At 62.9% G+C, this 57,244-nt stretch carries 51 protein-coding genes (2 of these 51 only partly in view); 23 read left to right on the top strand and 28 right to left on the bottom strand.

Annotated elements, in window-relative coordinates; translation table 11 throughout:
• Both HWX91_RS05650 and mnmC read right to left on the bottom strand, forming a co-directional pair.
• A protein-coding gene (locus HWX91_RS05650) for a cation:proton antiporter (RefSeq protein WP_028197613.1) crosses the window boundary here: on the bottom strand, positions 1–782 show its 5' portion. The gene continues 424 nt to the left of window position 1, outside the view; only the first 782 of its 1,206 coding nucleotides appear in the window; it begins with the start codon at positions 780–782; its stop codon lies beyond the left edge, outside the window.
• Positions 783–1,626: 844 nt separating this feature from the next.
• Positions 1,627–3,594, bottom strand: coding sequence for a bifunctional tRNA (5-methylaminomethyl-2-thiouridine)(34)-methyltransferase MnmC2/FAD-dependent 5-carboxymethylaminomethyl-2-thiouridine(34) oxidoreductase MnmC1 (mnmC, locus tag HWX91_RS05645; protein WP_028197615.1), 1,968 nt, complete (start codon positions 3,592–3,594; stop codon positions 1,627–1,629).
• 415 nt (positions 3,595–4,009) lie between these two features.
• On the opposite strand from mnmC, the gene HWX91_RS05640 reads away from it, so the two are divergent.
• Positions 4,010–4,288, top strand: coding sequence for an HU family DNA-binding protein (locus HWX91_RS05640; protein ID WP_006050811.1), 279 nt, complete (start codon positions 4,010–4,012; stop codon positions 4,286–4,288).
• A gap of 122 nt (positions 4,289–4,410) precedes the next feature.
• Here HWX91_RS05640 and HWX91_RS05635 read toward each other — a convergent pair whose 3' ends face one another.
• Together HWX91_RS05635 and HWX91_RS05630 are read right to left on the bottom strand one after the other, a co-directional pair.
• Complete coding sequence (locus HWX91_RS05635; protein ID WP_028197616.1) at positions 4,411–5,715, bottom strand: GTP-binding protein; 1,305 nt, start codon at positions 5,713–5,715, stop codon at positions 4,411–4,413.
• A gap of 142 nt (positions 5,716–5,857) precedes the next feature.
• Positions 5,858–6,304, bottom strand: coding sequence for a lytic transglycosylase domain-containing protein (locus HWX91_RS05630; RefSeq protein WP_028197617.1), 447 nt, complete (start codon positions 6,302–6,304; stop codon positions 5,858–5,860).
• Positions 6,305–6,824: 520 nt separating this feature from the next.
• Between HWX91_RS05630 and gspD the strand changes: the two genes are divergently transcribed.
• Genes gspD through gspF form a run of 3 tightly spaced genes read left to right on the top strand, consistent with a single transcriptional unit; the run spans position 6,825 to position 11,966 of the window.
• Positions 6,825–9,197 (top strand): type II secretion system secretin GspD, encoded by a 2,373-nt coding sequence (gene gspD, locus HWX91_RS05625; protein ID WP_028197618.1) that lies wholly within the window; start codon positions 6,825–6,827, stop codon positions 9,195–9,197.
• The gene (gspE, locus tag HWX91_RS05620) at positions 9,194–10,744 is read left to right on the top strand and encodes a type II secretion system ATPase GspE (RefSeq protein ID WP_028197619.1); all 1,551 of its coding nucleotides are present in this window, start codon (positions 9,194–9,196) and stop codon (positions 10,742–10,744) included. Before gspD ends, gspE begins: the two co-directional genes overlap by 4 nt.
• Positions 10,745–10,748: 4 nt before the next feature.
• A complete protein-coding gene (gene gspF, locus HWX91_RS05615; RefSeq protein ID WP_028197620.1) occupies positions 10,749–11,966 on the top strand; it encodes a type II secretion system inner membrane protein GspF in 1,218 nt (405 codons plus the stop codon).
• 144 nt (positions 11,967–12,110) lie between these two features.
• Here the strand turns inward: gspF and HWX91_RS05610 are convergent, their stop codons facing one another.
• Positions 12,111–12,524 (bottom strand): type II secretion system protein N, encoded by a 414-nt coding sequence (locus tag HWX91_RS05610; RefSeq protein WP_028197621.1) that lies wholly within the window; start codon positions 12,522–12,524, stop codon positions 12,111–12,113.
• 237 nt (positions 12,525–12,761) lie between these two features.
• Here HWX91_RS05610 and gspG point away from each other — a divergent pair, with 237 nt between their 5' ends.
• The 8 genes from gspG to HWX91_RS05570 all read left to right on the top strand — a co-directional run bounded on the left by gspG (position 12,762) and on the right by HWX91_RS05570 (position 19,649).
• Positions 12,762–13,226 (top strand): type II secretion system major pseudopilin GspG, encoded by a 465-nt coding sequence (gspG, locus tag HWX91_RS05605; RefSeq protein WP_028197622.1) that lies wholly within the window; start codon positions 12,762–12,764, stop codon positions 13,224–13,226.
• 164 nt (positions 13,227–13,390) lie between these two features.
• Positions 13,391–13,969, top strand: coding sequence for a GspH/FimT family pseudopilin (locus HWX91_RS05600; RefSeq protein WP_102857466.1), 579 nt, complete (start codon positions 13,391–13,393; stop codon positions 13,967–13,969).
• Position 13,970: 1 nt separating this feature from the next.
• Positions 13,971–14,387: a type II secretion system minor pseudopilin GspI gene (gspI, locus tag HWX91_RS05595; RefSeq protein WP_028197624.1), complete on the top strand. Its 417-nt coding sequence runs from the start codon at positions 13,971–13,973 to the stop codon at positions 14,385–14,387.
• Complete coding sequence (locus HWX91_RS05590; protein WP_028197625.1) at positions 14,365–15,042, top strand: PulJ/GspJ family protein; 678 nt, start codon at positions 14,365–14,367, stop codon at positions 15,040–15,042. Before gspI ends, HWX91_RS05590 begins: the two co-directional genes overlap by 23 nt.
• A gap of 811 nt (positions 15,043–15,853) precedes the next feature.
• Positions 15,854–16,897, top strand: coding sequence for a type II secretion system minor pseudopilin GspK (gene gspK, locus HWX91_RS05585; RefSeq protein WP_046570065.1), 1,044 nt, complete (start codon positions 15,854–15,856; stop codon positions 16,895–16,897).
• A gap of 28 nt (positions 16,898–16,925) precedes the next feature.
• Positions 16,926–18,347, top strand: coding sequence for a type II secretion system protein GspL (gene gspL, locus HWX91_RS05580; protein ID WP_028197626.1), 1,422 nt, complete (start codon positions 16,926–16,928; stop codon positions 18,345–18,347).
• Positions 18,344–18,847, top strand: a complete 504-nt coding sequence (locus HWX91_RS05575) for a type II secretion system protein M (RefSeq protein ID WP_028197627.1) — start codon at positions 18,344–18,346, stop codon at positions 18,845–18,847. The genes gspL and HWX91_RS05575 overlap by 4 nt, the downstream gene beginning before the upstream one ends.
• A gap of 22 nt (positions 18,848–18,869) precedes the next feature.
• On the top strand, positions 18,870–19,649 hold the full coding sequence (locus HWX91_RS05570; RefSeq protein WP_028197628.1) for a type II secretion system protein N: 780 nt from the start codon (positions 18,870–18,872) through the stop codon (positions 19,647–19,649).
• A 76-nt stretch (positions 19,650–19,725) separates the two neighbouring features.
• Here HWX91_RS05570 and HWX91_RS05565 read toward each other — a convergent pair whose 3' ends face one another.
• Together HWX91_RS05565 and HWX91_RS05560 are read right to left on the bottom strand one after the other, a co-directional pair.
• On the bottom strand, positions 19,726–21,291 hold the full coding sequence (locus HWX91_RS05565) for an efflux transporter outer membrane subunit (RefSeq protein ID WP_028197629.1): 1,566 nt from the start codon (positions 21,289–21,291) through the stop codon (positions 19,726–19,728).
• A 281-nt stretch (positions 21,292–21,572) separates the two neighbouring features.
• Complete coding sequence (locus HWX91_RS05560; protein WP_028197630.1) at positions 21,573–21,950, bottom strand: hypothetical protein; 378 nt, start codon at positions 21,948–21,950, stop codon at positions 21,573–21,575.
• A 252-nt stretch (positions 21,951–22,202) separates the two neighbouring features.
• Between HWX91_RS05560 and HWX91_RS05555 the strand changes: the two genes are divergently transcribed.
• Positions 22,203–22,745 (top strand): MarR family winged helix-turn-helix transcriptional regulator, encoded by a 543-nt coding sequence (locus tag HWX91_RS05555; RefSeq protein ID WP_028197631.1) that lies wholly within the window; start codon positions 22,203–22,205, stop codon positions 22,743–22,745.
• Between the two features lie 135 nt (positions 22,746–22,880).
• Positions 22,881–24,443, top strand: a complete 1,563-nt coding sequence (locus tag HWX91_RS05550; protein ID WP_028197632.1) for a DHA2 family efflux MFS transporter permease subunit — start codon at positions 22,881–22,883, stop codon at positions 24,441–24,443.
• Between the two features lie 366 nt (positions 24,444–24,809).
• Here HWX91_RS05550 and HWX91_RS05545 read toward each other — a convergent pair whose 3' ends face one another.
• The 4 genes from HWX91_RS05545 to ada all read right to left on the bottom strand — a co-directional run bounded on the left by HWX91_RS05545 (position 24,810) and on the right by ada (position 29,520).
• Complete coding sequence (locus HWX91_RS05545; RefSeq protein ID WP_028197633.1) at positions 24,810–25,301, bottom strand: hypothetical protein; 492 nt, start codon at positions 25,299–25,301, stop codon at positions 24,810–24,812.
• A gap of 270 nt (positions 25,302–25,571) precedes the next feature.
• Positions 25,572–27,188 (bottom strand): glutamate--cysteine ligase, encoded by a 1,617-nt coding sequence (gene gshA, locus HWX91_RS05540; protein ID WP_028197634.1) that lies wholly within the window; start codon positions 27,186–27,188, stop codon positions 25,572–25,574.
• 233 nt (positions 27,189–27,421) lie between these two features.
• Complete coding sequence (locus HWX91_RS05535; RefSeq protein WP_028197635.1) at positions 27,422–28,339, bottom strand: DNA-3-methyladenine glycosylase family protein; 918 nt, start codon at positions 28,337–28,339, stop codon at positions 27,422–27,424.
• Positions 28,336–29,520 carry a bifunctional DNA-binding transcriptional regulator/O6-methylguanine-DNA methyltransferase Ada gene (gene ada, locus HWX91_RS05530; protein WP_028197636.1) on the bottom strand — a complete coding sequence of 395 codons (1,185 nt, stop codon included), beginning with the start codon at positions 29,518–29,520 and terminating at the stop codon, positions 28,336–28,338. Before ada ends, HWX91_RS05535 begins: the two co-directional genes overlap by 4 nt.
• Positions 29,521–29,917: 397 nt before the next feature.
• Between ada and HWX91_RS05525 the strand changes: the two genes are divergently transcribed.
• A complete protein-coding gene (locus HWX91_RS05525) occupies positions 29,918–30,343 on the top strand; it encodes a VOC family protein (RefSeq protein ID WP_028197637.1) in 426 nt (141 codons plus the stop codon).
• 123 nt (positions 30,344–30,466) lie between these two features.
• Here the strand turns inward: HWX91_RS05525 and HWX91_RS05520 are convergent, their stop codons facing one another.
• Together HWX91_RS05520 and HWX91_RS05515 are read right to left on the bottom strand one after the other, a co-directional pair.
• Positions 30,467–31,021, bottom strand: coding sequence for a YaeQ family protein (locus HWX91_RS05520; RefSeq protein WP_028197638.1), 555 nt, complete (start codon positions 31,019–31,021; stop codon positions 30,467–30,469).
• Positions 31,022–31,178: 157 nt separating this feature from the next.
• The gene (locus HWX91_RS05515; protein ID WP_028197639.1) at positions 31,179–32,159 is read right to left on the bottom strand and encodes a LysR family transcriptional regulator; all 981 of its coding nucleotides are present in this window, start codon (positions 32,157–32,159) and stop codon (positions 31,179–31,181) included.
• A gap of 190 nt (positions 32,160–32,349) precedes the next feature.
• Here HWX91_RS05515 and HWX91_RS05510 point away from each other — a divergent pair, with 190 nt between their 5' ends.
• The 5 genes from HWX91_RS05510 (at position 32,350) to HWX91_RS05490 (ending at position 39,518) form a co-directional block, all read left to right on the top strand.
• A complete protein-coding gene (locus tag HWX91_RS05510) occupies positions 32,350–33,807 on the top strand; it encodes an aldehyde dehydrogenase family protein (protein WP_028197640.1) in 1,458 nt (485 codons plus the stop codon).
• A 185-nt stretch (positions 33,808–33,992) separates the two neighbouring features.
• The gene (locus HWX91_RS05505; protein WP_028197641.1) at positions 33,993–34,997 is read left to right on the top strand and encodes an arabinose ABC transporter substrate-binding protein; all 1,005 of its coding nucleotides are present in this window, start codon (positions 33,993–33,995) and stop codon (positions 34,995–34,997) included.
• Between the two features lie 103 nt (positions 34,998–35,100).
• Entirely contained in the window at positions 35,101–36,651 is a 1,551-nt protein-coding gene (gene araG, locus HWX91_RS05500) for an L-arabinose ABC transporter ATP-binding protein AraG (RefSeq protein WP_028197642.1), read from the top strand.
• Between the two features lie 90 nt (positions 36,652–36,741).
• A complete protein-coding gene (gene araH / locus HWX91_RS05495; RefSeq protein ID WP_028197643.1) occupies positions 36,742–37,746 on the top strand; it encodes an L-arabinose ABC transporter permease AraH in 1,005 nt (334 codons plus the stop codon).
• Positions 37,747–37,784: 38 nt separating this feature from the next.
• Positions 37,785–39,518 carry an IlvD/Edd family dehydratase gene (locus HWX91_RS05490; protein ID WP_028197644.1) on the top strand — a complete coding sequence of 578 codons (1,734 nt, stop codon included), beginning with the start codon at positions 37,785–37,787 and terminating at the stop codon, positions 39,516–39,518.
• Between the two features lie 51 nt (positions 39,519–39,569).
• Here HWX91_RS05490 and HWX91_RS41045 read toward each other — a convergent pair whose 3' ends face one another.
• From HWX91_RS41045 to speG, 3 genes are all read right to left on the bottom strand, one after another.
• Positions 39,570–39,704 (bottom strand): hypothetical protein, encoded by a 135-nt coding sequence (locus tag HWX91_RS41045; protein ID WP_255246800.1) that lies wholly within the window; start codon positions 39,702–39,704, stop codon positions 39,570–39,572.
• Positions 39,705–39,789: 85 nt separating this feature from the next.
• Positions 39,790–40,128 (bottom strand): surface attachment protein Sap1, encoded by a 339-nt coding sequence (gene sap1, locus HWX91_RS05485; protein WP_028197645.1) that lies wholly within the window; start codon positions 40,126–40,128, stop codon positions 39,790–39,792.
• A gap of 441 nt (positions 40,129–40,569) precedes the next feature.
• Positions 40,570–41,112: a spermidine N1-acetyltransferase gene (gene speG, locus HWX91_RS05480; protein ID WP_028197646.1), complete on the bottom strand. Its 543-nt coding sequence runs from the start codon at positions 41,110–41,112 to the stop codon at positions 40,570–40,572.
• A gap of 298 nt (positions 41,113–41,410) precedes the next feature.
• On the opposite strand from speG, the gene HWX91_RS05475 reads away from it, so the two are divergent.
• Complete coding sequence (locus tag HWX91_RS05475) at positions 41,411–41,590, top strand: hypothetical protein (RefSeq protein ID WP_028197647.1); 180 nt, start codon at positions 41,411–41,413, stop codon at positions 41,588–41,590.
• 141 nt (positions 41,591–41,731) lie between these two features.
• Here HWX91_RS05475 and HWX91_RS05470 read toward each other — a convergent pair whose 3' ends face one another.
• The 8 genes from HWX91_RS05470 to HWX91_RS05435 form a co-directional block, all read right to left on the bottom strand.
• Complete coding sequence (locus HWX91_RS05470) at positions 41,732–42,202, bottom strand: HIT family protein (RefSeq protein ID WP_042275605.1); 471 nt, start codon at positions 42,200–42,202, stop codon at positions 41,732–41,734.
• Positions 42,203–42,330: 128 nt separating this feature from the next.
• Positions 42,331–43,440: a diguanylate cyclase gene (locus HWX91_RS05465; protein WP_028197648.1), complete on the bottom strand. Its 1,110-nt coding sequence runs from the start codon at positions 43,438–43,440 to the stop codon at positions 42,331–42,333.
• 71 nt (positions 43,441–43,511) lie between these two features.
• Positions 43,512–44,528 carry a chemotaxis response regulator protein-glutamate methylesterase gene (cheB, locus tag HWX91_RS05460; protein WP_028197649.1) on the bottom strand — a complete coding sequence of 339 codons (1,017 nt, stop codon included), beginning with the start codon at positions 44,526–44,528 and terminating at the stop codon, positions 43,512–43,514.
• Positions 44,529–44,545: 17 nt separating this feature from the next.
• Positions 44,546–46,987: a hybrid sensor histidine kinase/response regulator gene (locus tag HWX91_RS05455; RefSeq protein WP_028197650.1), complete on the bottom strand. Its 2,442-nt coding sequence runs from the start codon at positions 46,985–46,987 to the stop codon at positions 44,546–44,548.
• Complete coding sequence (locus HWX91_RS05450; RefSeq protein ID WP_244143998.1) at positions 46,984–47,655, bottom strand: chemotaxis protein CheW; 672 nt, start codon at positions 47,653–47,655, stop codon at positions 46,984–46,986. The genes HWX91_RS05455 and HWX91_RS05450 overlap by 4 nt, the downstream gene beginning before the upstream one ends.
• Before the next feature lie 10 nt (positions 47,656–47,665).
• On the bottom strand, positions 47,666–49,150 hold the full coding sequence (locus HWX91_RS05445; RefSeq protein ID WP_028197652.1) for a CheR family methyltransferase: 1,485 nt from the start codon (positions 49,148–49,150) through the stop codon (positions 47,666–47,668).
• Positions 49,147–49,611: a chemotaxis protein CheW gene (locus HWX91_RS05440; RefSeq protein WP_028197653.1), complete on the bottom strand. Its 465-nt coding sequence runs from the start codon at positions 49,609–49,611 to the stop codon at positions 49,147–49,149. Before HWX91_RS05440 ends, HWX91_RS05445 begins: the two co-directional genes overlap by 4 nt.
• A gap of 75 nt (positions 49,612–49,686) precedes the next feature.
• The gene (locus HWX91_RS05435; RefSeq protein WP_035520474.1) at positions 49,687–51,312 is read right to left on the bottom strand and encodes a methyl-accepting chemotaxis protein; all 1,626 of its coding nucleotides are present in this window, start codon (positions 51,310–51,312) and stop codon (positions 49,687–49,689) included.
• A gap of 266 nt (positions 51,313–51,578) precedes the next feature.
• On the opposite strand from HWX91_RS05435, the gene HWX91_RS05430 reads away from it, so the two are divergent.
• Positions 51,579–51,905 carry a hypothetical protein gene (locus HWX91_RS05430; protein WP_028197655.1) on the top strand — a complete coding sequence of 109 codons (327 nt, stop codon included), beginning with the start codon at positions 51,579–51,581 and terminating at the stop codon, positions 51,903–51,905.
• 100 nt (positions 51,906–52,005) lie between these two features.
• Here the strand turns inward: HWX91_RS05430 and HWX91_RS05425 are convergent, their stop codons facing one another.
• The 3 genes from HWX91_RS05425 to mnmE all read right to left on the bottom strand — a co-directional run bounded on the left by HWX91_RS05425 (position 52,006) and on the right by mnmE (position 55,254).
• Positions 52,006–52,167 (bottom strand): hypothetical protein, encoded by a 162-nt coding sequence (locus HWX91_RS05425; protein ID WP_167346783.1) that lies wholly within the window; start codon positions 52,165–52,167, stop codon positions 52,006–52,008.
• 304 nt (positions 52,168–52,471) lie between these two features.
• A complete protein-coding gene (locus HWX91_RS05420; protein WP_028197656.1) occupies positions 52,472–53,683 on the bottom strand; it encodes a tyrosine-type recombinase/integrase in 1,212 nt (403 codons plus the stop codon).
• Positions 53,684–53,859: 176 nt separating this feature from the next.
• Positions 53,860–55,254: a tRNA uridine-5-carboxymethylaminomethyl(34) synthesis GTPase MnmE gene (mnmE, locus tag HWX91_RS05415; RefSeq protein ID WP_028197657.1), complete on the bottom strand. Its 1,395-nt coding sequence runs from the start codon at positions 55,252–55,254 to the stop codon at positions 53,860–53,862.
• A 356-nt stretch (positions 55,255–55,610) separates the two neighbouring features.
• Between mnmE and HWX91_RS05410 the strand changes: the two genes are divergently transcribed.
• Complete coding sequence (locus HWX91_RS05410) at positions 55,611–56,087, top strand: transcriptional regulator (protein WP_042275609.1); 477 nt, start codon at positions 55,611–55,613, stop codon at positions 56,085–56,087.
• A gap of 118 nt (positions 56,088–56,205) precedes the next feature.
• Here HWX91_RS05410 and yidC read toward each other — a convergent pair whose 3' ends face one another.
• A protein-coding gene (gene yidC, locus HWX91_RS05405; RefSeq protein ID WP_028197658.1) for a membrane protein insertase YidC crosses the window boundary here: on the bottom strand, positions 56,206–57,244 show its 3' portion. 620 nt of this gene lie beyond the right edge of the window; the window shows 1,039 of its 1,659 coding nt (coding positions 621–1,659); its start codon lies off the right edge, out of view — the gene reads right to left on this strand; its stop codon occupies positions 56,206–56,208.

Raw genomic sequence — 57,244 nt, 5'->3', positions numbered from 1 at the left:
ATGCCCGCGGCCAGCAACGCAAGAATGGTGGAAAGCTTGAACACGTGCGCAATCGCAATCGCCAGCAGTACGAGGCCGAATAGCGCGACAAACGAATGCTCGTCCTGCATGTTCAGACGTCGATAAAAAAACGTGCAGGTGCGTGCAAGCAGATAGGCCAGTACGAGCGAGCCGACCAGCAGATAAAGCGGTTGCAGAATCGTGGCATAGACGTTGCCGTAAACCTCCTGATGCAACCAGCTGGAGACCAGCTTTTCGATCACCACCGCGTACATGCTGTTCAACGCGGTCAGGGTCAACAACCGCTGAGTCACCTGGCCTTCCGCGCGCAACTCGGTTTTGAGCTGGATCACCATGGCCGGCGAAGTCGCCATCGCGATCGCGGCGAGCACCGTTGCCACCATCAGCGGCACCTTCAGAAACAGCAGCACCGGCAACACTAGCGCGAACGTCAGCGTGGCCTCGGCGACGCTCGACAGAATCAACCAGGGATTGCGGCGGATCCAGCGCAGATCGAGCCGGCTGCCCAGTTCGAACAACAGCAAACCGAGTGCGACGTCGAGCAGCGGCCGGGCCGCGGTCGCGGACTGCGCGTCGATCACGCCGAAACCGGCAGCGCCCGCTATCAGGCCGATGACCGCATACCCGGAAATGCGCGGTAAGCGCCATGCGCGAAAGCAGAGTTCACCGCACAGACCCGCGGCGAGCAACGCAAGACCGGCCCAAAAAATGGCATCGGGAGTGAGTGGCCAGGCAGGAAAAAATGAAAACGCCGACTTCATTGTGATGGGTTCTCCTTGGCAGCAACGGCAGACGACACGAACCGGCCTCAACACCGGTGAGCGGCTGAGCACATGAGGCGCTCACTGTTGCGATCGCTTCGCGTGACCCGCGTTGCGAGTTTTCAATGATCGGATGATCTGAATGCGCCGCGGTCGCGTGGAGCGCGACGCATTTCGGGGTGCGGCCGTAGCAACCGGCACGGAACGGTTGAAAGAACGCCGTCGACTTTGAATCAGATTCTGATTGAGCGGCACCGTTCCGTTGCAGCGAGTGCCGCCCAGGGCGAGGCACGACGCGGAAAAGAACGGCGATTGTGCCATAGCTTTTTCATACTTGATTGAAAAGACCGGAACATGCCGTCAAAACGGTAAAAACGTACGTTAACTTCGCATGACGCGGAAAATGCGACCGTTTTGCCAGTGAATCAGGCTCGCGCAGGTTACCGATTCAACGTTGCAGAACTGTTTTTTCCGAAACACTGCGGACGCCGTTTTCTACCCATTGCAGGAAGTTCGAGCTCGGCGATTGCGCTCGAGGTCGAGCGGGTTCTTCTGTTTACAGGTTTACCGTATGTATACGTAGTAACAGTTAACAAGGTGCCTCGTTTTCTGTGGATAACCCCGGTTTACCGAATCGATTCAGTGGGTTGTCGCTCGCATAACAGGATGCACAGCATGTGCGGCAGCAGCGGGTATACAAGGGTAACTTTTGGCGATTTTCGGCGGCGGCAAAGTTACCCCGTTTACGTCCACAACGGTTCCACATGAGTTGCGCGGGTTAACAAGGCGGTTATCCACAAGTTTCAGTGGATAACTTTTTCGTCACGGCTGTTTGCGTGTGCGCTTAGTCGGCTGTGCCGTGGCGCAACGCACGCAAGAGGAAGCGAGCCGGATCGATATCTTCTGCCAGCTCGCGTTCGAGCGGCCAGGGCTCACCTTCGATCTGGGAGGCAATCAACTCGGCGCCCAGGCTTGCCCACACCAAACCGCGCGAACCGTAAGCGAATGCGCCGTACAAGCCGTCGACACGTGGCAAATCGAGCGGCCAGGCGCCACGCAGACGCAGGGCGTCGCGTGCCGCCGCTGGTTCGTCGGCTAAATTGCCGATCATGGGCATCCGGTCGCTCGTCACGCAGCGAAACGCGACGCGCCCGGCGAGCGCTGCCGCGCGTGCCGGATCGATAACGCCGTCAAAAGCCGGCAGCATCTGCGCGACCCGTTCGAGGTTTTCCAGATGGCCATCCGGGCGCAGCGAGGTGTCAGGGTCGTCGAGTTCGTAGGTGGCGCCGGTTAGCGTGACGCCGTCGGCGAGTGGCACCGCGTAGCCTTCGCCTATCACCGGCATGCCGAGCGGAGGTACGGTGCCGGCCGGCAGCAAGGTCAGCTGGCCGCGGATGCTGCGGGTTGGCGCGTGACGCAAACCGGCGATGCGCGCGGCCTCGTGCGCACTTGCGACAATGACCACCGGCGCGCGCGCGAGCGCCTGCCCCGCCACATCGAAGACGGTCCATTGATTACCGGACCGTTCGAGGCGCCCCACGTCCACGCAGAAGCGGCGCTCGAGCAACCCGCCCGCGGCTGCGCACTGCGCGGCGCAAAGCGACGCCGGGTCGATCCAGCCGCCGTGCGGAAACAACCAGCCACCGTGCGCGAGCGGCATGCCTGCTAAGTGCTGTGCTTCGTTCAGCGATAGGGGCGTGACATATTCAGGCGGGTAACCGAACGCCGTGATTGCTTCGCTCATCGAACGTGCTTCGTCGTCGTCCGCGGCGATCTGCAGCAGGCCTGGAGCGCCGCGCAAGGGACGATGGCCCAGCCGTTCGAGCGCGGCCCAACGTCTGAGCGTATAGAGAAAGCCCGCTCGCGTAACGCGCGAAGCGACGCTGTCATCCCGCGAGATCATCGGATGGAATACGCCGGCAGGGTTGCCCGAGGCGTCCTGAGCGACCGATGCGTGCCGCTCCAGCGAGGTGACGCGCCAACCGCGTGAGGCCAGGCGCTCGATCGCCGCGCAGCCGGCGAGTCCGGCGCCGATCACGATCGCGTGCCGCTCATCGACTTCAAGCGGCGCGGGCGGTTCATAGCGGCGCACACGCCAGCGTGGCGCGAAATGGCCGACCAGCATCGCGCGCTTCCAGCCGAAGCCGTCGACTTTTTGGTACACAAAGCCGTTTTGGGTCAGCGCGCGCTTGATGTCGCCGGCGCTGCTGTAGGTCGCGAACGTGGCGCCTTCGCCGGCCAGACGAGCGAGCGCCTTGAAGATCGCAGGCGTCCAGATGTCCGGGTTCCTGGCCGGCGCGAAGCCGTCGAGATAGAACGCATCGGCGCATAACCTCAATGCGGGCAAGCTTTCCGCCGCGTCGGCGAACACCAGTGTCAGTGTGACGCGGCCATTCTCGAATTCGAGCCGGTGCGTGCCGGGGACCAGCATCGGCCATTCAGTGGCGAGTGTGTCCGCCAGCGCGGCAATTTCGGGATTCGAAATCGTCGCTGCATAGACGCTGCGCAAATCGGCCTGAGTAAACGGATGCTTCTCGGTCGAAACGAAGTGCAAGCGTTCGCAACGCGCCGGATCGGCTCGCCATGCGGACCATGTCGTGAGGAAATTGATGCCCATGCCGAAGCCGGTTTCGAGCACGGTAAACACGCGCCTACCCTGCCACCGCTGCGGTAGCTTATTGCCCTGGAGGAACACGTATTCAGCCTGTTCGAGACCGCCGACGGCGCTGTGATAAATGTCGTCGTAGCGCGGTGAAAACGGCGTGCCGTTGTCGCGGAATGCGAGGACGGCGGGGATCAACGGATCGGTCATGCGCGGTGGAAAATGACGCTCGAAAGAGCGGATCAGACGTTACCGCCGGCGCGGGCAGCTCGCCAGGCGGCGAAAAGACGTGTGGCAACGTTGGCAAAAACCAACGCTAAGCCCCGTCCACGCTGGGTTTCAGCCTTCGATTGAGGTCCGCGAAGAGAAAAAAGAAGGGTTTCCCCTGAATCTCGGCCCCAGAACCGCTTAAATCTTCGAAACCCTTGTCCTGATTGGGTTTGCGCTGCGCTATCATAGCAAGCGCCGCGAAGGGAGCGGCGGCACGGCCGTGGGGCGGTCAATTACCCCATGCTAATTGTCCGGAGGGGATCCGGAGCCGCAGCTGCTCGACGGCGCGGCCCGCGCACGTATAATCGGCGCGTTCGCGCTGTTCGTGTCAACCTAAACTCAGAAAGGAACCTTAATGAACAAACAGGAACTGATCGACGCCGTCGCAGGACAGACGGGCGCCAGCAAGGCTCAAACCGGTGAGACGCTGGACACGTTGCTTGAAGTGATCAAGAAGTCTGTGTCGAAGGGTGATGCGGTCCAGTTGATCGGCTTCGGTAGCTTCGGTTCGGGCAAGCGCGCAGCACGTACGGGTCGTAACCCCAAGACCGGCGAAACTATCAAGATCCCGGCCGCCAAGACCGTCAAGTTCACGGCTGGTAAGGCGTTCAAAGACGCAGTCAACAAACGCTAAGCAGATTACTGCCCGGCAGTTGACGCCCGCCAATGGCGGGTTTTTTTTCGTCTGGAATTACTGTTTAGCCGTGACGGGCGTCGCGGCTAAACAGTTGCGTGAGGCGCAACGGCCTCGCCGGCTCAATCGTGACGATGCACGATTTCGCCGTGGCCATGGCCGTCGTGATCATGATGATCGTGGTCATGGTCGTCTTCGTCGAAATCCCATGCCGGGAACGGATCGGCGAATTGTTGCCACGCTTGCGGTCCCGCCGCGTATTCCTCTTCGGTGACGAGGCACGCATCGAACTTCGCTTTCCATACTGCCGGGTCGATGCCGACGCCGATCATCACCAGTTCCTGGCGACGGTCGCCAATGCTCAGATCGTCCGGATCGCCGTACCAGTCGGCGGCAATTTCGGCGGCCAGCTCGTCGTCGCCATCCGGCCATTCGCTGCGATCCTGAGCGGCCCACCACATGCCCGCCGGACCATGCCGGCAAGCGCCACCCGCCTGCGATAGCGAACCCGCAATGTCGTTACGCGTGGCGAGCCAGAAGAAGCCCTTGCTGCGCAAGACGCCCTGCCACTCCTGATGCAGCAGCGCCCACAGGCGCTCCGGATGAAACGGCCGCCGCGCGCGGTAAATGAAATTGCCGATGCCGAATTCGTCTGCTTCACCGTGATGAGCATGGCCGTGTTCATGCTCCTGATTGAGCGACGCCAGCCACCCCGGTGCGCTCGACGCCTCGTCGAAATCGAAACGTCCGGTGTTCAGCACGTCGGCAAGCGGCACCTCGCCGAAACGGCTCACTACCTGCACGGCACGCGGATTGATGCGCGCAAGGATGCGTTGCAAACGCGTGAGTTCGTCGGCGCTCACCAGATCGGCCTTGTTCACCACCAGCACATCGCAAAACTCAATCTGCTCGATCAACAATTCGACCAGCGTGCGATCGTCCTCTTCAGTGGCGGCGATGCCCCGTTCGGACAGCGCGTCGGCGGAGCCGTAGTCGCGCAGAAAGTTGAACGCGTCGACCACCGTCACCATCGTATCGAGCCGCGCGATATCGGATAGCGACACGCCGTCGTCGTCGACGAAGGTGAAGGTTTCGGCGATCGGCATCGGCTCGGCCACGCCGGTCGACTCGATCAGGATTGCATCGAAGCGCTTTTCGCCGGCCAGCCGCTTGATCTCAACCAGCAAGTCGTCGCGCAACGTACAGCAGATGCAGCCGTTCGACAGTTCGACGAGTTGTTCTTCGACATGCGAAAGCTCCGCGGCGTCGCGCACCAGCGTTGCGTCGATGTTGACGGCCGCCAGATCGTTGACGATCACGGCAACGCGCAACCCTGCACGGTTCGCAAGGATGTGGTTCAGGAGCGTGGTCTTGCCCGCGCCCAGAAAACCGGAGAGGACGGTGACGGGCAATAGCGGCTGGTTCATCGCAGTACGGAAAGACAAGAGGATTGGAGGGCGTGCCGGGTGGGGTCGCATGACTCCTGGGCCAGAAGACGGCCGAACACCGGCGGCAGCACGAAGCCGCATTGTGCATCAAAACGGAAAAGGGCCGCGCGGCGAGAACGGCTCAGTGCGCAGCCGGCATCAGATTCCACTTGCGCAGGATGGCGGCGATCTGCTGCGCATACTTGTCACGCAATGCCGGCGTCTCAGAGTGATACGCGCCGACCGCCTGCCAGGTATTGCCGTACTTGTTCATCTGACGGCGCAGATGCCACGCCGCGATGTAGACGTTCTTGCAGGGCTCCATCAGCGTGCCTTGCGAGATGCCGTACTGGGCGAGCGTGGGCAGATGAACCGAGTTGATCTGCATGACGCCGTAGTCGGTGGAGCCGTTGGCGTTCTTATGCAACGCATCCGGTCGATTGTGTGACTCCTGCCACGCAATTGCGCGCAGAATCAGGGGGTTCACCTTCTGATATCCTGCGGCCTCGTCAAAGCAATCGGCACGCGCGGACCCTGCTGCGATCAGCACGGCAAGTCCTGCGGCGACAGTGACGAAGGTTCGTTTCATCAGTCAATAAATACGACTAAGCAAATCGCAAGTATAGGGTTTGACAAGGCATTGCACCGGCCATACTTCAGCCGCTGGAAGCCGGTGAGGCTCGCTGGCCGGGCGTTTGCCGGGCATCGGGGAAAACCCGCCTCGGCAAGTCGCTGCCAGCACCTCGAACGGCTCGTATCATACCGGCAGGCAGATACCCGTCAAGCTGGCTAACCGACATAGTCGAGCGTAAAACGAAGCGCGTCTGCGGGTCGGCGCACACAAGCACGTTTGCTTTCAATTGCTTGACGATTGGAGGCGGTCTTTAGAGTAATCACACCGGGTCGCTTGTTTTGTGACAAATCCGACATGAAAAACTGTTACTGTTCATTTTTTTCGGACTTTGGATGTCCGGCATCCCGGGGATTGACCCCTGATGGGGCCGGCTGGCAGACCGACAGGGCGGCGGCCTGCTCAAATGTTCGCACTGCATGACCGTCGACGGCTCGCGCCGTCGGCTTCGAACCCACATTCCATGAGAAGAAATCGTATGGCATTGCGTCGCGTCGCAACGGCGCTGCTGGTGGCTGGATTGATCACCGCGCAGACAGCACAGGCACAGGTGACACTCAACTTCGTGAACGCCGATATCGACCAGGTGGCCAAGGCGATCGGGGCGGCAACCGGCAAAACGATCATCGTCGACCCGCGCGTGAAGGGTCAGTTGAACCTTGTGTCAGAAAATGCAGTGCCTGAAGACCAGGCGCTGAAGACCCTGCAGTCCGCCTTGCGGATGCAGGGTTTTGCGCTGGTGCAGGATCACGGCGTACTGAAGGTGGTTCCGGAGGCCGATGCCAAGCTGCAAGGCGTGCCGACCTATGTCGGCAATGCGCCGGTGGCGCGGGGCGATCAGGTCATCACGCAGGTGTTCACGCTGAAGAACGAGTCGGCCAACAATCTGCTGCCGATCTTGCGTCCGCTGATCTCGCCGAACAATACCGTCGCTGCTTACCCGGCCAACAACACGATTGTGGTGACCGATTACGCCGACAACGTGCGGCGCATCGCGCAGATCATCGCGGGTGTCGATACGGCCGCCGGCCAGTCGGTGTCGGTGGTGCCGCTGAAGAACGCGAATGCGATCGATATCGCCGCGCAGCTGACCAAGATGCTCGACCCCGGCGCGATCGGCAGCACCGACGCGACGCTGAAGGTATCGATCACCGCGGACCCGCGCACCAACTCCCTGCTGATTCGCGCGTCGAACGGCGCCCGGCTCGCGGCCGCAAAGCAGTTGGCCAGGGAACTCGACACGCCCACGACCATGCCCGGCAACATCCACGTCGTGCCGCTGCGCAACGCGGACGCGACGAAGCTCGCGAAGACCTTGCGCGGGATGCTCGGCAAAGGCAGTGGCGACACCGGCTCGTCAGGCGGCTCGAACGAAGCGAATTCGTTCAACCAGAACGGCGGTGGCGGCTTGGGCGGCAGCAATTCGACAGGCACGTCGGGTACCCCGCCGCTGCCCTCGGGCGGGCTCAACAGCAGCTCGGGAGCGTCGCCGATGGGTGGCAGCGGCGGCGGATACGGTTCGAACAGCGGTTCCGGCGGCCTGCTCGGCAATGACAAGGACAAGAGCGACGACAATCAGCCGGGTGGCATGATCCAGGCGGACGCGGCAACCAACTCGCTGATCATCACGGCGGCCGAGCCGGTGTACCGCAATCTGCGGGCGGTGATCGACCAGCTCGACGCGCGGCGCGCCCAGGTCTATATCGAGGCGCTGATTGTCGAACTGAACTCGACCACGAACGCCAACCTCGGCATTCAATGGCAGGTCGCGAACAGTTCGGTTTTTGCCGGCACCAATCTGGCGGCCGGCACCGGCAACAGCATTATCAATCTGACGGCCGCCGCCGCGGCAGGCGCCGCTACCGGTGGTCTCGGTGCAGCGCTCGCCAGTGGCTCGGGTCTTCAGCAGGGGCTCAACGTCGGCTGGGTGCACAATATTTTCGGCGTGCAGGGACTTGGCGCGCTGTTGCAGGCGCTGTCGCAAACCGCCGATGCGAACGTGCTGTCCACGCCTAACCTCATCACGCTCGACAACGAAGAAGCGAAGATCGTGGTCGGTACGAACGTGCCGATCCAGACGGGTTCGTATTCGAATCTCACGAGCGGCACCAGCCCCGGTTCGGCGTTCAACACGTATGACCGTGTCGACGTGGGTCTGACGCTGCACATCAAACCGCAGATCACCGACGGTGGGATTCTCAAGCTGCAGCTCTACACGGAAGATTCGGCGATCGTGAACGGCACGACCAACGTGTCGACCAACCCGGCCGGTCCGCAGTTCACCAAGCGTTCGATCCAGTCGACGGTGCTCGCCGATAACGGCGAAATCATCGTGCTGGGCGGCCTGATGCAGGACAACTATCAGGTCAGCAACAGCAAGGTGCCGCTGCTGGGCGATATTCCCTGGCTCGGCCAGTTGTTCCGCTCGGAACAGAAGACTCGCCAGAAGACCAACCTGATGGTGTTTCTGCGCCCGGTGATCATCACCGATCGCGATACCGCGCAGGCCGTGACGGCGAACCGTTACGACTACGTGCAGGGCGTGACGGGCGCGTATAAGTCGGACAACAACCTGATGAAGGATAAGGACGATCCGGTGGTGCCGCCGATGCCGCTCGGCCCGAGCCAGGGTGGCTCGCCGGCGATGAACCTGTTCAATCTCGATCAGATGCGTCGCCAGCAGATGGTGCCGCAGTCGGCTCCCGTCATGAACGGCGGCGCTGTGCCGGCCAACCCCGCTGTGCAGACGAACCCTGTTACCAACGGCGGCGCCGTGCAGACGAACCCCGCTGTACAGACAAATCCGGTAACCGTGGGACCGTCCACCGCATCGCCTGGAGTGAAGCCGTGAGCACGCCGTCCACGCCGCCGTCAGCTTCGCGAACGTCGGCAGCAGCCCGAGCTTCGGCGACTGCGCCCGCAGTTGTGGCGGAGCATGCCGAACGCATCGCGCCGTCGGCGGTGGCCGCGCGTCTCGTGCCCTATGGCTTCGCCCGCGGCGGCCAGATTCTGGTCGCGCATCAGCACGCCGACGGCCTCGAAGTCTGGATCAGCGAACGCACCAGCGATGCGGCGCTTGCTGAAGTCGCGCGCAACTTCGGCGCGTTGTCCGTGGTGCGTGTGCCGGCTGACGAACTGGCTCAGGCGATCAACCAGGCTTACGCGCGTCAGGACGGCAGCGCGGCGCAGGTGGTCGGTGAGGTGGAAGGCGAAGTCGATCTGTCGCGTCTGATGCAGGACATTCCCGAGGTCGAGGATCTGCTCGAATCGGAAGACGACGCGCCGATCATCCGCATGATCAACGCGCTGCTCACGCAGGCCGCGCGCGAACAGGCCTCGGATATTCACATCGAGCCGTTCGAGACTTCTTCGGTGGTGCGCTTCCGGGTCGACGGGACGTTGCGCGATGTCGTGCGGCCGAAGAAGGCCCTGCATGGCGCGCTGATTTCGCGGATCAAGATCATGGCGCAGCTCGACATTGCCGAGAAACGTCTGCCGCAGGACGGCCGGATCACGCTGCGTGTCGGCGGCCGTCCGGTCGACGTGCGGGTCTCGACCCTGCCTACCGGTCACGGCGAACGCGCGGTGCTGCGTCTGCTGGAAAAGGACGCCTCGCGGCTGAATCTCGAAGCGCTCGGCATGGCGCCGGACACGCTCGTCAAGTTCGACAAGCTGATCGGCAAGCCGCACGGCATCGTGCTGGTGACCGGGCCGACCGGCTCGGGCAAGACGACCACGCTGTACGCGTCGATGTCGCGGCTCGAAACGGCGACCACCAACATCATGACGGTCGAAGACCCGATCGAATACGACCTCTCCGGCATCGGCCAGACGCAGGTCAACGAGCGGATCGGCATGACCTTCGCGCGGGCGCTGCGCTCGATTTTGCGGCAGGACCCGGACGTCATCATGATCGGTGAAATCCGCGACCTGGAAACCGCGCAGATCGCGGTGCAGGCGTCGCTGACGGGTCACCTGGTGCTGGCCACCTTGCACACCAACGACGCGGCCTCCGCGGTAACCCGTTTGACCGACATGGGCGTGGAGCCGTATCTGCTGGCGTCGTCGCTGCTTGGCGTGCTGGCGCAGCGGCTGGTGCGGCGTTTGTGCCCGGTGTGCCGCGAAGAGCGCGTCGAGGAAGACGGCAGCGTGCGCTGGCATCCGGTCGGCTGCGACAAGTGCGGCCAGTCAGGTTACGCGGGACGGCGCGGTGTCTACGAACTGCTGCTGATCGACGACGAGATCCGCACGCTGGTTCACCGCAACGCCTCCGATGCGGAAATTCTGGCGGCGGGCCGTGCGCAGGGCATGCGTACGCTGCGTGAGGACGCGGACCGCTGGCTCGCATCGGGGCTGACGTCGCTCGAAGAAGTGATTCGCGTGACGGGCGGAGCATAAGCGCATGCCGGCATTTCGTTTCGAAGCGATCGATGCGGCGGGCAAAGCGCAAAAGGGCGTACTCGACGCGGACAGCGCGCGCGGCGCGCGGACCAATTTGCGTTCGCAAGGACTGACACCACTCGTCGTTGAACCGGCCGCGACGCGCACACGTGGCGAGCGCAATCAACGCTTGTCGCTGGGACGGCGTTTATCCCAGCGCGAGCAGGCGATTCTCACGCGCCAACTGGCCAGTTTGCTGATCGCCGGCTTGCCGCTCGACGAAGCCCTCGCGGTGCTGACCGAGCAGTCAGAGCGCGACTACATTCGCGAGCTGATGGCGTCGATTCGCGCGGAAGTGCTCGGCGGCCATTCGCTCGCGAATGCGCTGACGCAGCATCCCAAAGACTTTCCCGAGATCTATCGCGCGCTGGTGGCGGCCGGCGAGCATACCGGCAAGCTCGGTCTCGTGTTGTCGCGTCTCGCCGACTACATCGAGCAACGCAATGCGCTCAAGCAGAAGATCGTACTCGCGTTCACCTACCCCGCGATCGTCACGCTGATCGCCTTCGGCATCGTCACGTTTCTGTTGAGCTACGTCGTGCCGCAAGTGGTGAATGTGTTTGCCAGCACCAAACAGCAACTGCCGATTCTCACCATCATGATGATGGCCTTGTCCGGCTTCGTGCGGCACTGGTGGTGGGCGATGCTGATTGGCGTGATCGTCCTGGTGTATCTGGTGCGCTCGGTGCTGAAGCAGCCGGGCCCACGCCTTGCGTTCGACCGGTGGCTGTTGACGGCGCCGCTGCTCGGCAAGCTCGTGCGCGGCTACAACACGGTGCGGTTTGCCAGCACGTTAGGCATTCTGACCGCGGCGGGCGTGCCGATTCTGCGCGCATTGCAGGCCGCCGCCGAAACGCTCAGCAATAACGCGATGCGCGAGAACATCGACGATGCGATCGTGCGGGTGCGCGAGGGTACGTCCCTATCGCGCGCACTCGGCAACACGAAGACGTTTCCGCCGGTGCTGGTGCACCTGATCCGCTCGGGTGAGGCGACCGGCGACGTGACGACCATGCTCGACCGCGCGGCCGACGGCGAAGCACGTGAACTGGAGCGGCGCACGATGTTCCTGACGAGCTTGCTCGAGCCCTTGCTGATTCTGGCGATGGGGGGTGTGGTGCTGGTGATCGTGCTGGCGGTGATGCTGCCGATCATCGAGTTGAACAACCTGGTGCAGTAAGCGGTGCGGCAAGAGGGGCAGACGTGCTTCAGTTGCGCGTGGCTGCAACGAGGGGTGTAGCAGCCGTTGTGACAATTGCATGCGGGGGCGGCCGCCTTGGGGCAGCCGCCGCGCAATCCGCTGAAGCGCGGCGGAACGTCTGGGCTAGCGCACGTAGATAGTAGGACCTGCCGGATTGGCCGGCAGGAATACTTCGGAATGCGCGCCATTGCGGTCGATGATGATCGAGCGGGGGCGGACTTCAGAGAGTTTGGCGCCTTGCATGAGCGCGCTGCCGATCGACACCGCATGGGGCGGTTCACCGCCAACGCTGACGATGGCCGCGGCGCCTTCCCGCAAAGCGAGGATGCCGAACAGATGCACGTCCTGGTTGGCGCTGCGGGTGAGCTGGCCGCCGAACAGCGTGGCGGCCTGGTCGGTCGAGACCTGCGCGTGCGCGGCGGCAGCGGGCAACGGCGCACCGGACGTGGTGGCGAGCGTAATGACCCAGTAGGTCAAGGTCGCGCAAAACACGGCGAACAGTGCGAGCGACAGAAGGCGGATTTGAATGGCGTTCATGCGCATATTGTACGGACTATTGTGAAAATTGCGTTGGGGGAAAGTACTCCTAATCTCGCGCGAAACGCGGGATCCCCGAGGGGACGCAAGAAACTGGAGGGTGCGTGGCGTTTTCTCGCAACCCTTCAACTGCATGACATTAAAATGACCGGCCGGGCGTGTTCAATGGCAGCCCCGATTGGCTGACACGCGAATCCCGCCCGATCGAAAACTTCACCTGAAAAGAGGTAGCAAGCTATGCAACTGTCGACCACTCGACGAATTGGAATCGCGAACCTGCGCAGCCGTCGTCAGCGCGGTTTCACGCTGATTGAAATCATGGTCGTGATCGCGATCCTGGGCATCCTGGCCGCGTTGATCGTGCCGAAAATCATGAGCCGCCCGGACGAAGCGCGCCGCGTGGCCGCCAAGCAGGACATCGGCACGGTGATGCAGGCGTTGAAACTCTATCGTCTCGACAACGGCCGCTATCCGACCCAGGAGCAAGGCCTGCGCGCCTTGATCGAAAAGCCGACCACCGACCCGGTGCCGAGCAACTGGAAGGACGGCGGTTACCTCGAACGTCTGCCGAACGATCCGTGGGGCAATACCTACCAGTATCTGAATCCGGGCGTGCATGGCGAGATCGATGTGTTCAGTTATGGCGCGGACGGAAAGCCCGGCGGCGAGGGCAACGATGCGGACGTCGGTTCGTGGCAGTAGTCGCGGTGGTTTCGTAGTTGGGTAGTTTGATAATTCATTGAGCGCAGTCGAGCATCAGGCGCGCGGATCGCTCCCAGTTCTCTGGCGATCCACCGCGCGTCTTGTCGACGCATTGTTTCTCTGATTTTTGCTTGATCTTTGGTTGATCGTTTGTGGCCGGCACTATGCGACTGTCCGCTTGCAAGTCCCCTGTGGACACTCCGTGTACGGCGACGCTGCCGGGCACGGCGTGCGCTGGCGCGCGCGTGCGCGGCCGGCGTGGCGCAGATGGTTTTCGCGCCACCGGCCCGAAGCGCGCGGCGGGTTTCACGCTGCTGGAAATGATGGTGGTGCTGGTGATCGCGGGCATTCTGGTATCGCTGACCGCGCTGACCATGACGCGCAATCCGCGCACCGATCTGAACGAAGAGGCGCAGCGTCTCGCGCTGCTATTCGAATCGGCTGGCGACGAAGCCCAGGTGCGCGCACGGCCGATCGCCTGGCAACCGCTCGACGGCGGATTTCGTTTCGACGTGCGTACCGAAGACGGCTGGCGTCCGTTGCGCGACGATCTGCTTGGGCCGCGTAACTGGGAGGGTGGCGTGACTGGCGTCACGATCAATTATCCCGGGTCGGATTCGCACCCGAGCCGGGTCGTGTTCGGTACCGAAGCGATCGACGTGCCCGTGCAGATCACGCTGTTTTCGGCGGCGGGACGCGCGACGATTGTCAGTACCGGCAACGGCCGCTATGAGGTGCACTGAGATGCGTCGTTGCAGGAATATGGGCGTGCGCGAGAGGGTTCACGGCGCGCAGCGCGGTTTTACGATGATCGAAGTGCTGGTGGCGCTGGCGATCATTGCGATTGCGTTGGCGGCGTCGTTGCGCGCGGTGGGGAGTCTCGCGAACGGCGAGGCCGATTTGCATCGACGGCTGCTGGCGGGATGGAGCGCGGACAATACGTTGGCGCAATTGCATTTGACACATGGCTGGCCGAATGTCGGCTCGACGAGTTTTGACTGTTCGCAGGGCAATTTGCAGTTGATTTGTACCGAGCATGTGACGGCGACGCCGAATCCGGTGTTTCGTCGAGTGGAAGTCATGGTGACGATGCCTGGGCGTTCCGGCAATCTTGCCCAGATGGTCACGGTGGTCGCGAATGAAAACAACCGTTCGCTCTGAGCGCCGCGGCCGATCGGGCGCGCGTGGCTTCACGCTGATCGAGCTGCTGGTCGCGATTGCGATCATGGCGGTGATTGCCGTGTTGTCGTGGCGCGGATTGGACCAGATCATTCGTGGCCGGCAGACGATTACGAATGCGATGGAGGACGAGCGCGTCTTTGCGCAGGTATTCGACCAGATGCGGATCGACGCACGCCAGGCCGCGTCGGACGATGAGTCCGGGCAGGCCGCTGTGTCGATTAGCGGCAGTGTGCTGCAGATCGTGCGGCAGATTTTGCTGCCGGGGACGGCGCCGCGCTTGCAGGTGGTGAGGTATCGCGTGTCCGAGGGGCGGGTGATTCGGTATGCGTCGCCGCCGCTGGCGAATGTGGGCGAGTTGCGTGGTGCGCTGCGCGGTGGCGAGGGTGATGGCTGGACGGCGGTGCCTTTGATGGGCGGTGTCGCGGCTATTTCTGCTCGTCTTTATGTGCCCAAGGTGGGCTGGACCACGCAGATGAAGGATGTGCAGAGCGCCATTACGGAGAACGATAATAATTTGAAGGTGCCCCAGTTGGGGAATGCGCCGCTGCCGCGGTCGGTGACGGGGCTGGAAGTGAGTGTCGGGGCTAAGTCGTTGGCGCGGCCTGTCACGCGGGTTTTTCTCGTCGGAGAATGAGATGAGGGGTTTGGTGTTGTCTCCGCGACGGTTTGTAGTTGTGCTGTTTGTTCGCCTTTTGCGGCGGGCTTGTTTGCGTTCTTCCCGTTTTGGCCTTTCCTTGTTTTGTTGTCGGTCTATTAGCGTTCCCCCTGTGCGGGGGGGCACCTACTTTTCTTTGCCGGCCGCAAAGAAAAGTAGGCAAAAGAAAGCGGCTCAAACCGCTAATGCTAAGCGGGTCCCCCGCACAGCCATCGGTAGTGGTGCATCTGGAATCTGTCCCATCGCACACTCCGCCTCAGTGACAAAGCAGTCATTAGCTCCGGCGGCGCTCCGCGCGCCGAACGGTACACCTCAAACAGTCGGGCTCTCGGGCGTGACGCCCTTTTCAGCCGCCCTCCCCAGTTCCGACACACCGGCATTGCCGGGAAAACGGGTTGGGCATTTCGCCGAGGCGAAGCCGACGGCTCCCGCCTACCCCGGCCGGGGCCGGGGGGGGGCGAAGTGGACCGTTCCGGTGAGCGCGCAGCGCGAGGCGGGAGGTATGACGGCCTTGTCACTTCCGGTTGGGGACATGGGGGCACGGATTCCAGATGCACCACTACCCCCTCCAAGCCAGGGGACCCGCTTAAGAGCTAGCGGTTTGAGCTGCTTTCTTTTGCCTACTTTTCTTTGCAGCAGGCAAAGAAAAGTAGGTGCCCCCCCGCACAGGGGGAATGCTAATAGACCGATATCAAAACAAGGAAAGGCCAAAACGGGAAGAACGCAAACAAGCCCGCCGCAAAAGGCGAACAAAGCAAGCACACAGCCCAAAGCCCAACGCGGCGCAGCCATCATCAGCGCCCTACTGGTAGTCGCGCTCTCAGCGATATTGGTATCGGGCATGCTCTGGCGCCAGCAAGTCCAGATCCGCAGGATAGAAAACCAGCGTCTCCTATCCCAGGCACAATGGGTCGCCCGCGGCGCGCTCGACTGGACGCGCCTGATTCTCCGCTCGGAGGGCGACACCTCGGCAGGCATCACCTATCTGGGCGGCCTGTGGGGCGTCCCCATCGCCAAAACACGTCTGTCGGATTTCCTTGGACAAATCGGCGAAGTCAGAGCCGAGCAAGGCCAGGCAACCTACCTGTCAGGTTCCATCGAAGACGCCCAGGCGAAATTCAACCTCCGCAATCTGGTCTCGAGCCCGGCGCCCGGCGTCATGCAAGTGAACATGGAACAGGTCGGCGCCTATCAGCGCCTGCTCGTGTCTCTCGGTGTGAACAGCCAACTGGCGAAAGCCACCGCCTTGCAGGTGCGCTCGAGCCTCGCGCAATCGGCGACACGTTTCCAGACGGTCACGTCCCCCGCAGGCACGACGTCGACCCCGCTCACCGCAGGTGGCAGCGCCATAGGCGGTAGCTTCACCGATAAGCCCGGTATCGAGGACGGCGACGACAACGCCGCGGTCGCGCCGCTGCAGATGACCAGCGTCGATTCGCTGCTCGATATCCCCGGCTATACGCCGGAAATGGTCGCGCGTTTGCGGCCTTTCGTCACCGTGCTGCCGACCGTATCGGCGGTCAACATGAATACGGCCTCCGCCGAAGTCGTCGCCGCAATCGTGCCGGGAATGAACCTGTCCGCCGCACAAGCCTTCGTCGCGCGCCGGCAGACCGTGTTCTTCCATAACGTCGCCGACGTGCAACTGGCCTTGCGCGGCGCCGGCGTACAGTCGGTCTCGATCGATCCGAATGAGATGGACGTCAACACGAGCTACTTCCTGATCCACGGCCGCGTACAGCACGAACGCGCGGAAGTCGATCGCACGACCCTCGTCTATCGCGATGCTTTGACTCACACTACGCGTATCGTGCGGGTACAAGACCAATTATGAATAACGCCTTTCCCAGAGAGAGTGGCCTTTGAGCACGCTGATCGTTCTATTGCCGCCGCGTGATCCGGCGGTGCCGTCGCAGGAATGGCAACTGCCGGACCTGCCGTTCGTGCTGCTCGACAAATCGGGCCGCACCCAACGCGCGGGCCGCTCGGCGCTCGCGCTGCTGCCGCGCGCCTCGTCGACGGTGCTGATGGTCGCCGCCCGCGACCTGCTGATGATGCCCGCCAAGCTGCCGCCGTTGCGCGGTCCGCGGCTGCGCCAGGCATTGCCGAATATCGTCGAGGATCAACTGATCCAGGACCCGCAAACCTGCCACATCGCCGTCGATCCGCAACCGCTCGCAGGCGGCCGGCAGTTGCTCGCGATCATCGATCGCGGCTGGTTCCGCTTCATCTGCGAGGGCTTTGCCGCAGCGGGCCACCGCAGCGTGCGCGCAGTGCCGGTTACGCGCTGTCTGCCGCAAGCCGTCGCGCTCGACACCCCCGCCGAAGTCGCGGAAATGGTCAACGCCGGCGAGCCGGTGCTGGCCGGTACGGCCAGCGTGGCGACATCGCTGCCGGGTGTCGCGCCGGTCGTGGCGCCAGAAGTCGCGTCGGTCACGCCGATGGTGGCGGCCGTGCTCGGCGCCGTCGTTCAGACCGCGCCCGCCTTGCTGCTCGAAGGCGCGGTCGAACGTGCGGTGGACAACGGCGCACCGCGTGTCGAACTGGCTATCGCGCGCGGCGTGCAAGGCGAAGGGCTGGCGGTGCCGGCGAGCGCGGTGAACGCGACGCTCAGCGCGCTCGCCGGCGCGGCGCCAGTCTCGCTGTATATGCTGACGGAAGTGCCCGGCAACGAGCCGAGTCTCGCAGCAACCAGTCCGGCCAGGCTTGCCGCCTATGTGCACGGGGCCAGCCCGCTGCCGTTCGAGCAGCTCGCGCGCCGCGCGCTGGCGTGCCGTTTCGATCTGTGCCAGTTCGAGTTTGCCTCGCAACCGTGGCGGCTCGATCGCGCGACGCTGCGGCGCCTGCGCCTGCCGGTCCTGCTGGCGGTCGGCTCGCTGCTAATCGCGATTATCGGCGCGAACGTGCAGTGGATGATGCTCGCGCGTCAGCGCGACGCGATCAACACGCAGATGACCGAGCTGCTTCTGAACACCTTCCCCAAGACGACGGTCGTGCTCGACGCGCCCGATCAGATGTCGCGCCAGTTGCAGCAGTTGCGGGTGGCGGCGGGTGAGCTGTCGCCGGACGATTTTCTGTCGCTCGCCGATGGCCTTGCGCGTTCGTTGGCGCCAGTGCCAGTCAACGGCATCGCCGCGCTCGACTATCACGACCGGCGGCTCGACGTGACCTTCAAGCCTGAAGTGAAACTCGATGCCGATTTCGCCAAGCGTCTGTCGCGCAACGGCCTGACCGGTGCGATCGACAGCAACACCGGCAAGTGGACCATCAGGAACGGACAATGAAAGCTGAACTCGCCCAAAGCTGGGCTGGATTCTGGGACCAACGCACCGAGCGCGAAAAAACGCTGCTGGCGTGGGGCGGCGGGGTGCTCGCCGTGGTGATCGCATGGTCGGTGCTGTGGGCGCCTGCGCAGGACGGCCGTGCACACTTGCGTGAATCGCTGCCTGCGCTGCAGCGTCAGTTGGCGCAGATGACCGCGCAAGCGAATGAAGCGCGCCAGCTCTCCGCCGCGGCGCAAGGCGTCGCGCCGACCGGCGCGGCACTGAAGGATGCGCTCACCGCCTCGCTCGGCGATCATGGGCTGGCCGCGACCCAGGTGCAGGTGGTCGGCAATGCGGTGCAGATCCAGATGAAGAACGTGTCGTTCCCGGCGTGGACGAGCTGGGTCGACGACGCGCGCAAGCAGTTCAAGGTGCAGGTCGCCGAAGCGCACGTGACCGCTCTCAAGGAAGACGGCCAGGTGGATCTGATGGCATCGTTGCAGCCGTCTACCGCCAAATGACCGCGCCGTTACAGGATCTCGCATGACTTACTGGATGCGGCGCCTGCGCGCCGCGCTACCCTGGCTGGCGATCGCAGTGCTGGCCAGCGCGGCCGTGATGCTCACGCTGTTGCCGGCCGCCTGGATCACGCCGCAGTTCGCGAGGCAAACCCGTGGCCACGTCAATCTCGTCGATCCCGCCGGCTCGCTGTGGCACGGTTCGGCGACGCTCATGCTGGCTGCCGGTTCCGACATGAGTGCCGCGACCCTGCTGCCGGGGCGGATCGAATGGCGCACTGCCTTCTGGCCGCTCTTCACCGGCCACGTGCGCATGACCATGCGGCACAGCGAGGCGATGCCCGACCCCATCACCGTCGACATCACGCCGCGCACCGCCACCGTCACGTCCGGCGCGATGGCTGTGCCGGCTTCGCTGCTGAGTGGGCTCGGCGCGCCGTTCAATACGCTCGATCTGCAAGGCGACGTGCGCCTTGCCTGGTCTGACTGGCGCAGCTTCAATCAGGAAGCGTTCGGCCAATTGACGGTGACGCTGAACGACGTCAGTTCGCGCGTCTCGCTGGTCAAGCCGCTGGGCTCTTACCGGCTGCTGTTCCAGGCGCAAGGCGCCTCGTCCACGCTGGATCTGACGACCCTCAAGGGGCCGCTGATGCTGACCGGCAATGGCACTGTGTCGGCAGCCTCGACGTCGTTTCAGGGGACGGCCAGCTCCGCGCCGGAAGCTCGCGACAATCTGGCCGGACTGCTGAATCTGCTGGGACGGCCGAACGGGCCGGATAGCGTCGCCCTGACGTTCGTGCACTGACGCGCCGGGTACAAAAAAAGAGGCAGGGCCGCCTATCGCGGCCCTGCCTCTTTTGCATTTCCTTTGCGCCGCGCGCCTAGTCGCTTTGCGCTGCCGGCGTGGTAGCGCCGCTTTGCGCCACAGGCGTGGCCGACGCTGCCGGCAACGGCGCGGGTGCCGCCACATCGCCCGTTTCGCGGTTCATTTGCGAAACATCCCAGCCACCGCCGAGCGCTTTCACGAGCCCCACCGACGACACCATGCGCTGCCCGGCGAGGCTCTCCAGCTTCTGCTCCGCCGTGAAGGCGGTGGTCTGCGCGGTCAGCACGTTGACATAGCCGACCGTCCCCGCCTTGTACTCGTTCGTGACGATGGCGAGCGCCTGACGCGCGGAATCCACGGCCTGCCGCTGCACGACGATTTCCTGCTCGAGGATGCGCTGCGAGGCGAGGTTGTCTTCGACGTCCTGGAATGCCGCCAGGATCGTTTGACGATAGGTGGCGACGTCCTGATCGTAGACCGCGCGGGCGGCTTCGGTCTTTGCCTGGCGCAGGCCCGCGTCGAAGATCGTGGCGGCGAGCTGCGGACCAAGCGTCCAGAAGCGCGACGGCAAGGTCAACAACTGCGAGAACGCCGAACTCTGGAAACCGCCGGTAGCCGACAGCGTGAGCGACGGGAAAAACGCGGCAATCGCGACACCGATCTGTTCGTTCGCCGCCGCCGCCGTGCGCTCGGCCGCCGCGATATCCGGACGCCGCTCGAGCAGCGCGGACGGCATCTGCGCGGGCACGGCAGGCGGCGTAGCGGTGAGCGGCATGGGCGGAATCGAGAAGGTCGAGGCCGGCTCGCCGACCAGGACGGCGATTGCGTGCTCGTCTTGTGCGCGCGCCACGCCGTTGTCGATCGCGGCCGCCTGCGCCGACTGTAGCTGCGTTTGCGCCTGAATGACGTCCGAGCGGGCGGCCACGCCTGCCGCGTACTGGTTCTGCGTGAGCTGCAGCGAGCGCTGATAGGCCGCTACGGTGTCGTCGAGCAGCCTCTGGGTCGAGTCGAGCGAGCGCAGTGAGAAATAGGTTTGCGCGAGCGTGGCCTGCGCGGACAGCCGCGCATTCGCCAGATTGGCGGCGGCGCCCTGCTGGCCGGCCTTCTGCGAATTCACCGAGCGCGTGACCGAACCCCACAGGTCCGGTTCCCAACTCGCGTCGAGTTGTACGTTGTAGCTGTTGTTGATGCCGGAGCGGCTCGAGGTCGTCGCGCCGCCGCTGGACGACGAACCGTAGCCGGAGCGCGTCACGCCCGCCGATGCGCCGACGGTCGGAAAATACGCCGCGCGTGCCTCGCCAACCAGCGCACGTGCCTGCCGGTAGGCGGCGGCATATTGGGCAATGGTCTGATTCGACGTGTTCAGCTTGTCTTCGAGCGCGTTGAGTTGCGGGTCTTCGTAAATGGTCCACCAGTCGCCGCGGTCCTGCCGATCGGCAGGCTGGGCGACCTTCCAGCCGGGTGCGGCTTCTTTGTAGGAAGCGGGGATCTCGGCCGCGGGCCGCTTGTAGTCGGGGCCGACTGCACAACCGGCCAGCGAGGCGGCGAGGCCTGCGGCTACCGCGATAGTCAGGGCTCGGGGCGCAAGCGTCCGCGCGCGCGAGATTCGATCAGACTGCATGCAATGGATTCCTTCAGGACGCCGCAGTGCGGCCAATGGCGGCACTGCCAGCCGGGCGAGATCATGGCTCTGCCGGAATGTTAGCGTATGGGGCCGCATGAGCGCGGCAAACTGAAAGGGTAATGCGAGGGAAGGCGAAGGTGTGTTACTTACGGTATCGGGATGGTTACGTGCTGTTACCGGACTGGTTGCCTTTGGCGACGCGAAGCGCTGCACGTGGAACCGGCGCCGGCCTTGCGAGAAGAAGAGAAGCGAGAAGAAGAGAATTAAACCGCGACGCTTTAAACCCGCGAATCCGACGACGTCGTCTGCCGGGCCAGCTTGCCCGCCGCAGCCCGGCACGGTGCATCACCTCTCGTCTGGCAGGCGCCAGCAGGACTCACTGAGATGGCCGGAACGCCATTGACCGCTCCGACGACGGCAACGCTCACAGCCGGCAATTCCGCTGGTTTCGCTGCTGCGGCGGTCTGAACCCCCTTCTGTACCCGCCGATGCTCGAACCACGCAAGCACCGCGACGCCTACCGATCCACCGGGCAGCACAAACAGCACAGCGAGCAACGCCAGTTTCCACCAGCGATGCGGCCCTTGAAAGCTGCTCATTGCGGAATCGGTCAGGGAGCGGCTTAGGCCGCCGAGGGTGTTTTTGAGGTACAGCATGGGGGAAATCCTTTACGCACGGCGCCGGTGCGGCGTGCAGACAATCGGTCAGAACATGGTCTCGGGTGGCGCAGGTTGCGCGTAACTCGTTGCCTATCATAATATTGACTATGCAATTAAATTTCAAGATACTTTGCTCGGTCGCAAGAGTGGTGTTGTTTTTTGTGCTGCTCGCGTCGTGCGAAATCCAATTTGACTTGTCTGCTTAGGCAGCTAGAATTCGTTCTGCTTGGCGATGTTCCCGGATACACGATGACTGACGGCCCCTACAAAGCGGATGAGATTCGACTCGAATCGAGTCTTGGCTATTACCTGACGAAAGCGCGAAACGTGCTCGTCGAACGAACCGACCGCGCAGTCAAACCGTTAGGACTGACCGCTCAGCAGATCGGTGTGATTCTGATGTTGTCCGCGCAGCGCGCGAACACGCCGTTTGAGTTGTCGCGTGTCATGTCATACGACAGCGGATCGATGACGCGTTTGCTCGATCGCCTTGAAAAGAAAGGCTTTATCGTGCGCACGCGCAGCGACGCCGACCGCCGGATGGTCAAGCTGGAGCTGACGCCGCAAGGCCATGAAGCCGCGCGGCAATTGCCCAGTCTGGGCGCCGCCGTGCTGAACGAGCAGCTGCGCGGGTTTTCCGCCGCGGAGCATGCCACCCTGCTCGACCTGCTCGGCCGTTTCATTGCGAACGGCATCGGTGAGGGCGCGGGCGGCTGCTGTGGACTGGAATCAACGCAGGAAGCGCTGGAAGACTCACCCGAAGAGCCGTCGGCAAAGCACGGCGAGCGGTAACCAGGAGGCGCTTTTGAACGCGCCGTTGTTTGAAAATGTCTGTCTGGGCAGAGGGTGATCCGGCATGTAAGCACACCGTTAGACGGGTGCGATAAAGCTGCCGCGACAAGCTTTCCCGGTTGAGGAGAATCACACATGGCTGCTACGGCTTCCGCCGATGCCCTACCCGCCGCCGAACCCGCGCCGCTGAAAGGCGGGGCGCTGGCGTTGCTTACCGTCGGCCTCGCGCTGGGCACGTTCATGGAAGTGCTCGATACGTCGATCGCGAACGTCGCCGTGCCGACCATTTCCGGCAGCCTCGGCGTGGCGACCAGTCAGGGCACCTGGGTCATCTCGTCCTATTCCGTCGCATCAGCGATCGCGGTCCCGCTAACCGGCTGGCTCGCGCGGCGTGTCGGCGAGGTGCGACTGTTCACGCTGTCTGTTCTGCTTTTCACGATCGCCTCGGCGCTGTGCGGCTTCGCGCACAATTTCGAGTCGCTGATTGCGTTCCGGCTTCTGCAGGGGCTTGTTTCCGGGCCGATGGTCCCGCTCTCGCAGACGATTCTGATGCGCTCGTACCCACCGGAAAAACGCGGACTCGCGCTTGGGCTCTGGGCGATGACGGTGATCTGCGCGCCGATTTTCGGGCCCGTGATGGGCGGCTATATCACCGACAACTACACGTGGCCGTGGATTTTCTATATCAACGTGCCGATCGGCTTGTTCTCGGCGGTGTGCGCGTTCCTGCTGTTGCGCGGCCGTGAGACCAAGGTCACCAAACAGCGTATCGATGCGGTCGGTCTCGCGTTGCTCGTGATCGGCGTGTCTTGTCTGCAGATGGTGCTCGACCTAGGCAAGGACCGCGACTGGTTCAACTCGACCTTTATCGTCACGCTGGCGATTATCGCGGTGGTGTCGATTGCGTTCCTGCTGGTTTGGGAGATGACGGATAAGGAACCCGTTGTCGATCTTTCGCTATTCAAGGATCGCAACTTCGCGCTCGGGGTGGTGATTATTTCGTTCGGGTTTATGGCGTTCTTCGGGTCTGTGGTGATTTTCCCGCTGTGGCTGCAGACGGTGATGGGATATACCGCCGGGATCGCCGGTCTGGCGACGGCGCCAGTCGGCATTCTTGCGCTGTTTCTGTCGCCGATGATCGGCAAGAATATGCATCGGTTGAATCTGCGTGTGGTGGCGAGTTTTGCGTTCATCGTGTTTGCGCTGGTGTCGTTCTGGAACTCGACTTTTACGCTCGATGTGCCATTCAATCATGTGATCTGGCCGAGGTTGGTGCAAGGTATCGGCGTTGCCTGCTTCTTTGTGCCGATGACTACTATTACGCTGTCCAGCGTGTCGGATGAGCGGCTTGCTAGTGCTTCCGGTTTGTCTAACTTTTTTCGGACACTGTCGGGGGCGATTGGGACGGCTGTTAGTACGACTTACTGGGAAAATGACACGATCTATCATCATGCGATGCTGACCGATTCGGTTAATGTTTATTCGGCTAATACCAATGCTTATACCAATGCGCTCGCCGGGATCGGGCTTTCTGGGGATGGTCTCACCGCTCAGTTGAATCAGGTTGTTACGGCGCAGGCTTATATGATGGCCACTAATGACTTTTTTCGCATTTCTTGTGCGGCGTTTTTGGTGTTGGCGGTGCTTGTTTGGGTTACTAAACCCCGGAAAGGGGTTGGGCCTTCTATGGGGCATTGACTGTTTTTTGTGCTTGTGCGGCGCCTTGGCTGTTTGCTTATGGTGTTGGCCTTTCCTTGCTTTGGTAGTGGTCTATTAGTGTTGCCCCTGTGCGGGGCGGCACCTACTTTTCTTTGCATGCCGCAAAGAAAAGTAGGCAAAAGAAAGCGGCTTTACACCGCCAGCTCTTAAGCGGGTCCCCCGCACAGCCACGGTAGTGGTGCATCTGGAATCTGTGTTCCCGCACACTCCGCCTCAGTGACAAGGCAGTCATACCTCCGGCGGCGCTGCGCGCGCCGATACCTAGTTCATAAAACCGGCCGCTGGATTTTATGCGGCGAGTTTTTTTGCGTCTGCTCGCTGTTTCCGCGGGAGCTTTCCCTTCTCTCACTGCGCTACTGGTTCGCCCGGGATCGATTGGCCCGATGCGTCCGGGTGCATCGCCGTGGGTGCACCTTGCGATGGCTTCTCGCCGCTCTGCGGCGCGCCCGTTGGCGTGCCACTTCGTACGTATTCCTTGAAGTCGGCGCCCGCTTCCCATGGGTTCGGTTTGCAACCGAGCGCTCCGTCGCAATGCGCAGCGAAACCAATCGTCGCCGTGCCGTCCGGATTCGCTGTGCGCGTTATCTGGTACGCGAGCGCACGCTTGCCGCCGTCCGGACCCGCCGTCTGGATCAACGTGTCCGTCGAAGACTCGATCTTGTACTTCGAATGCCCCGCTACCCACGTCTGCGCACGCTGCCACCAAACGTCACACTCAGCCTTCGTCGAACACGTCAACGGCGTGGTCGCGATCTGCATCACGCCCGGATCGACCTGCCCCTGTGTCGAACACCCCGCCGCCGCCAGGCACAGTACGGCCAACAGACCTTTTTTCATCGCGTTAAAGCCTCCCGCTCCGGAACGTGTCATACACGTTGGACCGCATCCCCGACAAGGTGTTTCATGCGCGCTTACGAATAGCCGAGGCGCGGGGAGATTTTGCCGGTATGGCCGGGTATCGAAGGTCGCCTGGCGTAGACGTTACCTGTGCGCAATGGAAAAGCGGCCATCAAACCGCTTGCGGTTCGGCAAATGAAAATGCCGTTCAGTATTCACTGAACGGCATTTGCTCTGAAGGCGTTTTTCCGGGTTCGTCTGATACGTTGTTTACACGCTGAACCGATTCAGTGTGAACGCCCGGTAAGCCGCGACAAATGCGTCGAACGAACCAACTTCTTCCCGCTCAAGTTTTGCCTGCTCGGCCAGCGATTTCGCAGCAAGGTCGGTGAATTCTTTGGTCTGCGCGGCATCCAGCGGACGCGAGCGGAAATAAGCGGCGTGCGCTTCGCTTTGCTCAAGGCCAAATTCGAGAAAGCTCTGCTGCTTGTCGCGCATCGTTTGCAACACGCGTGCGGACGGTGTCAGCGACGCATCCGCCAGTTTCGCGCGTTGAACCGCCACGGCGCGGGCGTGGGCGTCGCCGCCGTGCAATGCATCGAGCTTCGCGGCGGCCGCGTCGATCTGGATGAACAGTTCGTTCGCCCAATCCGTCATCGCAATCGGCTTGCCGTCGCGCGTCAGTTCGAGGCCCGGTTTGCGGCCCTCCATCGTCACGCTGCCGAAGTTCTGGTTCGCCTCGGCATAGGCGTCCGGCGGCAGTGGCGCGCTGTCGTCGAGCGCGCAGACCAGCAGGTAAGCATCGAGGAAGCGTGACGTCTCCAGCGAAATGCCGGTCGGCTCGAATGGGTCGATGTCCATGCAGCGCACTTCGACATACTGCACGCCGCGTGCAGCCAACGCATGCAGCGGACGCTCGCCCGGGTACGTGACGCGCTTCGGACGGATCGTCGAGTAGAACTCGTTTTCGATTTGCAACACGTTCGTGTTGATCTGCACCCACTCGCCGTCGCGTTGCGTGCCGATTGCCTCGTACGCGGGGTACGGCTGGCTCACGGCCTTCGCGAGTGCGTCGAGGTAGCCCGGCAGCGTGTCGTAGTCGGCGTGCAGCGCGGCCTGTGCCGTGGTGTTCGAGTAGCCGAGATCGCTCATGCGCAAACTGGTCGCGTACGGACGATACAGCGTGTCGGCGTCGAAGGTCTCGAGCGTGTGCTTGCGATCGCGCAGGAAGCGGCGATCCAGTGCCGGCGACGCGCCGAACAGGTACATCAGCAGCCAGTTGGTGCGGCGGAAATTGCGGATCAGCGCGAGGTAGCGGTCGGACTGGAAATCGACGGCATTGGCGGTGGATTGCTGGTCCGCATGCCATGCCCGCCACACTTCTTCGTTCAGCGAATAGTTGTAGTGGATGCCCGCAATGCACTGCATCGTGCGGCCGTAACGGAGCGCGAGGCCTATGCGGTACACGTACTTCAGTTTGCCGATATTCGACGTGCCGTAATGTGCGATCGGAATGCCCTCGTCCGTATCGGGCAACAGGCCAGGCATCGAGTTGTTCCACAAGATCTCGTCGCCCAGTTCGGCGTAGACGAAACGATGCAGCGTATCGAGCTTCTCGAGCGTGAGCGCGACGTCGTGCTCGGCCGGCGTAATCAGTTCGAGCAACGCCTCGGAATAGTCGGTGGTCAGCGACGGATGCGTGAGCGCCGAACCAAGCGTGAGCGGATGCGGCGTCAAGGCGAGCCGGCCGTCGTGCGTTACGCGCAGGCTTTCCTTTTCGATGCCGCGCAGGCCACGTATCAGCGCGTCGCGCTGCGGGCCTGAGCTCAGCACCGAGAGGCGGTGCAACAGCGCGTCGTTCGTGCGGGAAGGTGTCGTGTTTGGCATTGATGCGTGTCGGGCGTTGTCGGCCGCCATGTACCGCTTCACTGCTCAGGTGCAGCACTGCGCGGTTGACAACGTTCGGCGGAATTTTCGGGTAGCGGGCACTTTAACATCTCGCCAGAACGGCTGCTTGAGGCCGCTTCGGCAGGCCTTCAGGCGACACCGCCCGGCCTAATTTCAGGACAAATGGCTTGCCCCGCAACCCACTCCCCTCATGCGCCAATGGCCGCACGACGTCAGCCGCCGCGCGCGGCCCCTGCCCGGTCCGCCACCTCGTTCCATAGATGCATCGCCGCATACGCGCGCCACGGCCGCCATGCGTCCGTGCGTGCGCGCTGCTGCGTGGGTCTCACGAGCGATGGGTCGCGGGCGCAGATCGATTGCATCAGCACCAGGTCCCACGCGGGCCACGCGTCGGCATCACGCCATGCGCGCATCGCCACATACTCCACCGTCCATGGGCCGATGCCAGGGAGTGCGAGTAGCGCCGCGCGCAGGCTGTCGGCGTCCGCGGCCTTGCTGTCGAGCGGCACGTCGCCCGTCGCCACGGCGTGTGCGAAGCCCTGCAAGGCTGCTACGCGTTTACCCGGCATGCCGATCTTTTCCAGATCCACTGCGGCGAGCGCGGCGGGTGTCGGAAAGCGCCACGCGGTGTGCTCATGCGGATGACCTTCGATGCGCTCGCCGGCACGCTGCACCAATCGTCCGATGATCGTAGTGGCCGCTTTCACGCTCACCTGCTGGCCGACGATCGCGCGCACCACCAGTTCGAAGCCCGACCACGCCCCCGGCACGCGCAAACCTGGCACGGCTTCGATCAACGGCGCGAGCCACGGGTCGGCGGCCAGTTCACGGCCGATTTTCCTGGGATCGGCGTGCAGGTCGAACATTCTCGCGATCGGCGTGGCGAGCGCGTCGGCGTGACGGCTCGCCGGGCCTTCGATGCTCGCGACGAGGCAGCGCTTGCGCGGATGCAGGCGTACGGTCAGCGTGCCGCTGTCGCCGGCCCAATCGATCGCGCGGCGATAGGCGCCGTCTTCGACCGCTTCGACGCCGGGCGTCGCGCGTCCACCGAAAAAGCGCAGCAGACGCGGCCAGTCGAAGGGTGGTTTGAAGGGCAATTCGAGTGTTGCAACGTCGTCAAGCGTGCTCACGCGGCGTGGTCCAGTTTAGCGGTGGCGGTAACGGCCGCAGGTTCGCGGCGCTCAGGTTTGTCCGGCGAAACGTCGCCGGCGTGCCGGGCTTCGTTGTCGAGCAGCGCGGCCTTGCGCGGCAGCCCCCACCGATACCCCGCGAGCGCTCCACCCTTTTGCACGACGCGATGACACGGAATCGCCAACGCGACCGGATTCGTCGCACACGCGCTCGCCACCGCGCGCACGGCGCGAGGTGAACCGACGGCTTCTGCGATCTGCGAATAGCTGCGCGTCTCGCCGTAGGGAATGCGGCGTAATGCGTCCCACACACGCTGCCGGAAGGCGGTGGCGGCAATATCCAGAGGCAGGTCGAAGTCCTGCCGCGTGCCGCGCAGATAGGCATCGATCTGTGCGATGAACGGTGCGAGCCGCGCCGCATCTTCGACCAACTGGGCGTTGGCGAATTCGCCGCGTAAATCGTCGGCGAGTATCGCGGCATCGTCGCCAAACCCGATCTTGCAAATACCTTTGTCGGTGGCAGCGACCAGCACGAAGCCGAGCGAGGTCGGTGCGCTGGCGTAACGCACGGTAAGCCCCGCACCCTTGCGGCGGAACGCGGACGGCGCCATGCCCAATTCCGCCGACGCGCTGTCGTACATGCGCGATGGCGAGCCGAAGCCGGCGTCGAGCGTGGCGCGGGTCACGTCCGAGCCGCTCTGCAGCGCATCGCGCAACGCGGCGCCGCGCTGCGCGGCCTGGTACTGACGCGGCGACACCCCCACCACGCGCTTGAACAGGCGCTGCAAGTGAAATGGGCTGACATGCACGGCGTCGCTCAATTGCGCGAGCGTGAGGCGCTGTTGCGGATCGGCGTCCAGCGCGGCGCACGCGCGATTGACGATCTCCAGCTCGCGCGGCAGGCCGCCGGGCTGGCAGCGCTTGCAATCGCGATAGCCCGCGGCGCGCGCGGTGTCGACGTCGGTGAAGAATGCGACATTTTCGCGGCGTGGCTGGCGCGATGCACATGACGGGCGGCAGAACACGCCCGTCGTTTTGACGGCGTAGAAGAACGCGCCGTCGGCCTGCGGCTCGCGGCGGGTGACGGCGTCCCAACGCTCGGCGTCGGTGGTCCAGTGGGTGTCGCGAATGGCGGTTTCGCTGCCGGTTTCGGTATGGAAAGTACGGTCGGTGCGGTTCATGATGGTCCCGAAAAAGCGCTGTCGATGCTCACCAATGTAGGCCGCATGCCAACACACTACGCTCCGGTTCTTGCTCTGTCATTGCGCTTCCTCGTAGGCTCCGGGCGCCCGCCAGGCGCTCGTTTCGCCCCAAACTGCGACAATTTGGCACGATATCGGGTTTTCCCTTAAAAAGTTATTGCGTCGCACCAACCCCATGTGTATATTAGTACCTGTCTCCTCCATGTCTCCTCCTGATATGGATTCAGCCCGCTCCACATAGAGCGGGCTTTTTTTCGTCTGATGTTTTCTGATCTGACCCTCGCGCACGGCTCATCGCCCGTTCTCGCTGCCCCCTGCTATCTCCTACACTGATGGCTGTTCACCCGTTCTGCGACCCGGCCAAGGGGCATTCGACATGAAAATCCATATCCGCGAGATCGATCACATCGTCATTCGGGCGTCGAATGTTCCGGAGATGACGCGTTTTTATTGCGAAGTGCTTGGTTGCAGCATCGAGAAGGAGCAGCCCGATCTGGGCCTGACGCAATTACGTGCGGGCCGTTCGCTGATCGATCTGTTAAAGGTTGGCGCGAAGCTCGATCATCCCGAGAATGGGGTGCCGGGCGCGGGGCGGAATATGGACCACGTGTGTTTGCGTGTCGAACCGTTCGACGCCGAAGCGCTTACGGCGCATCTGGCCGAACACGGCGCGCGGCCTGGCGAAGCGGCTTTGCGTTACGGCGCCGATGGGTTTGGTCAGTCGCTGTATCTATTCGACCCGGAAGGCAATATGGTCGAACTCAAAGGGCCGCCCGAAGCAGCACGTGCGACGTCTCTATGACGGGCGTAGCCGCCACGTTCCGGCCGGTGCGACCGACGGCTGTCAAACGATTCAGGCGTGCGCAGCCATAGACGAAGTTAGTGCGGCATGCGCGGTCGGCGGTAGCCAGCGCTTACCGCGTCATCAGACGTTGGCAGGCGCTTTCAACACCGTCCATTCGATCTTCACCGCATCGGCGTCGGCGCTGCCGAGCCACGCTTCGCCATCCTGCACCGTACATTGCAGACGCATGGTCCGTTCGGCGAGCGAGCCCAACGCGGCGGCAACGTCTTCGCCAAGCGTCCAGACCGTCACATTGCGCATGCGTTCGACCTTGCTGCGCACTCCTTGCCACCAGATGTCCGAGGTGCGGCCGCCATAAGCGATCACGATCACTTCGTTCGAGCGGCCGCTTGCCTTCGCAATGCGCCGTTCGTCCGGTTGGCCGACTTCGATCCAGGTTTCGATCGCGCCCGTCAGGTCTTTTTGCCAGAGGTCCGGTTCGTCGACATCCGACAAACCTTTACAGAATTCGAGCCGTTCCTGCGCGAATAGCGCAAATGCGGCGACGCGCACCATCATCCGTTCGTCGGTTTCGGAGGGATGACGGGCGATCGTCAGCGCATGGTCGGCGTAGTAGTGCCGGTCCATGTTGGCGATCTGGAGTTCTGCCTTGTAAATCGTCGATTTGAGAGCCATGCCGTTGCTAAACCAGGCGCTCGCCCCACCGGAGCCGGAGCGAACAGAAAAAGAATCGTCGACGGCGCGTTGCCGTGTTCGGTGTTTGGTGTACATCGCGTGTTCCTCCCGAGCCGAAAGCCGGCTGCATTTGCGACTATTGCAACGGGAGAAGCATTTATCGCGCCACTGCCGGTTCGAAGCTGCTGCCGTACACCTCGCCTGCGGCTTCCCGCAAGGCTTCGAGCACGATGGAGGCCGCCGGCGAAAGCAGGTGCGACTGGCGCGTGATGATACCGAATGTATCCATTCTGCACGGTAAATCGAGCGGTATACGCTTGAGAACACCGTACTGTTGGTACTGGCGCGCCACTTCGTCGGGTAAAACCGCCAACATGTCGCTTTGAAGCAATAAGCTCGAAATTGCCAGAAAATTGTTGGTATTGACTACGTTTTGGGGCGGATTCAGTCCAATCTGCGAAAACATCAGATCAAAGCGATGGCGCAGCACACTGCCCGGCGGGTGCAAAACCCAGCTCGCATTGACGATTCCGCGCAGTGTCAAACCTGTTTCATTTTCGAGAGGATGGCCGGGACGCGCCACCACACATAGCGGCTCGTCGGCGAGCGGTTCGTAGCGGATTTCCGCCTTGAGCTGATTTTGCCGCTCCAATACCCGGCCGATCATGATGTCCAGTTCGCCCTCGGCAAGTCTCGGCAGCATCACGTCCGAGGTTTCCACTTCCGCCCAGATCTGCAACTGGGGATAGCGTTCTTTCACGCTCGCGATGGCGCGCGGCACCATTGTCGCGGCGGCTGCGGCGATTACGCCGATCCGCACCTGGCCGGCCAGACCGGCGCGTAGTGCGGAGATTTCGTCATGCGCGTGGCTGAGATTCGAGAGCACCATGCGCGCGTGACGGATCATCACCTCGCCGTACAGCGTGGCGTGCATGCCGTGCGGCGTACGGTCGAACAGACTTACCTCCAGCATGTCCTCGAGCTCTTTCAGGAGCCGCGACGCGGCGGGCTGGGTCATGCCGAGCACGTCGGCGGCGCGCCGGACGTTGCCCTCCTCTTCCATTGCCGCAAGCAGCAGCAACTGCCGTGTCTTGAGGCGCGCCCGCACGAACCAGTTCGAGTAGCTACGAGTCGTCATGGCCTGTCTCCCTATGCGGCCTGAGGCCGTCTGTTGGACGATTTGCCGTCGTGAAGCCTCCATGATGCCATATCGAAATTGATATCGGGATGGCCGAAAAAGGGATTGGAAAGTTATTGGGACGGCTCATACCATTCGTGGACTTTGTGAGCGTCCTCACAAGTTTTCCTTAGGTAATGCCTTCCCGTCGATGAATCGCGATCCGCTCGTCCCGCTTGTTGCCAGTCCGTTCCGCCATTACATCAATGGCGGCTGGGAGACGGGCGCGACCACGGGCGTGTCGCTCAATCCGTCGGATCTTGACGAGCCGGTCGGTGAGTACGTGCGGGCCGACGCGAGGCAGACCGATACCGCGATCGAAGCAGCCAGCGCGGCGTTCCGCGAATGGTCGCTGGGTTCGGCACAGCGCCGCGCGGACGCGCTCGATGCGATCGGCAGCGAGATGCTGGCGCGCCGTGACGAACTGGGCCGGCTGCTCGCGCGCGAAGTCGGCCAGACGCTGCCGGAAGCGCTGGCCGAAGCCACGCGAGCCGGCCAGATCTTCAGGTTCTTCGCCGCCGAAGCCCTTCGCGTGTCCGCTGAATCAGGGGTATCGGCACGCACCGGTGTCGAAATCGACGTGACGCGTGAACCGCTTGGCGTGGTCGGCATCATCGCGCCGTGGAGCGCGCCGCTCGCGATTGCCGCCGCGAAGATCGGCGCCGCCCTCGCCTATGGCAATTGCGTGGTCTTCAAACCGGCCGAATCCGTGCCGGCTTGCGCGGCGGCGCTGGCATCGATCGTGAGCCGGGCCGGCTTGCCGGCCGGGGTATTCAACCTGGTGATGGGCAGCGGGCGGCAGGTCGGCGCGCGGATCGCCGCGCATCCGCTGGTGGCGGCGATCAGCTTTACCGGTTCGGCGGAAACCGGCACGCGTGTCCTACAGGTTGCAGCGGCGAGACAGGCGCGCGTGCAACTGGAAATGGGCGGCAAGAATCCGTTCGTGGTGCTCGCCGATGCCGATCTCGACGGCGCTGTCGACGCAGCGCTCAGCGGCGCCTACGGCTGCGCCGGCCAACGCAGCACAGCCGCGTCGCGGCTGATCGTCGAACGCGCGGTGTTCGAGCCGTTCGTCGACGCGTTGCAGACGAGGCTCGCAAAACTCAGCGTCGATCACGCACTGAAGCACGGTACGGATATCGGTCCGCTCGCCAACGCCGCGCAGTTGGAGCGCAATCTCGACTACGTGCGGATCGGTCAGCAGGAAGGCGCGGAATTGCTGTGCGGCGGCCGTCAACTCGAACGCGCTGAACGCACGACCCGAGGTTACTTTTTCGAACCGGCGCTGTTCGCCGGCGAACCGGAACACCGCATCGCGCGAGAAGAGCTTTTCGGCCCGCTTGCCGTGGTGCTGAACGCCGACGATTACGACCACGCCCTGCATCTCGCGAACGACACCGCCTACGGGTTATGCGCCGGCATCTGCACGCGCTCGCTGAGCCGCGCGCGGCATTTCCGCCGTCACGCGCAGTGCGGCCTCGTCACGATCAATCTGCCGACCACCGTCGTTGAGCATCACGCGCCTGGTGGGGGTCGCAAGGCGTCGGCCTACGGCGTCACCGATGCAGCGTTCTGGACGGCCGTGAAAACGGCCTACGTTGCGAGTTGATGGCCATGAGAGCAACTCGGACCACGGGTCAATCCATCTCTCGATGCACGACTTGCCGCACGGCGGCCACGGCCACGCATTGCGCGCTTCACCCGAACCCTTATCCACGTTCCGGCTGACGCCGCCGTGCACCCTCGCTGCAAATAAACGAAATCAATGCAGCTTTTCAACCTCAGGAGACAGGTATGACCAGCAAGCTTCGCCGTTTGACGCTATCCGCGATCGCCGCCGCGGCCCTCGCCGCACCCTTTGCCGCACAATTCTCCGCGCACGCCGATCAACCGCTCAAAGTCGGCTTCCTCGTGAAGATGCCGGAGCAGGCCTGGTTCATCAATGAACAGAAGGCTGCCACCGCGCTTGGTCAGAAGGACGGCTTCTCTGTGGTCAACATCGGCACGCCGGACGGCGAGAAAGTGCTCGCTGCCATCGACAATCTCGGCGCACAAGGCGCCAAAGGTTTCGTGATCTGCGCGCCCGACGTGCGGCTCGGACCGGCGATTCAGGCGCGTGCGAAGCGCTACAACATGAAGTTCGTCACCGTCGACGATCAACTGGTCGACTCCACCGGCAAGCCGCTGCCGAATGTGCCGCACCTGGGCATGTCGGCGTTCAAGATCGGCAATCAGGTCGGCACGGCGATCTCCGAAGAGATGAAGCGCCGCGGCTGGAAGCCGGAAGAGGTCGGCGCGCTGCGCATCACGAACTACGAACTGCCGACCGCCAAACTGCGCACCGACGGCGCGACGGAAACGTTGTTGGCCGGCGGCTTCAAGAAGGAAAACATCTTCGACGCGCCGCAGAAGACCACCGACGACGAAGGCGGTTTCAACGCATCGTCGCCGGTGCTCGCGCAGCATCCGAACATCAAGAAGTGGGTGATCTTCGCGCTCAATGAGGAAAGCGTGCTGGGCGGCGTTCGTGCGACCGAACAACTGCACATTCCGGCGGCCGATGTGATCGGCGTCGGCATCAACGGTGCGGGCGAAGCATTCGCCGAGTTCCAGAAGAAGGAACCGACGGGCTTCTACGGCACGATCGCCGTGAGCTCGACGATGCACGGCAAGGAGAGCACGGAAAACCTCGTCGAGTGGATCAAGGACGGCAAGCAGCCGCCGGCCGATACGCAAACCACCGGCAAGCTGATGGTGCGCAGCAACTGGCAGGACGTGCGTAAAGAACTCGGTATTTAACCTGTAGTCGAGTTTGCGCGAAGCGGGCTTCTTTTTCACGTCGACGCTAACACTGACGCGACAGCGGCCCGCGTAGCTGGTCCACCCCGCTAGAGGCTTTTCGATGACGGTTTCTCATATTGGCGAAACGGCGCTGCCCGCAGAGGCGCACTCACCTGCGCTTACGTCGGCTGACCCGTATCTGCGGCTCGACGGCATCACCGTGCGCTTTCCCGGCGTGCTCGCGCTCGACCAGGTGTCGCTCGACGTACGGCGCGGCGAAGTACACGGCTTGATGGGCGAAAACGGCGCCGGCAAATCGACGCTGCTCAAAGTGCTGTCCGGCGTGAATCAGCCGGCGGCGGGCAGCTTGTCGCTCGATGGCGTCGAGCAGCAGTTCGTCACCACGAAAGCGGCCATCGCGGCGGGCGTTGCGATCATCTACCAGGAACTGCATCTGGTGCCGGAGTTGACGGTGGCGGAAAACCTGATGCTCGGTGCGCTGCCCAACCGCTTCGGCGTGCTTGATGAAAAAGCGCTGCTTGCACGCGCAGTGCGCGAACTGGAACGACTCGGCGAAAAGATCGGCCCTGCGCAGCAGGTGAAAAATCTCTCGATCGGTCAGCGCCAGATGATCGAGATCGGTAAAGCGCTGATGCGCGATGCACGCGTGATCGCGTTCGACGAACCGACGAGTTCGTTGTCGTCGCGCGAAACCACGCAGCTGTTCCGGATTATTCGCGCATTGAAGGCTGAGGGCCGCGCGATTATCTACGTCACGCATCGGATGGACGAAGTCTACGAACTGTGCGATCGCGTGACGGTGTTTCGCGATGGCCGCCGCATCGATACGTTCGAAGCCGGCGCAGGACTCGATCGCGATCGCCTGATCAGTTGCATGGTGGGCCGCTCGATCGCCGACGTGTACGGCTATCGCTCACGCGAACTCGGCGGTGTGCAACTCGAGGTCAGGGAATTGATGGGACGTGGCCTGCGCGAACCGGCTTCGTTTAGCGCACGTAAAGGCGAAATCCTCGGGTTCTTCGGGCTGGTCGGTGCGGGACGTTCCGAGTTGATGAAGCTTATCTGCGGGGCCGTGAAACCGGAGGCCGGCGAGATTGCGCTCAAAGGCCGGCGCGTGCGCTTCGCCACGCCGCGCGATGCGGTGCGTGCGGGCGTCGCGCTGTGTCCGGAAGATCGCAAGCAGGAAGGCATCGTTTCGATTGCCTCGGTATCGGACAACCTCAATATCAGTTGCCGCCGCCACTTCAGCCGCTTCAACGTGCTCAACGGCCGCAAGGAAGCGCAAACCGCGAAAGAGTTTATCGGCAAGCTTTCGATCAAAACGCGTAACGGCGAAACACCGATTGGCACCCTCTCCGGCGGCAATCAGCAGAAGGTGATTCTGTCGCGTTGGCTCGCCGAAGAGATCGACGTGTTCCTGATGGACGAACCCACGCGCGGTATCGACGTCGGCGCGCGCAGCGAAATATACGGGCTGTTGTACGGACTCGCCGAGGCCGGCCGCACGGTCATCGTTGTGTCGAGCGATCTGGCCGAAGTGATCGGTGTGGCGGATCGCGTGATCGTGATGAAGGAAGGCTGCATCGTCGGCAACCTGCCGAAAGCGCAGGCCACACCCGATGCGCTGATCAAGCTCGCGCTGCCTCGTTAGGAACGCCACGCGTATCGGGCTACGGATGGCAACCCAAGGCAACCCAAGGCAACCGAACCGGATTGCGCCATTGAAAACGGAATAGACACTATGCACACACCCTCAACCGACTCCCCTACTCCAGCCGTCGCTTCGTCGGGCTTGAGCGCGCGCGCCGCACGCACCTGGGACCTGATCAACAAGTCCGGCATCGTGATGGTGTTCGTCATCCTGTTCGCGGTATTGTCGTTCACCGTGCCGGACTTTTTAAGCTCGCGAAACATCCAGGGGCTGCTGCTTTCCGTCACGCTGATCGGCTCGATCTCCGTGACGATGATGTTCGTGCTCGCGCTCGGCGAAGTGGATCTGTCGGTGGCGTCGATCGTTGCGTTTGCCGGCGTGGTGGCGTCCACCTTGATCACCGCGACCCATAGCGTGACGCTCGGTATCGCCGCCGGTGTGCTCGCGGGTGGCGCGGTCGGATTGGTCAACGGCGTGCTGGTCGCGCGCTACAAGATCAACTCGCTGATCGTCACGCTCGCGATGATGGAGGTCGTGCGCGGCCTCGCCTACATCACGTCGAACGGCGACGCGGTGATGATCTCGGAGGAGCGTTTCTTCGACCTCGGCGGCGGCGCGTTCCTCGGCATTTCGTATCCGATCTGGAGCAACATCGTCGGCTTCGTGCTGTTCGGTTTTCTCCTGAAGAAAACCGTGTTCGGCAAGAACGTGCTGGCCGTCGGCGGCAATAGCGAGGCGGCTCTGCTCGCGGGCTTGCCGGTCACCCGAATCAAGATCACAGTATTCGTATTGCAGGGCCTCGTAACGGGTTTTGCAGGCGTGATGCTGGCATCGCGCATGAGTCTCGGCGACCCGAAAACATCGGTCGGTCTCGAACTTGGCGTGATCTCCGCGTGCGTGCTCGGTGGCGTTTCGCTAACGGGCGGCGTCGCGACGATTTCCGGTGTGCTGGTCGGCGTGCTGATCATGGGCTCCGTGCAGGACGCCATGAGCCTGATGAATGTGCCGACCTTCTATCAATACCTGATTCGCGGCGGGATTCTGCTGCTCGCGGTGCTGTTCGATCAGTACCGCCGCAGCAAGCGCGTGCACTGACGCGCGCCCGCCCTACATGCTTGCCAACAGGAGATTTCATGGCTGATTCCAACCAGACTAAAAAGCCGCTGCGCAGCCAGGCGTGGTTTGGCCTCAAGGACCGCGACGGTTTTTTGCATCGTTCGTGGATGAAAAATCAGGGGATCCCACACGACGAATTCGACGGACGCCCAGTGATCGGCATCTGCAATACGTGGTCCGAACTGACGCCGTGCAACGCGCATTTTCGCGAGCTCGCCGAGTACGTGAAAAAAGGCGTGCACGAAGCCGGCGGTTTGCCGCTCGAGTTTCCGGTGATGTCGCTTGGCGAAACCAATTTGCGGCCTACCGCGATGCTGTTTCGCAATCTCGCTTCAATGGATGTCGAGGAGTCGATTCGCGGCAATCCGATGGACGGCGTGATTCTGCTGGTCGGCTGCGACAAGACCACGCCGGCTCTGTTGATGGGTGCGGCGTCGTGCAATCTGCCGGCGCTCGCCGTGTCGGGCGGGCCGATGCTCAACGGACGGTTTCGCGGCAAGAACATCGGCTCCGGAACGGGCGTCTGGCAGATGTCCGAGGAAGTGCGCGCCGGCACGATGACGCAGGAGGAATTCACCGAAGCCGAGTCGTGCATGAACCGCTCGCGCGGCCACTGCATGACGATGGGCACGGCGTCGACGATGGCCTCGATGGTCGAATCGCTCGGCATGGGCTTGCCGCACAACGCGGCGATTCCCGCGGTCGATGCGCGCCGGCAGGTGCTCGCGCATCTGGCGGGCCGGCGCATCGTCGATATGGTTCGCGAGGATCTGACGATGGACAAGATTCTCACGCGTCAGGCGTTCGAAAACGCGATCCGCACCAATGCCGCGATCGGCGGCTCAACCAACGCGGTGGTGCATCTGATCGCGCTGGCCAAGCGCATTGGCGTCGAGTTGTCGCTGGAGGACTGGGAGCTGGGTTCGGACGTGCCGTGCCTGGTGAATCTGCAACCGTCGGGCGAATACCTGATGGAAGACTTTTACTACGCGGGCGGTTTGCCGGCTGTGCTCAAGCAACTCGGCGAGCAAGGCCTGCTACATCGCGAAGCGCTGACGGTGAATGGCAAGACGATCTGGGACAACGTGCGCGGCGCGGCGAACTACGACGAGAAGGTCATCACGACCTTCGCCGAGCCGTTCAAGCCGAAGGCCGGCATTGCGGTGCTCAAGGGCAACCTGGCGCCGAACGGCGCGGTAATCAAGCCGTCGGCCGCGACGCCGCATCTGCTGAAACATCGTGGCCGCGCGGTGGTGTTCGAGAACATCGAGGAATTGCACGCGAAGATCGACGACGATTCGCTCGACATCGACGAGCATTGCGTGATGGTGCTCAAGGGGGCGGGGCCAAAGGGTTATCCGGGATTCGCGGAAGTCGGCAACATGCCGCTGCCGAAGAAGGTGCTGCAAAAAGGCATCACGGACATGGTGCGCATTTCCGACGGCCGCATGAGCGGCACGGCATATGGCTCGGTGGTGCTGCACGTGTCGCCTGAAGCGGCCGCGGGCGGTCCGCTCGCGTTCGTGCAAACCGGTGACATGATCGAACTCGACGTGCAGGCCCGCCGGCTTCATCTGGACATTACCGACGAAGAACTCGCGCGCCGCCGCGCCGCGTGGCAGCCGCCCGCGCCGCCCGCGCGCGGCTACTACAAGCTCTATGTCGAACACGTGCTGCAAGCGGATCAGGGGGCGGATCTCGACTTTCTGGTCGGGTCGAGCGGCGCGCCGGTGCCGCGCGATTCGCATTGAGCGCCGTTTGAACGGCTGAGCGTTTCTCCCTGCGCTTTGCGAGAAGGCGTATTACCGATGCGGATCGAAAGCCGCATCGGTTTTTTTCGGCGTCACATAAAAGCAAAGCGCAAAGAGCGCAAAGGCGAGCGGCAATAAAAAACAGCCGGGCATCACGCCCAGCCGTTTTTTAACTCGCAGGTTCACCCCCTCCGGTTTTTAAAGCCGGAGGGTTGGCGTTAATTGAAACCCCTTCAAGCTTTGGGGTTTCGACGCAGCGTTGGCGTTTAGCTTATTGTTTAATGAATCGATCGTTTGCCCACAGGCCCTGGGTATCGCTATTGGCGGCATTGACGAATTCGACATCATGGCCGACTACGCGAACCACCCGGAAATTCGAGTTTTCTGGCGTGGAAACACACTGATATCCGGAGAAGAATTCCTGCATCTTTTGCTGTTCACCGGCTTGCGCGTGGACATCGGCGGCGTCGAGCTTATCCTTCGACAGACAGCCGTACGCGTTGGCCTTGAACTGGATGGTTTGCTGTGGCTTGACCATTACGTCTTGCGCCTGAACAGAAGCGGCAGCCAATCCCGCAATGGCGAAAACAAGGGCGATTCGCGTTTTCATATTTTCCTCCGGTGCGGGTTGAATACTCAGGTTAGCTATGTATTTAACTTTAACGTCGAACCCGCACCTTGCACTTTAGGAGAACGCGAGAGAACGACAAGCACATCTTGTGTGCGGTCGCAACAGCGGCGAATTGTCGCACCACCTGTCGCACCTGCTTAAACCTTGGGCAGGCACTTAAATCGGGCGGATTGAAACGGATAACTAAAAGACGGGTGGGGCGCAGCGCTTTAGCCAGTAAAGCTTTGCGGTACGTATTGGCGTAAACGAGAGGCGCCAATTAAGCGAATTAATACAATCAGAGGGCGCACTTGGTGCATTGCACACAAAGTCATTCACCCGACTAATCAAAAAACACGAAATAACGGTGTACGTACAGAAGATAAACGGTGCCAGGTGCGTTATGCGTTGCCGCATGACGCACGTGGCTGCATGGGGAGCTTACTCGTCGTGCTGACCGGTCTTGAAGAACTCAGACTGGAACATGCACATGCGTAATGCATTGTGATAGCGGCCGTTACCGAAAAATTCCTCGATTAACTCGGCCTCGTGCCTGAAACCGCACTTTTCATAAACGTGGATGGCAGCGGTATTCGACTTGTCGACGATCAGGTAGACCTTGCGCAGGTTCAGCACCGAAAACGCGTAGTCGATCGCGAGCTGGGTGGCGACAGTGGCATAGCCGCGTCCTTGCGCATGGGGCGCGATGATGATCTGAAATTCTCCGCGCCGATGGATGTAGTCGAGCTCGATCAGTTCGACTACGCCAACGGTTTGACCTTCGTTGTCGATCGCCACGAAGCGGCGCTCGCGCAGATCGTGCACGTGCTGGTCATACAACTGGGTCAACTCGGAGAACGTTTCATACGGTTCCTCGAACCAGTAACGCATGATTTTTGCGTTGTTGTTCACTTCGTGAACGAAGCGCAGATCGGTGCGCTCGAGCGGCCGCAGGGTGAGTTCGCTGCTGCGTTCGATAGTCATTGGATTCCCCTTGAGAATTATTGGTGAATTATTGGGTTGTGCGCGCAAGCCCAAGGTGAGAGCCGGGCTCGCGTTTCCTGTTAGTCAGGGCTCGGTGCGGGGAGTTCTTACAAGGCCTGACGCTTGCGCAAGCCGTTCTCGTAAGGCGCGAGGTGCCGCGCGGGTTCGGCGAGGGTGGGGCGGCGCGTTGTCGCAGGCCACTTTTTCGCGCGTTATCGCAAATTTGTGAGGGGCCTGGCACCGTATGGGCACATGCGGTGCTCTACAATGAAATCAGGCTCTTGCGACGGAGGCTACCGTGATCGAGCACTTGATATTAGGCGCCTTTCTGGTCATCCCGCTACTTATCGTCGCGTTTCTTTTCTCCGACGAATTGTGGCAGGAGCATCGGCATTTGCACGACATGCAGCCCATGCCCGCGAAACCGCGGCGTATCGACTGGCGGCATCCGCTGCGGCGCGCGCGGCATCGGCTTTGAGCGATTGGACCCGCAAATAAAAAAGCCTGCCGTTTCGGGCAGGCTGAAAAGAGATCCACACTCAATTGCCCTGTGGGTACAAGGCAGACTCCAGTCTAGCCGCACCGTGCGTGCGGCTGGTTTCACGAGCCATTACACATATTACGGGGCATGACCAGTTCGGTCGTCCGGGCCGCCGGTGGCGTCGGCTGGTGCGCGCCAATGGTTGCGAATGCGCATGGCCAAGGCTTCGAGCGTGGCCGCGTCGGCAACTTCGCGCGCATGCATGCGCAGCGGCTGTCCTTCCCAGCGCGGGATCACGTGAAAATGAACGTGCGGCACCGTTTGTCCTGCTGCGGCGCCGTTGAACTGTCCGATGGATACGCCGTCAGGGCGCAAGGCCGCGCGCACCGCGATGGCGAGCTTCTGCGCCATGCGCATACAGGCTACCGTCGAGGCGTCCGACAAGTCGAAAATCTCAACCGCCGCTTCCTTCGGCACGACCAGCATGTGGCCGTCGGCTTGCGGCATCAAGTCCATGAACGCCAGCGCGGCGTCGCTTTCCGCCACCTTGATGCAGGGGAGTTCGCCGCGCAGAATCTTCGCGAAGGGGTTGCTGTCGTCGTAGCTCATCACGCGTCCTTTTGGTTGCCGTAGGGTTCAAGCATGGGATGCAGTCGACGATATTGTCCACTACCTCTGTTACAGCACGCCGAATCCGTCTCTGTCCCCGTTCTTGGGCCGCTGGCGCCAGCCGGCAATCAGCGAGTCACCGCGACCTGATTCTTCCCGTCCCGCTTCGCCCGGTACAGCCCGACGTCGGCGGCTTCGATCAGCGTCGTCACCGGTTCGGCGGCGGACGGCACGATGGCCGCCGCGCCGACGCTGATCGTCACGACGCCGCTCGCGGACCCGGCATGCGCAATGCCGAGCCCTTCGATGGCCAAGCGAATTTTCTCGGCGAGCAGCCGCAAGCCACCCGACGACGCGCCCGGCAACACCACCGCAAACTCTTCACCGCCGAAGCGCGCCGCGAGATCGGGCGCGCGTCCAAGGCATGACTCGATGGTTTGCGCGACGCGTTTGAGCACTTCGTCGCCGGCGACGTGCCCATAGGTATCGTTGTAGGCCTTGAAGTTATCCACATCGATCATCAGGAAACCGAGGCCGGTTTTGTCGCGCGTGCCGCGACGCCACTCGGCGGTCAGGTACTCATCGAGGTAACGGCGATTCGACAAACCCGTCAAGCCGTCCGAATGTGTGAGCCGCTGCAGTTCCAGATTGGTCGCGAGCAACTGCTGTTGCGACTGGCGCAGCGCCCGATAGGCTTCGTCGCGCTGCAGCAGGTTCAGATACGAGCGCGAGTGATAGCGAATCCGCGCGATCAGCTCGATGCGATCCGGCAACTTCACCAGATAGTCGTTGGCGCCCGCTGCGAAGGCGGCGCTTTTCACCAGCGGCTCCTCTTTGGTCGACAGCACGATGATCGGAATATCGCGCGTGGCCGGATTTTGCCGGTACTGCCGCACGAGCGTGAGGCCGTCGGTGCCGGGCATGACGAGGTCTTGCAGGATCACCGTCGCGCGGGTTTCCTCCGCGCAGCGCAGCGCATCTTCAGGCGACGCGCAGTAGTGAAAATCGACGCTTCCTTCGTCAGCCAGCGCCTGGCGGACCGCCTCGGCGATGATCGCCTGATCGTCGACCAGCAGCACCATGATCGGGCATTCGGCGGCAGACGGGCTATCGAGGATGCGGGCTAACGCGTCGTCGATGGCGCTGTTGGGCGCGTCCATCGCGTACGCCTGCGCGTTCGCGTCGTGTTCTGCGGCGTCCGGCGCGGTAGCGTTCTGATACGGTTTGGAAGTGTCCATGTTGGTCAGCCAGAATGAGTGTCAGTGAGTCTTAGCGAGCTAGTCTGTGGCTAGTGCGTGCCTGCCCTGCCTTAGCCCGCGCCGATGGCGGCGGCTAGCGCCGCGGCGATACGGGGCAGGGGCAGGATCGCGGCGGCGGCATCGAGTGCCGCGGCCGCCTTTGGCATGCCGTATACGGCGCAGGTCGCCTCGTCCTGCGCAATCGTGTGGTAGCCCTTGGTGCGCATCGCCTTGAGCCCGATCGCGCCGTCGCGGCCCATGCCAGTCAGCAGGACGCCAATCGCGCGCGCCGGCCAGCGGGCCACCACGCTATGAAAGAACACGTCGACGGAAGGCCGGTAGGGCGTTTCGGCCGGCACGTTCGTATAGCCGAGCACGCTGGGCAATTTCAGGTGCAGATGATCGTCGGTGGCGGCGAGCAGCGCGACGCCGGCTTGCGGCCGGTCGCCTTCGTTCGCGATCCGCACCGGCAGGGCCGACTGCTGGTTCAGCCAGTCGGCCATACCGGCGGCGAACGCCGCGTCGACGTGCTGGACGATCACGATGGCCGCCGGGAAATCCTTCGGCAAACCGCCGAGCAGGGTGGCGAGCGCCGCCGGGCCGCCCGCCGAGGCGCCGATTGCGACCAGCGGCGTGTCGCGATTGGTCACGCTTTTCGTATCCGCCGCAGCGGCAGTGCCAGGCGCGTTGCGTTCCGCGACCAGCGCGGCGATGCGGTCGATCTTCGCGATCAGGGTGGCGATGCTCCTGTGCGCGTCCGGGCCGCTCAGCGAGGGCGTGTCCACGGCGTCGAGCGCGCCCGCGCCCATTGCTTCATAGACGCGCCACGCGTTCGCGCCTACGTCGACGGTTACGATCAGGATCGCGCACGGCGCCTTCGCCATAATCCGGCGCGTGGCCTCGATCCCGTCGACGTTCGGCATCACGAGATCCATCAGCACGATGTCGGGCCGCTGTGCGGCGCAGAAATCGACGGCCTGCTGGCCGTCCTGCGCGACCCACAGCACCTCGTAGTCGTGGCGTGCGGCCAGTGCGCGGCGCAGCGCTTCGACGGCAAGGGGCAGGTCATTGACGATTCCGATTTTCATCCGTTTTACCCGTGGGTTTAACCGTAAGCTTCGCCGATCAGATCGCGCACTGCGTCGAGCAATGCTTCGTCGTGGAAGCTGCCTTTCGCGAGATAGTAATCCGCGCCCGCGTTCAGGCCGGCGCGGCGGTCCTCTTCACGATCCTTGTACGACACGATCATCACCGGCAGGGCCTGCAGGTGCGGGTCGCGCTTGATGAGCGTGACGAGTTCGATGCCGTCCATTCTCGGCATGTCGATATCGGTAATCACAAGGTCGAAGCGCTCGCTGCGCACCGCGTTCCAGCCGTCCATGCCGTCGACGGCGATCGTCACGTCGTAGCCGCGTGTGGCGAGCAGTTTGCGTTCGAGTTCGCGCACGGTGAGCGAATCGTCGACCACCAGCACGCGCCGGGTGACGCGCCGGGCGGCGAGGGCGGCGCCGTGCTGCGTGTGTTTCAGATCGCCGCCCGCCACGAGTTTCTCGACCGAGCGCAGCCAGTCGTCGACATCCGCGATCAGCACCGGGTCGCCGTTCTCCATCAACGCGCCGGCGGTGATGTTCCTGATCTTGCCGAGACGTGGATCGAGCGGCTGCACGACCAGCATCCGTTCGCCGAGAAAACGGTCGACCACCACGCCGTAGGTTTTCTCGCCGTCGCCGATCACGATCAGGCTGACGGGTTCGGCTTCGTTGACGGGTGGCGCCGTATCGAGAATCTGATGCGCGGTGACGACGCCGATGCGGCGGCCGTCGAAGGCAATGTGCTGATGGCCTTCGAGCAGTTCGATCTCCGTGCGGCTCACGTGCAGCGTGCGGTTGACATGCGCGAGCGGCACGGCGTACGGCTCGCCCGCGACTTCGACGAGCAGGCTGCGGATCACCGAAAGCGTCAGCGGCAACTGCAACTGCACGCGCGTGCCGAGGCCGGGTTCGTGCGTGATGCGCACCGTGCCGCGCACGCGCTTGACGACGTCGTACACCGCATCGAGTCCGACGCCACGGCCCGAGACCTCGGTGACCTGGTCGCGCAACGAAAAGCCGGGCAGGAAGAGGAATTCGAGTAGTTCGGCTTCGGACAGGCGCGCGGCGGTGTCGGCGCTCGCCAGTTTTTTGCGCACGATCGAGGCTCGCAAGGCCTCGAGGTCGATGCCCGCACCGTCGTCGGTGACGGTGATGAGCAGCGAGCCGGCGGTATGGCGCGCGTCGAGCGTGAGCGTGCCTTCTTCGGACTTGCCGCGCGCGAGACGAATTGCCGGTGTTTCGATACCGTGGTCGATCGCGTTGCGCAGCAGGTGGCCGAGCGGCGCTTCGAGGAGATCGAGGATGTCGCGATCCACCTGAGTCGATTCGCCCACCAGTTGCCAGCGCACCTTCTTGCCAAGCGAGCGCGCGACGTCGCGCACCATGCGCGCCAGACCGCCGGTGCCGTCGCCGAAAGGGCGCATCCGGCATTGCAGCGCGGCATCGTAAAGCTGTTGCGACAGATGCGTCGAGCGGCGGTCGAAGCTCTCCAGATCGGCCAGGCGCTCGGCGAGCAGATGCTGCGATTCTGCGGTGAGGCGGCGCAATTCTTCGAGCGTGGCGTGTGTGCGCGGATCGAGCTTCAGATCGGCAAGTGCTTCGTGCAACTGATCCAGCGCACGCGAGCCGTCACGTTGGACACGCTTGACGCGCAGCATCGATTGCGCGAAGGGTTTGAGCCAGCGCGATTCGACCAGCGATTCGCCGGATAGCGAGAGGAGCCGGTCGAGGTTGTCGGCGCGTACGCGCAGCATGCGGCCGGGGTCGGTCGTCAGGCGGCTTGTTCCGGCTGAACCGAAGGCGCTTGAGGCAGGCGCGCTGGTGGAATCGGCCGCCCACGGATTAGCTGTCGTGCCGGCTGACGTGGCCGGTGTTGGTGTGGCTTCGGCGCGCAGAGCGCTGGCGAGCAGATTGAAGGCGGCGTCTGCGTCATGGGCCGCGTCGGTAGATGCGGCTTGCGGTTCCGTGGCCGCGCCGGACATAGATCCGGCGACGCGAGCAGGATTCGCGGTTGGCGCAGCAGCGGCCTGCGGCAGCCCTTCCCGCCGCATCGCCGCGCCGTGCGGCACGATACCGGCCATACGCGCTTGCAACGACGCGACGCACGCACTCACCGCGTCACGTGCCGATTCATCCTCGTCATTGCCGATGCGCGCAACGATATCGACACCGCGCAGTAACTCATCGATCCATGCGGCATCGAGTAACGCGCGCCCTTCCTGCGCCGCGACGAAGCAATCCTCCATCGCGTGCGCAAGTTCGACGCCCACCTGCACGCCGACGATACGCGCCGCGCCCTTCAGCGAATGCGCCGCGCGCATGCAGGCCTCGAGCGCGGCGGCATCGCGCGGCGCGCGTTCGAGGGCAAGCAGGCCGTCGTTGAGCACGCGCGCCTGGGTCCGCGCTTCCTCGCGGAAGAGATCGATCAGCGACGGGCGGCGCGGGTCGTCCGTCATCCGAGACTCCGGTTCAAGGTATCGAACAGCGCATCGGCGTCGAGCAGGCCGACCGTCATGCCGCGCCACGGGGCCACGGCGCGCGTATGCGCGGCGGCCGCTTGCGAGAGCGTCGCGGGCGGCGGGCAAAAGGTGGCAACCGCGATCCGATGCACGCCGTCGACCTGGTCGACGGGAAATACCGCATGCTCTTCGGCGCGCGAGACCACCAGCAAACGCGGCAGACCGTGGCGCGCCTGATCGTCGCCTGCTGTGGTGTCGGTTTCGAAGCCGAGCAGATGCGCGAGCGACAGACACACCAGCAAGTCGCCCTGAACATTCACCACACCTAGCACTGCGCGATGCTGCCGGTGCGGCAAGGTATGAATTGGCCGCGTCTGCACGATACGCTTGAAGATCGGCGTAGGCAGCGCGAGCCATTCGCGGCCGATCCGGAAGATGAGGAACGACTCAGTCGCGCCCTGCGGGTTGTGTTGCTGCCGTTGCTGATGCGGTGAGGTCCGCGCGTCATGTAGCGAGAGATCCACAAGGGGAATCGGACGCTCCAGCAATTTGGCCGCGGCCGCTTCGAACACGGGGCAATTCAGACAACGCACGTACTCGGTCAGCCGCTCGCACGACGAATCGCCGCGCACGCCAATGCGATTCCAGCAATCGTCGAAGGTCACGGTGCGCTCCTCAACCACGTTGCGCTCCCTGTGCGCGCGACGCGCGTTCCTTCAACAGACGCGCACCGTTACGATCGCCTTCGAGTTGGAGCAGCGTGGCCAGATGCGCGAGCGCTTCGGCGTGCTGCGGGTCGAGATAGAGCGCCTTGCGATACTGGCCGCGGGCGAGGTTTGTATCGCCGCTGGCGTCGGCCAGCACGCCGAGGAGATAGAACGCATCGGCATGCGGCGCATGCTGTTCCAGATAAGCGTTGATTGCGTTCGCGGCGTCCGTCAGACGGCCCGCATCGGCCAGCGCGTGCGCGGATTGCAGCGTGTCGCGCGCGGCGCTGATGGGCGGCGCGCTGTGCGGCAGCGTGCGATCGTACGGTTGCGCGGCGGGTTTCAAAGGAACGGCCGCGCTGTTCCATACGCCGTTGGCCGGCGCTTGCGACGCGTACTTCGGCATATCGTCGTTCAATGTCGAGCGCACTTGCGGAGTTTCTCGAAACGCCTGTGAAGAGCCGGCATTGAACGGCGTGCGCGCCACCGGATCAGGCCACGCGAAGGGTTCTGCCGAAAACACTTGCGGCGGCGCGAGCGCGGGCACGGGCGAGTGCGTCATGGCCAGTGCCGCTGCGGTGGCGAGCGGCGCGGTGTGCCAGCCGTTGAATTGCGTTTCCGTCGACGTGGCGCGGCGGAATGCGAACGCCAACGGAATCTTCGCCGACTGCATGCCATAACGCATCAGCAGTCCGGTTTCTGCAGGGCCGACGAACAGCGTGCCGTTTTCGGCCAGCACGCTATTGAGTGCATGCAAGGCCGTTTGTTGTGCATCGCGGTCGAAGTAAATCAGCACGTTGCGGCAGAACACGAAATCGTAGATACCAAGCGTCGTGGCATCGAGTTGCATCAGGTTGGCACGCGAGAACCGGACCGCATCGACGATGCGCGGTGCGAGACGCCAGCCGTCTCCGGTACGCGTGAAGTGGACGTCCCGAAACGCCAACGCATTGCCGCGAAACGAATTGCGGGTGTATATCGCCTTTTGTGCGACAGCCAGCGAGCGTTCGCTGATATCCATCGCGTCGATGCGCATGTGCGCGGCGTCGATGCCGGCGTCGAGCAGCGTCATCGCGATCGTGTACGGTTCTTCGCCGGTCGAGCAGGGCAGGCTTAGAATCCGCAACGGCAACGCGGTACCGCGTTCGTCAAGGCGCTCGGACGCGAGACGTGCGAGCGCTTTGAACGCATCGGCGTCGCGATAGAACCAGGTCTCCGGCACCACCACGGTTTCAACCAGCGCCTGCACCATGGCAGGCGATGCTTGCGCAGCCTCCCAGTAATCGGCGAGCGTGGCATCGGCGTGACCGTCCGCGCACCAGGCGGCCGCGCGCTGATCGACCGCGCGTTCGATCGCGCTATGACCGAGCGATGCCGCATCGAGCCCGATGGTCCGATGCAGAAGATCGGTGAAGCGTCGATAGAGCGGCGCGTTGTCGTGATGCGCGTTCATGCGTGCGCCTCGGGAAACAGCAGCGCTTTGACATCGTCGGGCAGCAGATGCTCGACGCGAATCCATTGCACCAGACTGCCTGCTTCGCTCGCGACCGGGCCCAGATAGCGGGCGTGCGGCATGTCGATGCCGGCATCGTGAAACGCTTCGGCGGCGAGGCGAATCGTGCGCGTGGCGCCTTCGAGCAGGAGCGCGAGCAGGCGTACCGTGCCGGCATGCGGATAGCGCACCAGCACGACGCGGGTCGACATCAATTGCGCGGCGGGACGGCCGAGCGCGAGCGCCGGCAGATCGATCACCGGCAGCGCTGCGCCTTCGTGATCGAGCACGCCCGCGACCCACGAGGGCGCACCGGGAATCGCCTTCGGCGGCGACTGCGGTGTGAGCGGCATCAGACGCTCCACCTGCGCCGCGTCGATCACGTAGCGTTCGCTATCGAGCGTGAAGAGGATGAAGAGCATCGGCGTGGGTCGAGTGAGGTGGCGTGCGAATAGTCGGCTTCAGCGTGTGTGCCTGAATGAGCCAGTGGTGGCGCGTCAGGCCACCACCTTGAAGCGCGACACACCGGTGCGCAGACTGTTGGCGACGTGCGTCAGATCGTCGATCGCCTGGGTCGACTGGCGCAGCGATTCCGCTGTCTGTTGCGCGGCCTCCGAGAGCTGCGTCAGCGCCTGGGTAATCTGCTCGGCGCCCGTGGCTTGTGTCTGCATGCCTTCGTTGACCATCGAGAAGCGCGGTGCGAGCTGCTGCACCTGCTGGATGATCTGCGTGAGATGGCCGCCCACGTTCTGCACGTCGAGCATGCCGCGCCGGACTTCTTCGGAAAACTTATCCATGCCCATCACGCCCGCCGCTACCGCCGACTGGATCTCCTTGACCATTTGTTCAATGTCGTACGTCGCCACGGCGGTCTGATCCGCGAGACGGCGAATCTCGGTGGCCACGACGGCGAACCCGCGACCGTATTCGCCGGCCTTTTCTGCTTCGATCGCCGCGTTCAGCGAGAGCAGGTTGGTCTGATCCGCGACCTTGGTGATGGTGGCGACGACCTGGTTGATGTTGCTGGCCTTTTCGTTGAGGATCGCGAGTTTCGCGTTGACCGAGCCGGCTGCCTCCATCACGAGGCGCATGGTTTCTTCCATGCGAGCGAGACCGGCATGGCCGGTGCCGGCGAGCGCCGCCGACTGGCCCGCCACTTCGGACACTTCGTTCATGGTGCGCAGCAGGTCGCGCGAGGTCGCGAAGATTTCGCGCGACGTGGCGCCAATCTCGGTGGTAGTGGCCGCAGTTTCGTTCGCGGTGGCTTGCTGTTCGCGCGAGGTCGCGGCGATTTCCGTCACCGACGTGGTGACCTGAACCGCCGACTTCTGCGCCTGGCCGACCAGCGCGGTGAGCTCGTCGGTCATGCGGTTAAAGCCGGCTTCGAGCGCGCCGATTTCATCCGCGCGATTCAATTGCAGACGTTGCGTGAGGTCGCCCGTGCGCATGACGTCGACGACTTGCAGCACCTTCGCCATCGGCGTGGTGACCGCGCGCAGCAGCCAGTAACCGGCCAGAATGGCCGCAATGGCGGCGAGCAGCAGCATCACGAGCAGCACGATACGGGTGGCCTCCACCGAACTGCGGATGCTTTCGGCGGCCTTATCGGCGTCGGCCTTGTTGTTCTCGACCAGATTGCGTGCCGACACCCGGCCCGCCTCCCAGACCGGCGTGAGCTCGGTGTTGAAGATGCGCGCGGCGTTCTCCTTCGAAGCCGGCAAAGCATTCAGCAGCGATGTCTGGATCGGCAGGTACTGCGCGTGTTGCTGGCGGAAGGCGTTGAAGAACTCACGGTCGTTGTCGCGGAAGATGGTCGCGCCGTAGTCGCCGAGGAGCTTCTGGAGGGTTTGCTCGGTCTCTTGCAAACGGGTGTTGTCGCGCTTGATGGATTCGGGGTCCGTATCGACGTAGATGAGGCGCTGCGTGACGGAGTAGTTCTCGAACCAGGCCGCGCGCATGGCGGTCGCGTAGTAGAGCCCCGGCATCGAGTCTTCCTGCTGGCTCTTTGCGTCGCGGTCGATGCCGCCGAGTTGCTCGAAAGTGACAATTGCCATTGCCAGCATCACGATCAGCACAATTCCGAAACTGCACAGAATCCGTTGGCGGATGGTCCATTGTTTCACGCGCACGCCCCTTAACTTTTTGCTTGGTTTCAACGCCGACGTCGACTTGCAGGTCTCGGGGTCGAAGGATCGGAAAGCTTTACGGGTCGGCGGATTTGCCGACGGGTCTGCCGCGAATTTTACATTGATCATAAGAGCGGATGGCGGTCGGCGTGGCGTATTGCGCCTAAGGGGTTACACCCGTAATGCCCAGTTACCAACTGCAGCATCTATTTCCGCGCGCACCGTACACAATCCGCTCCATGCCTGAACGGCGGGAGCGAAACATGAAAAAGATTGCGGTGGCGTTGTTGGTGGTGGGGAGCCTGAGCGTGGCGGGTCCGGCGTCGGCTCATGGCAATGGCGGCGATGTGGTCGGTGCGCTGATCGGCGGGGCCCTGTTGGGTGCCGTGGTGACCTCCGCGCTGAATCCGGCGCCTGTGGTCGCTTACCAGCAACCGGTCTACGCACAGCCGGTTTATCAGCCGGCGCCCGTGTACGCCGGGCCGCCGCCGGGATACTGCTATGACCAGTACCAGCGCGCGTATGTCGGCTGCGGTGCGCCGCCGCCGGAACAATATGGGTATCCGCAGCAGCCCCAGCCAGGCTGGTAATGAATGACCTGCGCGGGCGTGTGCAGTCCCGATGCTCGCGCACCACAGAGAAAAAGGCCGTCGCAACACGCGACGGCCTTGTCTTGTTGGGTGTCTCTGCTCAGTGCTTGTGGTGCAGCCACTCCGCATAATGCGTATCGAGCCAGCGCTCGAGGCGCTCGGGCTTTGATTTGTCGCGATAGTGGGACGCGGCCCAGATCACCACGCCGACCACCAGCATGACTAACGGTCCCAGCAAATAAGCCATCAACGATTCTGACATGGGGGCCTCCGTCCCGGCTTGCATCCATGCTTCAGTTTAGGCGATGAATGGCGGGAAAAAAGGACGCCGTGATGGGTTGGCCGGCAACGCGGCGGTATTGACGTGAATGGGCTGAGAGGGCGTGGGGCAGGGTGATTGAGAACCTAGCGAAAGTGAGGGTTCTCTTTCATGGGTGGCCAGTTTGGCTTGATATTTGTCTAATTGTGTACCATCAAGCATGTCGCTGGCCAATGATCAGACAAGCCACGGCAACCGGTCCGGCGATAGCCGCTAGCCGTGTTTGGCATACCTGCCGCTGCCGTGCTCAGCCGGCCACGCGTGGTCGGCCGCTCTCGATTTGCATGTCGACGAAATCCGCCCACAGTTGCAAGATCTGACGCTGTTCCGCCGTGTGCTCAGCATGGCCGGCTCCGCCCGGGGTGTCTTTGACGGTATGCGCCAGTGCTTTTTCGATCGCATCCGAAGGCTGCCCCATTTCACGCAGGTGGGTCGCGGCGGTGCGTCGAAAGTCATGCAGGACGAAATGCTCGACGTCGAGTCCGAGCGATTTGACGGCCTGATTGAGCGTGCTTTTGGCGATCGGCCGATCGTCACCCCTGACGCTCGGGAAGACGAAATTGCGACTGGCCTTGGTCTCCTGAAGCTCGCGAAGCAGAGCGACGGCCTGATGCGGGAGATACACCACATGGTCGCGGCTCTTGTTCATCCGCGCGGCGGGGATCGTCCAGCGTGCTGCGTTGAGGCTGAACTCTGACCAGGCTGCCTCAACGATGTCCGATTTCCGTACCATCGTCAGCACCAGCAGGTGCAAAGCCAATTTCAGCGGACGTCGGATGTTCGATGCGTAAATCGCCCGCAACATGGTGCCTATTTCGTCTGCGGCGAGCACGCGGGTGCGGCTGTCCGGCGTCGCGATGAAGCGGGCCGGGATAAGCTCAGCCGGATTGGTCGTCGCGAGTTGCCGGGCGATCAGGTACTCATAAAGCCGTTTGACCGCGTTGCGTGTATGCAGCGCCATCTTGGGCGCGCCGCGGCCTTTGATCTGGTCGCATATCGCGCGAATGTCGTCAGTCGTGACGGCTTTGATCGACTTGGCACCAAGCACGGGAAGCACGTCTTTTTCGAGCGCGCGCCGCGTGGTGCGCTGATATTCCGCCGACTTGCCGGCCATCTCCGTGGCGAGATAAAGCTCCGCGCCCTCACGCAACACCTCGACCTTGCTCTCGGCTCCGCGGTCGCGGCGTGCTGTCGCTACTGGCGACACGCCATTTGCAACCATCTCCGCGTATTTCTGCGCCTTGGCCCGCGCAACGCGCAGCGAAATCATCCGGTAGTCGCCGATCGTGACGAGTGGTTGGCGCTTGCCGTTCAACGAATAGCGGAAGCGCCAGACCTTGGTGCCCGTCGTCATGATTTCGATAACGAGACCGTTGCCGTCAGCGACGCAATACCGGGTGGCGCGCGGTTCGAGTGCGCGGATTTGCGCTTCGGTGAGGGGAGCGGCTAGCTTTGGCATGGTGATTCGTTGGGTACCGGGATAGCGGAAATTCTAAACCGGCTTACGCTCTGTGTACCAACAAAATCAGCAAGTTTGGGTCAACAGACTTATCATGTGCGGGTGCGGGGTGCTACGCAAAATGGCCTTGTAAGGCATGCTGGTTAAGCCGCTAACCGAAGTGTTCCCGCCATTCACTACTTGCCGATACAAAACCGGCTGAAAATCACGCCGAGCAGGTCATCCGAACTGAACTCCCCGGTGATCGAGTTCAGTTGATCCTGCGCGAGGCGCAATTCTTCCGCGAACAGATCCAGCGCCTGAGCGTTCTGATCGGCGTGTGCTGCAGCCGTCGCCAGGTGCTCCTCGGCCGCGCGCAGCGCAATCAGGTGCCGCTCGCGCGCCAGGTAGACGCTTTCCGCGCCTGCCTGCCAGCCGGCGATGCGCAGCAACTCTTCGCGCAGCAACGCAACCCCATCGCCCTGTTTCGCCGACAACCGCACTTCGCTGAGATCGAGATGCGGGTCCAGCGGCGTCACGGTCGGCGCGAGCCCGGTCAGGTCCGTCTTGTTCAGCACGCGCACCACCGGCACGCCGCTCGGGAAACGGGCCGCGATCGTTTCATCTTCGGCGGTCATGCCGGTGCGCGAATCGAGCAGATGCAGCACGACGTCCGCGCGCTCGATCTCGCTCCACGTGCGCGCAATGCCGATCTTCTCCACCTCGTCTTCGGTATCGCGCAGTCCGGCCGTATCGATTACGTGCAGCGGAATGCCTTCGATCTGGATGGTCTGCGCGACCTTGTCGCGCGTCGTGCCGGCAATCGGCGTGACGATGGCCAGTTCCGCGCCGGCAAGCGCATTCAGCAGCGACGACTTGCCGACGTTCGGCTGTCCCGCCAACACCACCGACAAACCCTCGCGCAGCAGCGCGCCCTGACGCGCTTCGCTCAGCACGTGCGCGAGACGCTCGCGGATTCGCGCGAGCTTGCCGCGGGCGTCGGCGGCTTCGAGAAAGTCGATTTCTTCCTCCGGGAAGTCGAGCGTCGCTTCGACCAGCATTCGTAACGTGATGACGTCTTCGACCAAAGCGTGGATGTCACGCGAAAACGCGCCGTCGAGCGAGCGGCCTGCCGAACGCGCGGCGGCCTCGGTGCTGGCCTCGATCAGATCGGCGACGGCTTCCGCTTGCGCGAGATCCAGCTTGTCGTTGAGAAACGCACGCCGCGTGAATTCGCCCGGCTCGGCCAGACGCAGGCCGAACGCGCGACCGGCGTCGATACAACGCTGCAGCACCAATTGCAGTACGACCGGCCCGCCGTGACCTTGCAGTTCGAGCACATGCTCGCCGGTGTACGAGTGCGGCGCGGGAAAGTACAGCGCGATACCGCGGTCGAGCGCGTTGCCGGTTTCGTCAAGAAAGGGCACGTAGCTCGCGTGCCGTGGCGCGAGCACCTGGCCGGTGAGCGCTTGCATCAGCGGCTGCGCGGCGGCTTCCCCGGCGCGGCCGAACGAAATCCGCACAACCCCGATCCCGCCTCGGCCGGGTGCGGTGGCAATGGCGACGATCGGATCGGAATCGGTGGCGAGCATGGAGACGAGGCTATCAGAAGGGATGAATGCGGGAGAAAGCGCATGAGTGAGCGCCGGGCATTGTAACGCGGGCATCCGCTGCTCTCCGGACGCGGGCCGATTCCTACGACATCGCGCGCGCCATGAGACTCATGAAGATTTATCTCACACAAGCTAAGATAGCTTGAGACACTTTTGCGACAAATAGGCGCGACAAACTGTCCAGAACGCAGGCTGCACAAGGAAAAGATGAGATTCGGCGAAATCGTCGAATGCGGTATTCGGTGGCGATTTCAGGCTAAAAATAGCCTATTTAGGCTATAAAGTAGCGTGTTTGGTTGTCCACTGAGTATGCGCCGAATTGCACAATCTGGCCCATGCCGACCTCCAAAGAAAAAGCTGCTTTCGCCAAACGGCTGAAAGACTCACTCCCCAGCGAGCTCCAGGGCGGGACCGCTCTGGCCAAGGCATTTAGCCTGCTCTATCGAAACGGTCCTGCGGTTTCACCGCAAACCGCGCACAAATGGCTCTCGGGTACGACGATTCCAAAGCCTGATAAGTTGCAGGTGTTGGCGACATGGCTGCAAAAAGATGTCCACTGGCTGCACTACGGTCCCGTGCCAACCAGCAAGACCAAACCGCTCGCCCGTGGTGAAAAATATCCAATGACGCCGGAAACGATCGAACTGGTGACGCAGATGGCGAACCGGTTCGCGGGCTTGTCGCCGAAACAGCGCAATCTGGTGGAAGAGCTGATCACGGAGTTCGACGGCGGCACACAGCCGGCAACCGACGCTACGCCCGAGCCTGAAGACGCATCGAGAGACAAGAACCCACCAAAGAGCGAGTCATAAAAAAAGCCGCCCGGTGCAAACCGGGCGGCTTTTTTACAACCTGCTTCTGTCTGTCTTTGCCTGTTTTCGCCTGTCAGCCGGCGGGCGCTAGCGCCGCCCGCTGCAGGGAAGCCATCGATCAGGCTGCTTTCGTCTTCGGCTTACCCATCATCCGCGTGATGTAGTACTGCTGGGCGATCGACAGCACGTTGTTCACCACGTAGTACAGCACCAGACCGGCCGGGAAGAAGAAGAACATGACCGAGAACGCGATCGGCATGAACATCATCATCTTGGCCTGAACCGGGTCCGGCGGCGTCGGGTTCAGCTTGGTCTGCAGGAACATCGAGACGGCCATCAGCACCGGCAGGATGAAGAACGGATCCTGCTGCGACAGGTCGTGAATCCAGAGAATCCACGGCGCGCCGCGCATTTCAACCGACGACAGCAGCACCCAGTACAGCGAGATGAACACCGGAATCTGAATCACAACCGGCAGACAGCCGCCGAACGGATTGACCTTCTCGGTCTTGTACAGCTCCATCAGTGCGGCGTTCATCTTCTGCGGATCGCCCTTGAAGCGTTCGCGCAGCGCTTGCATACGCGGCGTGATCGCCTTCATGCGCGCCATCGACTTGTAGCTCGCGGCCGACAGCGGGAAGAACACGGCCTTGATCAGCAGCGTGAGCAGTACGATCGACCAGCCCCAGTTGCCGACATAGCTATGAATCTTCTCGAGCAGCCAGAACAGCGGCTTGGCGATGATCGTGACCCAGCCGTAGTCCTTCACCAGCTCCAGACCCGGGGCGATGCCTTCGAGCATGCGCTCTTCTTCCGGACCGGCGAACAGGCGCGCGGACACATCAGCCGATTGCCCCGGCGCGATGGTCGCCACCGGCTCCTTCACGCCAACGCGATACAGCGCCGGATCGATCTTCTCGACATAGATGTCGCGCTTCACGCCCTGCTGCGGAATCCATGCCGACGCGAAGTAATGCTGCACCATCGCAATCCAGCCGTTGTCGGCCGATTTGGCGAAGTCTTCCTTGTTCTTGTCGATGTCGCTGAACGTCATCTTCTGGAAGTGGTGCTGGTCGGTATAGACAGCCGGCCCGATGAACGTGTGCGAGAAGCGCGGCGTTTCCACCGGCGTGTCGTCACGCACCAGTTCCATATAG

The sequence above is a fragment of the Paraburkholderia fungorum genome, from assembly GCF_902833645.1.
In the GTDB taxonomy this organism is placed as follows: domain Bacteria; phylum Pseudomonadota; class Gammaproteobacteria; order Burkholderiales; family Burkholderiaceae; genus Paraburkholderia; species Paraburkholderia fungorum.
Note: the sequence above shows the minus strand (reverse complement) of the source record. Positions and strands in the feature narration are given on the sequence as shown.

Excerpts from the sequence above, each read along its gene's own strand:
- mnmC (WP_028197615.1), bottom strand. The coding sequence starts at position 3,594 with ATGACCGATCCGTTGATCCCCGCCGTCCTCGCATTCCGCGACAACGGC.
- HWX91_RS05640 (WP_006050811.1), top strand. The coding sequence starts at position 4,010 with ATGAACAAACAGGAACTGATCGACGCCGTCGCAGGACAGACGGGCGCC.
- HWX91_RS05635 (WP_028197616.1), bottom strand. The coding sequence starts at position 5,715 with ATGAACCAGCCGCTATTGCCCGTCACCGTCCTCTCCGGTTTTCTGGGC.
- HWX91_RS05630 (WP_028197617.1), bottom strand. The coding sequence starts at position 6,304 with ATGAAACGAACCTTCGTCACTGTCGCCGCAGGACTTGCCGTGCTGATC.
- gspD (WP_028197618.1), top strand. The coding sequence starts at position 6,825 with ATGGCATTGCGTCGCGTCGCAACGGCGCTGCTGGTGGCTGGATTGATC.
- gspF (WP_028197620.1), top strand. The coding sequence starts at position 10,749 with ATGCCGGCATTTCGTTTCGAAGCGATCGATGCGGCGGGCAAAGCGCAA.
- HWX91_RS05610 (WP_028197621.1), bottom strand. The coding sequence starts at position 12,524 with ATGAACGCCATTCAAATCCGCCTTCTGTCGCTCGCACTGTTCGCCGTG.
- gspG (WP_028197622.1), top strand. The coding sequence starts at position 12,762 with ATGCAACTGTCGACCACTCGACGAATTGGAATCGCGAACCTGCGCAGC.
- HWX91_RS05600 (WP_102857466.1), top strand. The coding sequence starts at position 13,391 with ATGCGACTGTCCGCTTGCAAGTCCCCTGTGGACACTCCGTGTACGGCG.
- gspI (WP_028197624.1), top strand. The coding sequence starts at position 13,971 with ATGCGTCGTTGCAGGAATATGGGCGTGCGCGAGAGGGTTCACGGCGCG.
- HWX91_RS05590 (WP_028197625.1), top strand. The coding sequence starts at position 14,365 with ATGAAAACAACCGTTCGCTCTGAGCGCCGCGGCCGATCGGGCGCGCGT.
- HWX91_RS05575 (WP_028197627.1), top strand. The coding sequence starts at position 18,344 with ATGAAAGCTGAACTCGCCCAAAGCTGGGCTGGATTCTGGGACCAACGC.
- HWX91_RS05570 (WP_028197628.1), top strand. The coding sequence starts at position 18,870 with ATGACTTACTGGATGCGGCGCCTGCGCGCCGCGCTACCCTGGCTGGCG.
- HWX91_RS05565 (WP_028197629.1), bottom strand. The coding sequence starts at position 21,291 with ATGCAGTCTGATCGAATCTCGCGCGCGCGGACGCTTGCGCCCCGAGCC.
- HWX91_RS05560 (WP_028197630.1), bottom strand. The coding sequence starts at position 21,950 with ATGCTGTACCTCAAAAACACCCTCGGCGGCCTAAGCCGCTCCCTGACC.
- HWX91_RS05555 (WP_028197631.1), top strand. The coding sequence starts at position 22,203 with ATGACTGACGGCCCCTACAAAGCGGATGAGATTCGACTCGAATCGAGT.
- HWX91_RS05550 (WP_028197632.1), top strand. The coding sequence starts at position 22,881 with ATGGCTGCTACGGCTTCCGCCGATGCCCTACCCGCCGCCGAACCCGCG.
- HWX91_RS05545 (WP_028197633.1), bottom strand. The coding sequence starts at position 25,301 with ATGAAAAAAGGTCTGTTGGCCGTACTGTGCCTGGCGGCGGCGGGGTGT.
- gshA (WP_028197634.1), bottom strand. The coding sequence starts at position 27,188 with ATGCCAAACACGACACCTTCCCGCACGAACGACGCGCTGTTGCACCGC.
- ada (WP_028197636.1), bottom strand. The coding sequence starts at position 29,520 with ATGAACCGCACCGACCGTACTTTCCATACCGAAACCGGCAGCGAAACC.
- HWX91_RS05525 (WP_028197637.1), top strand. The coding sequence starts at position 29,918 with ATGAAAATCCATATCCGCGAGATCGATCACATCGTCATTCGGGCGTCG.
- HWX91_RS05520 (WP_028197638.1), bottom strand. The coding sequence starts at position 31,021 with ATGGCTCTCAAATCGACGATTTACAAGGCAGAACTCCAGATCGCCAAC.
- HWX91_RS05515 (WP_028197639.1), bottom strand. The coding sequence starts at position 32,159 with ATGACGACTCGTAGCTACTCGAACTGGTTCGTGCGGGCGCGCCTCAAG.
- HWX91_RS05510 (WP_028197640.1), top strand. The coding sequence starts at position 32,350 with ATGAATCGCGATCCGCTCGTCCCGCTTGTTGCCAGTCCGTTCCGCCAT.
- HWX91_RS05505 (WP_028197641.1), top strand. The coding sequence starts at position 33,993 with ATGACCAGCAAGCTTCGCCGTTTGACGCTATCCGCGATCGCCGCCGCG.
- araG (WP_028197642.1), top strand. The coding sequence starts at position 35,101 with ATGACGGTTTCTCATATTGGCGAAACGGCGCTGCCCGCAGAGGCGCAC.
- araH (WP_028197643.1), top strand. The coding sequence starts at position 36,742 with ATGCACACACCCTCAACCGACTCCCCTACTCCAGCCGTCGCTTCGTCG.
- HWX91_RS05490 (WP_028197644.1), top strand. The coding sequence starts at position 37,785 with ATGGCTGATTCCAACCAGACTAAAAAGCCGCTGCGCAGCCAGGCGTGG.
- sap1 (WP_028197645.1), bottom strand. The coding sequence starts at position 40,128 with ATGAAAACGCGAATCGCCCTTGTTTTCGCCATTGCGGGATTGGCTGCC.
- speG (WP_028197646.1), bottom strand. The coding sequence starts at position 41,112 with ATGACTATCGAACGCAGCAGCGAACTCACCCTGCGGCCGCTCGAGCGC.
- HWX91_RS05470 (WP_042275605.1), bottom strand. The coding sequence starts at position 42,202 with ATGAGCTACGACGACAGCAACCCCTTCGCGAAGATTCTGCGCGGCGAA.
- HWX91_RS05465 (WP_028197648.1), bottom strand. The coding sequence starts at position 43,440 with ATGGACACTTCCAAACCGTATCAGAACGCTACCGCGCCGGACGCCGCA.
- cheB (WP_028197649.1), bottom strand. The coding sequence starts at position 44,528 with ATGAAAATCGGAATCGTCAATGACCTGCCCCTTGCCGTCGAAGCGCTG.
- HWX91_RS05455 (WP_028197650.1), bottom strand. The coding sequence starts at position 46,987 with ATGACGGACGACCCGCGCCGCCCGTCGCTGATCGATCTCTTCCGCGAG.
- HWX91_RS05445 (WP_028197652.1), bottom strand. The coding sequence starts at position 49,150 with ATGAACGCGCATCACGACAACGCGCCGCTCTATCGACGCTTCACCGAT.
- HWX91_RS05440 (WP_028197653.1), bottom strand. The coding sequence starts at position 49,611 with ATGCTCTTCATCCTCTTCACGCTCGATAGCGAACGCTACGTGATCGAC.
- HWX91_RS05430 (WP_028197655.1), top strand. The coding sequence starts at position 51,579 with ATGAAAAAGATTGCGGTGGCGTTGTTGGTGGTGGGGAGCCTGAGCGTG.
- HWX91_RS05425 (WP_167346783.1), bottom strand. The coding sequence starts at position 52,167 with ATGTCAGAATCGTTGATGGCTTATTTGCTGGGACCGTTAGTCATGCTG.
- HWX91_RS05420 (WP_028197656.1), bottom strand. The coding sequence starts at position 53,683 with ATGCCAAAGCTAGCCGCTCCCCTCACCGAAGCGCAAATCCGCGCACTC.
- mnmE (WP_028197657.1), bottom strand. The coding sequence starts at position 55,254 with ATGCTCGCCACCGATTCCGATCCGATCGTCGCCATTGCCACCGCACCC.
- HWX91_RS05410 (WP_042275609.1), top strand. The coding sequence starts at position 55,611 with ATGCCGACCTCCAAAGAAAAAGCTGCTTTCGCCAAACGGCTGAAAGAC.